The sequence below is a fragment of the Corynebacterium sp. HMSC075D04 genome, assembly GCF_001815635.1.
GTDB classification, from domain to species: domain Bacteria; phylum Actinomycetota; class Actinomycetes; order Mycobacteriales; family Mycobacteriaceae; genus Corynebacterium; species Corynebacterium coyleae.
This window is the reverse complement of sequence record NZ_KV821352.1, coordinates 1-57,671: the sequence shown is the minus strand read 5'-3', so window position 1 is coordinate 57,671 and position 57,671 is coordinate 1. Positions and strand designations below refer to the sequence as shown.

Genomic DNA, 57,671 nt, shown 5'->3' with positions numbered 1-57,671 from the left:
TCGGCGAGCGAGCGGTTATCGCCGCGATTCGCGCTGCCGCACCGTCTGCCCTCAACGGCGACGACGCAGCGGTACTTACCCCCTCAGTGCCAAACTCGAGAGTCGTCGCCGGCACCGACATGTTGGTGGAAGGCCATCACTTCACTCGTGCGACCACAACCCCGTACCTTTTGGGCCGCAAGGCGACGGTGCAGAACTTCGCGGATATCGAGGCAATGGGCGCGCGCCCGATTGCAGCACTGATGGGGGTGTCTGTCTCCCGCGATGCGCCGGCAGCATGGGTCGAAGAGATCGCCCGCGGCATTGGGGATATGGCAGGGGAGTATGGCTGTGAACTCGTCGGCGGGGATCTGACCGACGGGCAAGAACTTGTGGTCTCCGTAACCGCAATCGGCTCGCTTGGTGGTAACCGTCCGCCGCTGACGCTAGATGCGGCACGCCCCGGTCAGCGAGTGGTCGCGCACGGCAATATCGGTTATTCAGCCGCAGGATTCGCGCTGCTGCAGTCCGGGATTGATGTGCCGGAGGAGCTCGAGGTGCTTGTGAAGGCGCATCAGGCCCCGGTGCTTACCCCGGGGCGTGGCGTGGTGGCGCGCGCGGCAGGCGCGACCGCGATGACGGACAACTCGGATGGGCTCATCCGGGATGTGACGACGCTGGCAAAGGCATCTTCGGTAGGCATCGAACTGTCAAAGGTGGCGCTGCGCCCGGATGCGACCTTGCAGGCTGCGGGCGTACTCCTTGGCGTCGACCCGTGGGAGTGGGTGCTCACAGGTGGGGAGGACCACACCCTCATCGGCACGATCGATGGGTCCGCACCGGTTGGGTTCCGTTCGATTGGCGCAGTCACCCGCAAGCCCGGGGTGCGCATCGACGGCGAGGCCCCAGAATTGACCACCGGATGGGAGAGTTTCTAAATGTTGCCCGTGCACGAATCTTGGCAGGAACCGCTCGCTCCGGTGGAAGATCGAATCCACGCAATGGGGCAGTTTTTGCGCACAGAGGACGACTACCTGCCGCGTGGCCACGATATTTTGCGGGCTTTTGCGGATCCGTTCGACGATGTCCGGGTCCTCATCCTGGGCCAAGACCCGTATCCGACCCCAGGACACCCGATGGGGCTCGCGTTTTCCACCCAGCCTGGGGTGGCGGCGCCAAGGTCGCTGGTGAATATCTACAAAGAGCTGCAGGCTGATCTGGGTATCCCGCCCCGGGCGGATGGGGACCTGTCGTCGTGGTCGTCGCAAGGCATTTTGCTGCTCAACAGGGTGCTTACCGTGCGTCCGAGAAAGCCCGCGTCACACCGTGGCAAAGGCTGGGAAGAGGTTACCCAGGCCGCAATTGAGGCGCTTGTCCGCCGAGATGCGCCACTCGTAGCTATCTTGTGGGGCCGTGACGCACAGACAGCTGCGAGATTTTTGGGGGATACTCCCCGGATTGAGTCGCCGCATCCGTCGCCGTTATCAGCATCGCGCGGTTTCTTCGGTTCGCGCCCGTTCTCGCGTGCAAATGAAGCGCTTCAAGCACAGGGTGCGAATCCCATCGACTGGAGTCTGTAACAGCTCCCTGTAAGCTTTCGCTTCATGTCTGTCACTCCGCTTATCGACGCCGCAGGGTTGCGTGCGTGGGCCCAACGCGCCTCCGCCGAGCTGGAGCGGCGCCGAGTGGAGATCAACAGCCTCAACGTCTTTCCCGTGCCGGACTCCGATACGGGCTCCAACATGGCGCACACGATGCGTTCAGCCTGCGAGCAAGCAGCTTTGCTTGGCGACGACGCCAGCGCCGTCGATGTCGCCGAAGCCCTGGCCGTCGGCGCTGTACGTGGAGCACGCGGCAACTCAGGTGTGGTGTTGTCCCAGGTGATGCGTGGAATCGCGCAGTCTGTCAAAGACGATGCTTCGGACGGGGAGATGGTCGCGGACGCATTGGCGCATGCCGTGAAGTTTGTGGACCAAGCCATTGCGGATCCGGTGGAAGGCACCGTGATTACGGTGCTCCGAGCGGCGTCTGTGGCTGCCCAACAAGCGGTGGAGGACATTGGGCGTCCGTTGAGTTTGCTCGATGTTGTAGCACCTGCGACATCCGCGGCCAGGGTGGCCTTGGCCAACACGCCGTCGCAGCTGCCAGTGCTGCGCGAGGCCGGAGTGGTTGATGCCGGCGGTACCGGTGTGGTGATTCTGCTCGAGGCGCTGTTGGAAGAGGTAGAGGATAGTCCCGCAACGGCACCCGATGGTGATGTCCAAGAGAGCGCCGTACGCAGCGCAGAAAGCAGCACAGAAGCCAGTGCAGAAAGCACCCCGGCACCTGCTGAAGGGGCAGACCGCGACGTGCACGTTGACATGGCGCATGCGGGGCCGTCGGGTCGGGAGCACTCCCTTGAGGTGCTCTTTGGGTTTCAGGGCGATATTGCGGAGTTGGAAACCGAGCTGCGCCCCTTGGGCGACAGCCTGGTCATCGCTCGGCTATCTGATACGGAAGCCACTGTGCACATTCACTCGCTCGATGCAGGTGCTGTGATTGAGACGGCGTATCGCCTCGGCAAGGTCCAAAACCTGCGCCTTGAAGTGCTCCCGGGTGCCCCAGTGGTGCGAAACCCCGATCGCTTGATTGTGGCCGTGACTCCTCCCGGCTCCCTGACAGAGCTGTATAAGGAAGCAGGCGTGGTCACTGTTGCCCCGGGCGACGAGGTGATCTCGGACATGCTCTCCGTGATTCGGCGTTCGGGCAGCAACGAGATCATCGTGCTGCCGAATGGGCTGCTCAGTAACCGGAATCTCGCTGCCGTGGAGAAAGCAACCCGAGCGCTGGAACAGACGATCACACTGCTTCCTACAGTCCGGTTAGTCTCCGGTATTGCAGCGCTGTCTGTGCACGATCCGAACCAGCCGCTGGCTACCGCCGCGTTTTCCATGTCTGAGGCGGCTGGCGAGATGCGTACGGCAGTGGCTCACCGCGCAAAGAAGGGCGCGCTGACACTCAGCGGCGCGGTTGCCAAGGGTGATGTGGTGGTCACCGCACGTGGGGAGACGCTGCTTATCGCCGAAGACCCGCTCGATGCTGTGAAGCGGGCATGCAAACGCCTGCTCGAACACGGCGGGGAGCAAGTCACGGTGCTGTTTGACCCAGCTGAGCTGTCGGAGGAGGAGCTTCGCACGCTGAACACTGAGCTCGGCGTCCAGGTCATGGTTTATCCTGCAGATGGATTGCAAGCATGTGCGGAGATCGGGGTGGAGTAAATGCTGGGGTTTGAGGACAATCGGCCACTGACTGAGGTTATTCCTGCGAAGCAGGCACGGGCGATTGAGAAACACCTCAACATTTCCACGTGTGGCGAGCTGCTTCGGCACTATCCGCGACGCTACCTGCACTACGGCACCGGTGCTGACCTGACCGGGGTCGAAGCAGGCGATACTATCACCGTGATCGGCGAGGTCGTCGACGCCAACACGTTTTACACCAAAAAGACGCCCAAGCGGCCGATTACCAAGGTGATGATCCACGATGGGCGTACGGAGTTCCAAGCCACCTTCTTCGGCTCCCAATATGCCCAACGGGTGCTGAAGCCGGGTCGGCGCGCGATGCTGACGGGCAAGTTGGATTTCTACCGTAATCAGCCTCAGCTGCAGCACCCTGACTTCGTGCTCATGGACGGTCCTACTGAGGCGACCGGTTCCATGCGTCAGCTGTCTCACTTCGGCGATCTGGAAGAAATGCTGCGTGGCCGCCAGTGGCTTCCCCTGTATCCGGCGTCGAAGCAGGTCAGCACGTGGACGATTATGGGGGCTGTGCATGCGGTGTTGAAATCGCTGCCGCGTATCGACGAGCCCCTTGGCTTCACCCCCATCGGCCTGCTACCCCTCAATGCAGCGGTCCGCCAGATTCACGAGCCTGGTGCGGAAGGCCCTGCACGGGCGAAGGAGCGACTGAAGTACGACGAGGCGCTCTCGGTCGCGCTGGCGATGGGTGTGCGACGCATCGACACCTCCGCTCACAGGGCGCCCGAGATGCCCTATGTGAAGGGGGGCGATGAGGACAAGCTGCTGGACGGTCTGCCGTTCCCGCTGACCCGCGGCCAGAAGGAAGTGATCACGGACATCACGGCTGATATGTCCAAGACGGTGCCGATGAGTCGCCTGCTCCAAGGCGAGGTTGGCTCCGGAAAGACGGTGGTGTCGCTGATGGCGATGCTCCAGGCCGTCGATAACGGCGCGCAGGCGGCATTGCTTGCTCCGACGGAAGTTCTCGTGCTGCAACACGCGCGTTCGCTAACGTTCACTCTCATGCGTGCGGGTCTCCCCACCCGGGTGGTGGCGCTGACAGGATCGATGACGGTCGCGCAGCGCCAAGAGGCACTGCTGAAGATTGTTTCCGGGGAGGCCGACATTGTCGTCGGTACGCACGCCCTGCTCCAAGAGGGCGTGGACTTTTTCAACCTGGGGCTTGTCGTTGTCGACGAACAACACCGCTTCGGCGTAGAGCAACGCGACGCCCTGCGTGCCAAAGCGGGGGAGACCACACCGCATTTGCTGGTGATGACGGCAACGCCGATCCCACGCACCATTGCGATCACGGTGTTCGGCGATTTGGAAGTATCCACGCTGCGCGAACTTCCTGGTGGGCGCAAGCCGATCCAGTCTGCGGTGGTCCCGGAATTCAAACCGCGCTGGGTGGAGCGCGCTTGGGAGAAGATCCGCGAAGAAGTTGCAGCCGGGCACCAGGCCTACATTGTGTGTCCGCGTATCGACGGCGAAGGCGGCGTACTTGAGGTTGCCGAGCATCTCGCCGCAACGGAGTTTGCGGACCTGACCGTCGGCATCCTGCACGGACGCCTCAAAGGCGACGAGAAAGACAACGTCATGGCGGACTTCGCCAAAGGCGGCATCGACGTGCTGGTGTCCACGACGGTGATCGAGGTCGGCGTGGATGTGCCGAACGCCACGGTGATGGTCGTGCGCGAGTCGGAGCATTTCGGTGTCTCCCAGTTGCACCAGCTGCGCGGCCGAGTTGGGCGTGGCGGCAACCAGTCGCTGTGTCTGTTCCACACGCTCACGGAGGAAGGCAGCCCCGGCTTCACCCGCGTATCCCAGGTAGCGGCGACAGCGGACGGGTTCGCGCTCGCGGAGCTTGACCTGCTTAACCGCGGCGAAGGTGACGTGCTTGGCACAGGCCAGTCCGGCATCAAACGCACGCTGCGGTTGATTAACTTGGTTGAGGACTACGACATCGTTAAACGTGCCTACGACGACGCCGCCACCTTGGTAGCAAACCAACCCGAGTTCGCCAGGGCAGCCACCGCCGGGTTTGTGGCAGAAGACTTCGAATATTTGGACAAGAGTTAGCTGGTTAAAGTTATGGGAATGAACCGCATCATTTCGGGAGAAGCCCGCGGCCGGAAGATCAAAGTGCCGCCGGCAGGAACGCGACCTACATCCGACCGGGCCCGCGAGGGGCTGTTTTCGTCGTTGCAGGTGCGTTTCGGGTTCGTCGATAAGCATGTGCTCGACCTGTTTGCAGGCTCGGGTGCGCTCGGGCTCGAGGCCGCGTCGCGTGGTGCGGCAGAGGTCGTGCTGGTGGAGAGCGACCCTGAGGCAGCGAAAATCATCGAATACAACGCAGGCGTGGTCAAGCACCCCAACGTGCACATCCACCAGATGAAGGCGTCGACCTACGTTGCATCGGCGCCGAAGAAACACTTCGACATGGTGCTGGCAGACCCTCCATACGAACTAGCAGACGAGGCGGTCGCAGAGATGGTCGAGGCCCTCAAACCTGCGCTGGCGGATGGGGCAGTGGTTGTCGTTGAACGCCACCGCGAAAGCCCGGAGACTGCATGGCCTGCGGAGTTCACCCCGACCGGCCAGAAGCTCAAGCGTCGCATCTACGGTATTGCACGTATGGATATGGCGGTCTACGCCGACCCGGAAGCAGAGGACAACTAAATTGACCATCGCAGTCTGCCCTGGCTCGTTCGACCCGATCACGAACGGGCACCTCGACATTGTCACCCGTGCCCTTCGTCATTTCGACGAAGTGATCGTGCTGGTCACTGGCAACCCAACGAAGACGTCGGGGCTGTTTACTATCGACGAGCGCGTCGACCTCATCCGCGAAGCCACCTCACACCTTGAGGGCGTCCGCGTGGATAGCTGGGCGGGTCTATTGGTCGATTACACCACCCAGCACGACATCAGCGCGCTGATTAAGGGCTTGCGCTCCTCGCTCGATTACGAGTACGAACTGCCGATGGCACAGATGAACCGACGCCTGACCGGCGTGGATACCTACTTCCTGCTGACGGATGAGAAGTACGGCTACATCTCGTCCTCGCTAACCAAAGAGGTTGCGAAGTACGGCGGTGACATTTCCGGACTCGTGCCGGAGAGCGTCCACGACGCGATTCGGGAGAAATTCAGCAATTGATCGTGTTGATCGCCGTCGCGCTCGCAGTTGTGATGGGCGCTGGGCTGCAGCGCATTTCCGGCATGGGACTGGGTCTGATCACCGGGCCTGTGCTCTCGTTGCTGTTGGGACCTGTGGTTGGCGTGCTCATGATCAACGTTATCGCCATGGTCAATGCGGTGTTTAACACCTGGGGGATGCGCCGCGACATCGATTGGTCTAAGTTCTGGCCGATCGCAGGCGCGCTCATCATCGGCGTGCTTCCCGGGGTGTGGGTGGTCTCTCACGTATCGACGAGCGCCCTGCTCATCATCGTCGGTGCCCTGTTACTCATCGCCCTGTCAGTGGTGACGTTGGGCAAGCGCTACGTGCCCCAGATCGAAGGTGTGGTTCCTGCAGCTGCCGCTGGCGCCGTCGGCGGATTCATGAACACCTTGGCGGGTGTTGCCGGGCCAGCGTTTACCGTTTACGCTCACGCGGCACGTTGGCCACAGCGCATCTATGCCGCCACCTTGCAGCCGTTGTTCTTCGTCGCCGGCGCACTGTCGTTCGGGGCAAAGGAACTCTCTGGTGCGGCGGATATTTCCTCGATCAACCCCTGGCTGTGGGTCGCCTCTTTTGGCGGCATGCTTCTCGGAATCACCGCGGGAAAGCGGCTGGCCCCGCACGTACCGTCCGCGAAGGCCTACCGCATCGCGCTCGGGCTTGCGTTCTTCGGAGGCGCCACCACGCTAGTCCGCGGCCTCGCAGGCTTGTTGTAGCGATGAAAAACGGCCGCCCGGATGTGGGCGGCCGTTTCGCGTAAGGGAGTGTCCTGCTAGAACAGCGTGGAGACGAACGACTTCGTACGCTCGTGTTGTGGGTTATCCAGCACCTGTTCCGGTGTGCCGTACTCGATGATCTGGCCACCATCCATGAACGCGACCTTGTCTGCGACCTCGCGGGCAAACGACAGTTCGTGAGTGACCACCAGCATGGTCATGCCATCATCGGCGAGCTTGCGCATCACACGCAGCACTTCGCCAACGAGTTCGGGGTCGAGGGCGGAGGTGGGCTCGTCGAAAAGCATCAGCTTCGGATCCATTGCAACCGCACGGGCAATTGCCACACGCTGCTGCTGGCCACCGGAGAGCTGAATCGGATACGCGTCAGCCTTCGACTCAAGACCGACCATCGCAAGCAGCTCCTTCGCGCGCGCAGTGGCCTCTGCAACCGGCTGGCCCTTGACGTGCACCGGGGCTTCGATGATGTTGTCCAGCACCGTGCGGTGGCCGAACAGGTTGAAGTTTTGGAACACCATGCCGATTTCGCGGCGCTGCTTGGCGGCGTCCTTCTCACTCATCTCGTAGAGCGCGCCGTCGCGCTCCTTGTAGCCGATCAACTCGCCGTCGACGTACAGGCGACCCGCGTTGACCTTTTCCAAGTGGTTCACACAACGCAGCAGCGTGGACTTACCAGAGCCGGACGGACCGATCAGGCACGTCACCTCGCCGGGGGCGACCTCAAGGTCGATGCCCTTGAGCACGTCGAGGCTACCGAAGGACTTCCAGACATCTACCGCCTGGATCATAGGAGTTTCCTTGACGGTCATTAGCGCTGTCCCTTCTTCTGCGGTTCTTCGACAATTTCAACGTTGTTCGGAATGGTGCCCTCGGCGTCAGCCAGGCTGGCGAGCTGGCGAGCAGTGAGCTGGCGGGTAGCACCGCGGTCGAAGTAGCGCTCCAGGTAGTGCTGGGCGACCATGAGCAACGACGTGATCACCAGGTACCAGGTCGCAGCCACCAGCAGGAGCGGCACTGGCTGGAACAGGGCGGCGGCGATATCCATAGAGCGGCCGTAAAGCTCAAGCGAGTACGGCACAGCAACGACGAGCGAGGAGGTCTTGAGCAAGGAGATGAACTCGTTGCCGGTCGGCGGGATGATGATGCGCATTGCCTGTGGCAACACGGTTCGGGTCATTGTCTGACCCCAGCTCATACCCAACGCCTTGGAGGCCTCAACCTGGCCTTCCGGCACAGCGGAGACACCAGAGCGGACGATCTCTGCCATGTAGGCGGCCTCATTCAAACCGAGGCCAACAACGGCCAGGGTAAACGCTGAAGAGGTAAACGGCTCAAGCGGAATCTGGGCGAAGCCGACGTTGATCGAGTCGTAGATCGCGCCAATCAAGCCCCAGAACATCAACTGGACGTAGACCGGGGTACCACGGAAGATCCACAGGAACACCCACGCCACTGTCTTGAACACCGGGTTCGGGCTCATGCGCATGACGGCCAACAGCACACCGCCGACAACGCCGAGCAGCATCGCCAGCACCGTGATTGCAATGGTGTGCAGGGCCGCCATAGCGATGCGGGTATCCAGCAGGTACTGGAAGTAGATGTCCCAGCCGTAAGCCTCGTTTCGGGCCGCGCCGATGACAAACCAGACCACAAGCAGTACAAGAATCACTGCGAGCGTCCACCGTCCAGGGTGGCGCAGCGGTTTCGCCTCGATATGCTCAGGACGCTTGCGTTCGCCCTGAGAGGCGACGTACTGGGAATAGGGGGTGCTCATGCTTAGTGTTCTCCCACTGGTTGTTCGTTAATCAAAGCCTGGTCGAGCAGACCTGTCGAGATATTCCATTGCGCAAGGATGCGCTGGTAATCGCCGGTATCGATGAGGTGCTGCATCGCGGCAGCCATCGCCGGCGCAAGCGCAGAACCCTTCGGCACAGCAATGCCGTACGGCGCGGCGTCAAACATGTCGCCGATCATTTCCATCTTGCCGTCGGAGCGCTCCACAGCCCACGCGGTAACAGGGGAGTCGGCGCTGTAAGCATCGGCGCGCCCGACAAGCGTTGCAAGCGCTGCGTTGTCTGCTGTGTCGAAGGCAAGCACAGTAATCGGGTCCTTGCCCGCTGCTTCGCAGGCTTCTGACTTCGGACGAACGTCGTCGGTCTCCGAAACCGTCGTACGCTGCACCGAGACCGTCAAACCGCACGCATCATTCGGATCCACGTCGGCGCCAGGAGCGGCAGCCCACTGAATACCCGCGTAGAGGAAATTGATGAAGTCGAAGGTCTGGCGGCGTTCCTCGTTATCGGTAAAACCTGAAGCACCGGCGTCGAGGCTGCCGCTGGAGACAGCGGGCAGGATCATCGAGAAGTCCATGTCTGCAACATCGAAGTCCATCCCCATGACACCAGCGAGTGCACGGGCAATGTCCATCTCCACACCGATGACCTGCCCGGTGGAGTCTTTGAACTCGAACGGGGCGAACGGTGGGTTCGCGCCGACGTTGAGCACGCCGTCTGCGGCAATTTCTGGCGGCACCATCGCCGCAATCTCAGGTACGGCGTCCGGAACGATCGGCTCCCAGCCGTCCGGGTTGCCGCCCTCTGTGTTAGTAACGCAGCCCGCGAGCGGCAGGGCCGCGGCGAGCACAGCGGCGAAAAGACGCCGCTTTGCGTGGGGTGGGTAATGCATTGGTCTCCCGCATACGATGAATACTTGCGTAGTCCCGTATATTACGCGCCGAATGCGGGATGATAAAACGCACCGCCCGAGCAGTAGAAACTACTGTGTTGCCATACGAATACCACGCATAGCCAGCTCAATGATCTGGCCAATGACGATCATGCCGAGGACGACCGGGATCCACACGGAAGTACGCTGGCTGGATCCTTCTGAGCTCAGGGCGAAATCGCCGGTGAAAAGCCCTTTGCCCATCTTTGCGGAGCCCTGGGCTTCCATCTTCCACAGCTCAACCGGGTTAGCAGTATCCGGGATGGAAGAGCCCCTTGCCCAAGCTTGGACGACCTCCTTGCCTTCGCCTTCTTCCATGTCGTCGGTCCACTCGGTAAACATCTCGGAGCTAGACACCTTCTTCAGCGGGTTTTTCTCCGGATCGATGTACATCGGATCCTTCTCCGGGTTCGGCTCAAGAGCCTCGATGAGCCCCTTCGGCTTGTCCTTGGAGTCCTTGCCGTCTGTGCTGTCCTTGTTGCTCTCAGCGTCCTTCTTTGCCGAGCTGGTCGCGTCAGACAGCGCAGCAAACGAATCGATGGTGTCCTTCAGCGCGTTGCTCGGGGAGACTGGAGCGTCCTCTTGCGCTGCCCCTTCCTGTGCATGTGCGGGAACCGTCAGCGTGGTCAACATGAGTGCTCCGGCGACAAAGCCGGCGATATAGGTCTGGCGCATGCGCCGTAGTCTAACCAAGCCATCGCCTAATGCCCATGTTGCTCTTCTCTACCTGCGTTAGACTGGCGAAATGACTACCACCATTTTGGGCTGGCTGACAGAAGAAACCATCGAAGACGCCGCAGGTTCAGGAGCATTTAACCGAGGGAAAAAAATCTCCTCCGCAGATGTCACCATCCTTAGCGATACTGAATCTGAAGTTCAGGCCGCAGTCCAAGGGACGTGGACATACCGAACGACATTGTTTGTGCAAGGGGATCGGGTTGGCACTACGTGCGACTGCCCGGTGGGCACGCAATGGTGTAAACACGCGGTGGCAGTCGCACTTGCGCTGCTCATCCCGAACGAGCTCTCGTTCGACGATTCCGCGGTTACCGATTCCTCTGCTACCTCCAACGAGTCGGCTCCAGACGCGGTGGACACCTACGTGGATTCTGCCAGCCCAGGTGAACTGCGGCGACTCATTCACCATCTGCGGCAGATTCCAGAGGTCGAAGAGATGCTGGAGTTTAACGCCTTGAAGAGTTCGGGCGATGACAAACAAGTCCGTGAACACGTGAAATCGGCGATCACCGCTGCATCGCGGAAGAGCAGTGGATTTCGGGATTATTGGCAAAGTATGGAACTCGCACGGCACTGGAGCGATGCCCTTGACGTGGTCGAGGCGTACGTTGATGAGCACCGTGGCGTCGCAGTACGCCCCCAAATTGAGCGCGCGATCACGAGGTTGAATGCGGTTTTGGGACGTGCGGATGATTCTTCCGGGATGCTCGGCGACGAGCTGCATCGATGCTTCGACCTGCACGCGCGAGCATGCGCTGACGGCGTTGAGGACCAACAAAAACTTGCCAAGTGGTTGGTGAAGGAGACACTGGAAGCGCCGTTTCTTGAGCCTGATCTGAGGGCCTACGCGGGACTTCTCGGCGCTGATGCGGTCGAATCAATCGCCGCAGCTTTTGAGGCGAATCCACCGAAGTACGATGCCAAGGCGCTCTTCCTCGATGTTGCATTCTTGCGTGGCGACGACGACCAGATCGAATCAATGCTGCTCGACGGAAACTCCGTGAAGGACCTCATCGAGTTCTATGAGTCACGCGGCAGGAAAGATGAGGTTAAAGCAGTCCTTTCGAAGTGGGATACACCGATCCAGTGGAACGAAATCGATTTCTTTGAAAACCGATTGCGCGCCTACCTGGGAGACAAAGCGTTGTTGGACTACCGCATTGAGAAGTTCAAAGAAAACCCGGGAACAGTGACATTTGACCGCGTGATCCATGGACCGGGAGTGACCGAAGACGTGATCGACCTCATCCCAGAGGGCATCCCGGGCAGAGACGTGATGCTCCTGCAAGCGGCAATGAGATTCAACGATCCGGAATTGGGCCTGTCGGTGATAGATAGCGACGAGGTCGACGTTCACTCTGCATTTGAATTCGCCCGTTCAGTGCTATCCAGTCACGACCCGGAACGTGCACTTGAAATCATGCTCAGGGAACCTGAGCACATTGCTCGGGCAAGTGGCGACAGGGCGTACAAGCAGGCTGCCGCATCGGCGACGCAAATCATCGACTGCTTCCCGGCCGATCCAGTCGCGCGTAAGGCAGTGCTGGAAAAGATGGAAGAGCTAGCCATCCGTTACAAAAACCGGCCCAAGATGCTCAAGATTTGGCGCAGCTACGGCCTGATCAACTAGCCGCGAACCTTCAAATTGCTCCCGAGCTTGCTTGATCAGACGCTGGTAGCTTGTTTGGTACCTGACACTCAAGCCTTGGAGGTCATACTCTATGAGCAGGGATCTTGATATTACTGTGCTGCTGGTCTGTATCGGTGGAGTCCTGTTGATGATCGCCTGCTGGACCTTCTACATCCAGGGCGTGCGAAGGGCGCCCAAAACGGAGGAATGGTACGACGAGGGCGATGTAAACGGTTCAGAGAGCGATGGCGCGCTCTTCGTCTATCCCTACGGATCGCTGGTTATTGGTACTGCCAGTGCCTTCGTTTTGTTCGGAATTATGAACCTTCCCGAGCCTGTTGAAACGGTGTTGCTTGTTTTATGCATGGCTGCCGGGGGCATCGGAATCATTGGTTTTACGGGCGCGTTCGGGATTCCACTTCCGTGGCCGTTTGTGCCTCGGTGGGTCGTCGATATCCGCAAAGCCAAACGCGCTCGACGCCGCGAACGCAGAGAAGCCCGCAAGAAGGAAAAGAAGGGTTAACTAAGCTCGTGCAAATACGCCTAACAAATAGCCGGAGGTACGAATTGTGAGCCTGCAAAAGCTCTTGTGGATTTGCGCGGGCATCGGGACTCTTCTTGCGGGGTATTTACACGGGGCGCCTGCTCTTCTGCTCATCGCTCTTCTTTTCGTCGTTGCCATACCGACAGTGCTTCTCGTTGCGTCATCTACAGAGCTCAAAGGTGGACTTAAGTCCGTCGGCTTGCTTGCGGTCTGTATTGCTATAGGTGCCTTCGTTCCGCTCGTTCTTCCTTTCGCTTATGCCGTTTTCGTCTCAGTGAGCTGGTACTCGATTACCTCCGCTAATTCTCTATAGCGCTCTTGGTTCGCCTCATGCGGGGCGGGGCCGGACCACCATTGGCGACCGCGATCTCCTGTGCTGCCGTCAACGTGTCGTTGCTTGCTTCCGACTCGGCCTGGTGGTGAATTTCCGGGTTTTGAGGTTTAGGAAAGCGATGTTTACCAGCAGGCCGTGTCACTTCTTGCTGAAAACGAAAGGGGAGGGGGTTTCGGAAAATTTTTCCGAAACCCCCTCCCGAGTGGTGCCCCAGGTGAGACTCGAACTCACACTGGACGGGTTTTGAATCCGTTGCCTCTGCCAATTGGGCTACTGGGGCGACGCGCGAAAGTGTATCGCAGTTCACCCCGATGTGTGAAATCGCAGGTGGATTAGGTGCGGAAGGTCGTGTCGTGGCGCCCGCTAGACTGGCTGACCGTGACTACAACATCGGAAAAATCCAAGCGTTTGCTGTTGATCGACGGCCACTCGATGGCCTTCCGCGCGTTCTATGCGTTGCCTGCGGAGAACTTCTCCACGTCGGGTGGGCAGCACACGAATGCGGTGTACGGATTCTTGTCCATGTTTGCCAATATTCTTTCCGACGAAAAACCGACGCACGCTGCTGTCGCGTTCGATGTGGGCCGAAAGACGTTCCGTACGGAGCGTTTCCCGGAGTACAAGGCGCAGCGCGACGCGACCCCGCCCGAGTTCAAGGGCCAGGTTCCGCTGATTGAGGACGTGCTGGGGGGTCTCGGCATTGTGACCTTGAGCAAGGAGAACTTTGAGGCGGACGATATCGTCGCCACGCTTGTGACCCAGGCTCGTGCAGATGGTGACTACGAGATTGTTCTGGTCAGTGGTGATCGCGACTACATCCAGCTTGTCGACGACACCACGACCCTCCTGTACCCAATGCGTGGCGTGTCTACGATGACGCGCTTTAACCCGGCGGAGGTGGAGAAGAAATACGGCCTGACGCCTGAGCAGTACCCGGACTTCGCGGCCCTGCGCGGTGACCCTTCGGACAACCTGCCGAATGTGCCGAAAGTGGGGGAGAAGACCGCCACCAAGTGGATTACGCAGTACGGCACACTCGAGGGGCTTATCGAGCATGCGGACGAGTTAAAGGGGCAAGCAGCCAACAACTTCCGCGAGCGCATTGATCAGGTGCGGTTGAACCGTGAACTTACCGCGATGGTCACCGATGTGGAACTGCCCGTGGCGCCGGGTGATCTCGAACTCAAGCCAGCCGATGTCGCCCAGGTTGCGGCGCGTTTCGACGACCTCGAGTTCGGCGTGAATCTGCGCGAACGCGTGCTCGCCGCTGTACCGACCGATGGCAGCGCACCCGAACCTGAGACGGTGGAGCTGGCTGACGTGACGGTTGATAACGAGTCGCTGGACACCTGGCTGAGGTCCCATGAAGGTCAAGGCCTTGCCCTGTACCTTTCCGGTACGGCGACGCCTGGATCTGGTGATCTGACGGCGCTGGCTATCGTCGATAAGCAGCGCCACGGCATTGCGAAACTTGCCGCCGATCTGTCGGCTGATGAGGACAAGGCGCTGAAGACCTGGCTCGAGTCGGATGACCCGAAGTTCCTGCACGAAGCCAAGGCTGCCTATCACATGCTGCGTGGCCGCGGCATCGAGTTGCGCGGTATCGCACACGACACTGCGATCGCGGCGTATCTGCTGCGTCCCGGCCAGCGCACGTATGCGCTCGAGGATGTGTACCAGCGTCACCTGCAGCGCCAGCTCAGCACCAGCTCTGATCAGCTGAGCTTGCTGGATGATTCGGGCGACGTGGATGCGGCTGCGGCGATTCTGGAGCTTGCCGCAGAGTTGTCCAAGGACCTGCGCGAGATCAACTCCTACGAGTTGTACGCGGACCTCGAACTGCCACTGGTCACGGTGCTCGCGGAAATGGAGCACATTGGCATCGCCGTTGATCTGGACGTTCTGGAGGGGCTGCGCAAGGACCTGACGCACAAGGTTGAGCAGGTCGAAGAGCAGGCGCGTCAGCTGGTCGACGAGCCGGACCTGAACCTATCTAGCCCGAAGCAGCTCTCTGTCGTGCTCTTTGACAAGCTTGCGCTGCCGAAGACGAAGAAGACGAAAACGGGCTACTCGACTGCTGCGGCTGAGATCGAAGCACTCGCAGAGAAGAATCCGCACCCGTTCCTCGATTATCTGCTCGCGCACCGTGAGCACCAGAAGATGAAGTCCACGGTGGAAGGCTTGATTAAGACGGTGCAGCCGGATGGCCGGATCCACACCACGTTTAATCAGACTGTGGCCTCGACGGGGCGTCTCAGCTCGGCGGAGCCGAACCTGCAGAACATTCCGGTGCGTACTGAGGCCGGGCGCAAGATCCGCTCTGCATTTGTAGTTGGCGAGGGCTACGAATGCCTGCTTACCGCCGACTACTCGCAGATTGAGATGCGTGTGATGGCGCACCTCAGCCAAGACGAGGGCCTGATCGAGGCGTACCGGGCGGGGGAGGACCTGCACAACTTCGTTGGCTCCCGCGTGTTTGATGTTCCGATCGATCAGGTCACGCCAGAGCTACGTCGCCGGGTCAAGGCAATGTCCTACGGCCTCGTCTACGGCTTGTCTGCCTACGGCCTGTCGCATCAGTTGTCGATCTCTGCCGGTGAGGCGAAGGGCATTATGGAGAACTACTTCGAACGATTCGGCGGGGTAAAGCGCTACCTTGATGAGGTCGTCGAGCAGGCGCGTCGCGACGGCTACACCTCGACGGTGTTCGGTCGCCGCCGCTACTTGCCGGAACTCACAAGTGACAACCGAATCGCGCGGGAGAACGCCGAGCGTGCGGCGCTGAACGCCCCGATCCAGGGCACTGCTGCGGACATCATCAAGGTTGCGATGCTTCGTGTCGACGACGCCTTGCGCGACTACGCATCACGTGTCCTCCTGCAGGTGCACGATGAGTTGGTGCTCGAGGTTGCCCCGGGCGAGCTAGACGCCGTCCATGCGATCGTGGAGCGCGAAATGGACAAGGCAATCGAACTCCTCGTCCCGCTAGAGGTGTCTGCAGGTACTGGCGCAAACTGGGAAGAGGCGGCGCACTAGCCGCGAGTACGTTTCGGGAAAGCACGAGGCGGGCATCACGTGAAGCACGCAAACTTCATCTGATGCCCGCCTCGAGTACGGCGTCCCCAGTTACCGTATCCCCCGACGTGGCCCAACCCCCCAGGCCATTTCCTCTTTCTATTTTGTTACCACCTAGCGGCGGGGTTCTCGATTAGGTACCGAGCCTCAGACAGTGCTTATATTTCACTCTGTTCTGGGGCTATTCCTCAAGAACCAGGTAAAACCTTAATTGCTACTGAGCGGGCGCACAAGCAATACACAGTAACTGTTAAGCATGTGACGGAATGTCTAATAAGTCGCAGCTTATGTGGACAGGTGAACGGCTTTTTGGATCCTTTAGTTACGTGGGGGTAAGTGCCAAAATCCTACCCCCGACACCTACCCCCGCTGGGGTGTTAGCGAGGCCTGATTGGCCTACACGTCACTGACGGTTTTCTCGTCGGAGGCATCCTCGACTGCGTCTTCAACTGCTTCTTTAAATTCATCCTCCTCGAGATTGGAGTCTTCAGCGAGATCTTCAATCTCGTCCGAGGTGTCGTCGTCAAGCGCGGCCTCAACAGCTTGAGCGCGGCGCTCGCCTTCTTCTTTCAGGCGGGTGCGGTGGCGGAAGTAGACGACGGTCATCACTGTCATCACGAACAGGCCGAGGTAGCCCAGGATCGGGTACAGGTTGGAAACGAGCGGCTGGAAGCCGGCGAAGGAAAGGCCAAAACCGACAATGCAGGCGATGGCATAGACCGGGTAGAAGCGCTCTGGGTTCTTTCTGGTGAGTCGCTTTGCCAGCGCGTAGAACATGCCCAAACAGGTGTTGAACACCATGAGGAAGATCACCCAGGTCATGATGAAGCCCAGGACTGGGTGGACGTTATCCAGCACGGTCAAAAGTGGCATGTCGTGGCCGTTTACTGCCTCGACCTGCATGAGCAGCGCGGCTACAAGAAGGGCAAGAAGTGCCACGTAAATGAGTCCACCAAGGACTCCGCCAATCCGCGTGCTCTTCGTGTCAAACTCATCACCGGCCATCACGATCGCCATCGAGACACCGCATAGGGCGTTTAGTCCCGTGTGGTTGAGTGCACCCAAGAACCAGTACGGGGTGCCGTCAGCGCGGTTTACTTCGTTGCGCGCAAAGTTATCCACCTCAGACCAGTCGACGCTGATCTGGGTGAACGAATAGATCGCGCCGATGAGCACAAAGATCACCAGCAGGGGAGTTGCCCAAGCGATGACAGAGGCGACGCGGTCAACGTCGAATCGGCCGACGATAAGCATCAGTGCAAGCATGAGTACCGCGCCCACCCAAATCTGCCAGTCGAATGCTTGGTTCAGGTTCGAGCCTGCGCCAGCAAACATGACGAAGCCAACGGAGAACATGCAGATAACCGCAGACCAGTCCATGAGGAACGCGGCAGGCTTCGATGCCACCTTGTAGAAGACTTCATTGTGTTCGTCGGCGAGGAAATACGACCCGAATGTGACAAACGCGGTGGCGGCTAGCAGCATGGTCACGCCAGCAACGATTACACCCCAAAAGCCCTGGGTGCCGTAGGCGACGAAGTATTGGAGTGCTTCCATGCCGGAGGCAAAACCCGCTCCGACGACGATGCCGACGAACGATGCTGCGACGGCAAGGCTGCGTTTCCACATAGGGTGAACACACTTTCTGAGTTGTAGAGTTATGGACTTACGTCATGGTAGTCCCTTGCTTATAAACTGCGTTGCAGTGCCCGGGGTCCAGATCATTTGCTCTAGCTGCGGAAAGTGTCTACACTCGTGCGGGCGTGTCTACGCGCGAGCTTGGCGTCCATCGTAATAGGAGGGTGTGGCGACCAGCCCGCTGCGAGATCAGCAACCGCGAGCGTTTCGGCGCTTACGCTGCTGAGAGAGACGCTTCTGTCCAATCACGATCTCCTATTTTTTCGGAGCACATACTACTTATGCGCACTACCAACGCACCCCAGGTTGCCATCAACGACATCGGTGGCCCTGAGGAATTCCTCGCCGCAGTCGACGAGACCATCAAGTACTTCAACGACGGTGACATCGTCACCGGCACCGTGGTCAAGGTTGACCACGACGAGGTCCTGCTCGACATCGGCTACAAGACCGAGGGCATCATCCTCACCCGCGAGCTCTCCATCAAGCACGACGTTGACCCGGAGGACGTGGTCGAGGTCGGCGATGAGATCGACGCGCTTGTCCTGACCAAGGAGGACAAGGAAGGCCGCCTGATGCTGTCCAAGAAGCGTGCTCAGTACGAGCGTGCTTGGGGCACCATCGAGGAGCTGCAGGCCAACGACCAGCCGGTTACCGGTACGGTCATCGAGGTCGTCAAGGGTGGCCTCATCCTCGACATCGGCCTGCGCGGCTTCCTGCCGGCATCGCTGGTCGAGATGCGTCGTGTTCGCGACCTGGATCCGTACATCGGCCAGGAGCTCGAGGCGAAGATCATCGAGCTGGACAAGCACCGCAACAACGTGGTCCTGTCCCGCCGCGCTTACCTGGAGGAGACCCAGTCCGCGGTCCGCTCCGACTTCCTGCACCAGCTGCAGAAGGGCCAGGTCCGCAAGGGCGTTGTGTCCTCCATCGTCAACTTCGGTGCATTCGTTGACCTTGGCGGCGTTGACGGCCTCGTCCACGTCTCCGAGCTGTCCTGGAAGCACATCGACCACCCGTCTGAGGTTGTCGCTGTTGGCGACGAGGTCACTGTCGAGGTGCTCGACGTCGATCTCGACCGCGAGCGCGTCTCCCTGTCACTGAAGGCGACCCAGGAAGATCCGTGGCGCGTCTTCGCCCGCACCCACGCTGTGGGCCAGATCGTCCCGGGCAAGGTCACCAAGCTGGTTCCGTTCGGTGCGTTTGTCCGCGTCGAAGAGGGCATCGAGGGCCTCGTCCACATCTCCGAGCTGGCTCAGCGCCACGTCGAGGTTCCGGACCAGGTTGTCAACGTCAACGAAGAGGTCATGGTCAAGGTCATCGACATCGACCTGGACCGTCGTCGTATCTCCCTGTCGCTCAAGCAGGCTGACGAGGACTTCGTCGAAGAGTTCGATCCGTCCCGCTACGGCATGGCCGACTCCTACGACGAGCAGGGCAACTACATCTTCCCGGAGGGCTTCGACCCGGAGACCAACGAGTGGATGGAAGGCTACGACGAGGCTCGCCAGCAGTGGGAGGCTCGTTACGCCGAGGCAGAGCGTCGCCACCAGGCACACGCTGCCCAGATCGAGCGTCACCGCGCCGCTGCAGCCGAGGCTGCAGAGCAGGCTGGCGATCAGGCCAATTACTCCTCTGAGTCTGCAGCTGCAGCTCCGGCAGCTGACCAGGCTGAGGAGAACATCGGCTCGCTGGCTTCCGACGAGCAGCTCGCTGCTCTGCGCGACAAGCTTGCTGGCAACTAAGCCACGACGAGTTCGTGCTTAGGGATTGCCTTTAAGCAATCAGCGTCAGCGCCCCGCATCACCGTCATGGTGGGCGGGGCGCTTTGCTATCTTCACATGCATGAAGAAAGTTGGACTCACGGGCGGAATCGGCAGCGGCAAATCCACAGTCGCACGAATGCTGGCAGACGAAGGCTTCCCAGTAGTGGACGCCGACCAGATCGCACGAGAGATCATGGAACCAGGATCACCGGTGCTCGCACAGGTCGCGGAGGTTTTTGGCGAGGACCTTATCGACGACACCGGCGCCTTAAACCGCGCAGAGCTGGCGAAACGCGCTTTCTCTTCGACGGAGCAAACGGAGAAATTGAACGCTTTAACGCACCCGGCCATCCGCGCTGAATCCAACCGGCGATTCGATGAGGCAGAGAAGGCAGGCGCTCGCGCGGTGATTTACGACATGCCGTTGCTTGTGGATCTCGGTCTACACCACGACATGGACATGACGGTCGTCGTCGATGTTGATGTGGACGAGCGGGTACGCAGGCTCGTCGACAAGCGGGGGCTCACTGAAGCGGACGCGCGGGCGCGCATCGCGCAGCAGGTTGACGACGACACCCGACGGGCGGCAGCCGACATCGTTGTGGATAACAACGGGCCGCTCGAGGCACTTGCAGCACAGGTAGAAAAGGTCGTACGGATGATTGACGCGTGAGTTTCTCACTGGAAATACCGCGGAAATTCACTCTATGGCAATCATTGATTTACCTACGCCTTTTAGCGTGACGCGGTATGGGAACTTGGGATACAGGGCCGTTTGATAACGACCCCGCAATCGAAGCGGTTGACGCAGTGGTCAACGGCACATTCGACATTGCCCAATTCCGTTTCGATTGTGGGCTTGGGTCGCTGGGAACTGATGAGGCTGCATCCGTCATCGCGCTTGCTGCCATGCTTAACGGACATTTCCCCGAGCGACATAGTGGTGCCGGCGTCGATTCGCCGTTCACATTCGACGATCGGCAGTGGATCAGACGGCGCGCCCGTTCGATTCTTCGACCAGGTGGCTCGGAGCTCTACTCCATGTGGGAGGACGCAGGCGAACTTGACCAGTGGCTTGCCGAAGTGCGAAAGTACGCCGTCTGACTGTCCTTACTCAGCGTTTGTGCTCAACGTAGCGCAGAACTGCCAGAGCAACTCGCCGGCCTTTGTCAGGTTGGCCAGGAACTCTTCCGGCTGTTCGGCAGTCGCTGCGTTCCAGGAGACGCAATACTCCGTATCGTCGTGCAGCGGGGTATACGCGATGCCGAATCCTTCTGGCAACGCCGGTGCGAAGCAGTAGCGAACGATCTGAGCAGCGCCGCCGATCGAGGTCGTGGATAAGAAATCGCGACGAGCAGCGGTTACACGCGTGTCGTTGAAGAATGCGTGAGTGTCGTCGATAGTCGCCATCATCTGGATATGTCGGTCGAAGCCGTTGCCAGACTTGCACCGCTTCACCCATGCCCGATGCGCGTTAATAGCGGCCTCGAGGCCAGCCTGTTCAGCCGTACCCTCCACAAGCGCTCGCGCAAAAGCAGCAGCCTCGGGTGTGGCGGCGCGCAAGCACTCCGTGCGTCCGGCACGGAACTCACGCATGTCAACGGCCTCATATGCCGCGCGTACTCGGCCGTAGGTCAGTTGCTGCGCGATAGTCATCATTAACTGCGCTGAAGCATCGCGGCTGAACTTCAACGGCAGGTCCGCAGGCTGGTCAAACGGCACGTGCACGATGCGGGTACGCAATTTCTCCGCCGCGTCCGCAACCTCGGCAACGCTCTTCTCGATGCGCGTGGTGAGCGCGTTATCGAGATCCCAGCGCAGTTCCTGCGGCTTTGCGACGAAATCTGCGCCGACACCGATCTCCGCTTCTTGCATGCGCGTGATCGCGGTAACGAGGGTTCCGCCGTCCTGGCACGAGTGCTCAACGTGCACTGCACTCCAGGGATCTGTCAGGCTGAACTGGTAGCTCAGCGGCTTGTACGTCCATGCACCACGGGGGAGGAAGGTCAGTTCGTTGATCCGCTCCTCGTCGGAAGCGTGTGTGGTTACTCCGTAGTCGATCAGGTCGACGGTGAAGAGGAACTCCTGCAGACGTTTGTACACATCGCCGTTGTCGCCCTGTGCCAACATGTCCGGCAGTACTTCTGCAAGCGTTTCGGAGCCGAGCAGCGATGCCGCGTTGAAGTCCACGCTCTGCTTGCGCGGGGCGTCCAGAACCGTCTCAAGCGCGTTTCGCAGCTTCGGAGCTGCAATCGGCTCGCCAGCCTCGTCGGTCACGGGTACTGCGTAAAGGTGCCCATCGACAAACACGCCGATCTCGCGGTTGGCAGTGCCTGCGGTGGCGACGATGATCTCATCCTCACCGGCACTCGGGTGGCGCAGCCCTCCGCCAAAGACAAACCACTGGTCTTGGGTAATGCGGTTGCCGCGCGCGTCCACGTAGTCCGGCAAGTCATCTCCCGCAGCTTGGAGGTGAACAACCAACGCTCGCCGGATGCCGTCAACCACACGGTCCAAGCCAGTCTCCTCAGATGGCAGCGCCAGCTGGAAACCCACGTTCGTCGTCAGTGTCAGTGGCCCACGGGTTGCCAGGTAGCTCGAATACCACTCGTCGGAAAGCCAGTTCGTGCCTTCGGCCTCACGGGTTGCTGCGCGCTGCCGCAGTGCCTCGTCGAGACGCGGGGCTTGCGACTGCGCGAAGTCAGCGACGATCGCCTTCGCTTCTGCAAGCTCGGTCTCGTCGAGAACCGCCTCAAGCGCATGAATGTAAGCCTCGAGCGTGGACGAAAGATCCGGAACTGGCAAAGCTTTCAGATCGCGCGTCAACGGGTGCGGAGTAATGGGCACTTAAAAGCCTTTCTTCAAAGAGAGTTAAAGTTCCGGGATATTTGCTAACAAGGACTTGGTGTACTCGTGCGTTGGCCGCTCAAGAACATCATCGACTGGCCCTTCGTCCACGATAACGCCCTTGTTCAGCACCGCAATACGCGTGGCGGTGTGACGTGCCAGCGCAATGTTGTGGGTGACAAACAGCATCGATAGACCGCGCTCTGCGCGAAGGTCTGCAAGAAGCTCGAGGATCGATGCCTGGACCGACACATCGAGAGCCGACGTGATCTCGTCGCACACCAACACGTCAGGAGCATTCACGAGCGCACGCCCAATCGCAGCGCGTTGGCGCTCACCACCGGACAGATCACCCGGGCGACGGTCGTAGAAACTCCGGTCGAGCTGGACAGCTTCCAAGACGTCCTCGACGACCCTGCGGTGCTCCTTCCGCGACAACTTGCCCGACATGACAAGTGGCACGCTCAGCGACTCACCGATCGTGCGCCGCGGGTTCAACGAGGAAAACGGCGACTGGAAGATGTACTGAACGTACTGACGCTGATCCACGGTGCGCTCGCGGCTGCCGTGCTCAAGCAGTTCGCCCCGCAGGCGCACCTCTCCGGTGTAGCCAGGGTTGAGACCTGCGATTGATCGAGCCAACGTTGTCTTGCCGGAGCCAGACTCGCCGAGCAGAAGAATCGACTCACCCTCCTTGAGCGTGAGATCAATGCCGTGGAGGACCTTGTTGTCGCCGTAGGCCATCTCCAGATTGTTCACCTGCAGCAGCGGGGCAGCGCTATCGCGCTCCTCAACCTGGACGGCAGAGGCGATGCCGTGGCCGGTGATGTTCTTTCGACCCGGCAAATCTGGAATCGCGGCGAGAAGCTTTTGAGTATACGGGTGCTGTGGGTTGTACAGCACCGCCTGCGCAGGGCCTTCTTCGACGATGTCACCGCGCAGCATAACCACGACACGGTCCGCCAACTCAGCCACCACTGCAAGATCGTGCGTGATGTACAACGAAGCGATGTCGTTCTTGTGCGTCATCTCGCGCACGGTGTCCAGCACGTGGGCTTGGGTGGATACGTCGAGGCCGGTCGTAGGCTCGTCGAGAATCAGCACGTCCGGGTACATGGCGAACGCCATTGCGATACCGACGCGCTGCTGTTGGCCACCAGAGAGCTGGTGCGGCCAACGGGCCAAGTATTCGTCGGTGTCCGGCAAATCCACGTCGCGCATGACTTCGCGGACACGAGCACCAGCATCGCCATCGAAGGAGTGCACGTCGAGCACTTCACGGATCTGTTCACCGATACGCATCGTCGGGTTCAAACTCAGTGCCGGATCCTGCGGCACATACGCGATGCGGCTGCCGCGAAGTTCCCGCAGATCAGCTTCGCTGAGGTTGAGGACGTCATAGTCGGTTCCGTTTGCGGAATGGAGGGTCACGGTGCCGTCGAAAAGCATCAGTCCCGGGCGAAGATGACCCATAGCAGCCAAACCGGCAGTAGTTTTGCCCGAGCCGGACTCGCCGACTAGACAGACAATCTCGCCCCGTTTCAGCGTGTAGTCCACACCGTGGAGGATCTCAGCGCCTTCCAACGTGCCTAGGCGAAGGTCGCTCACGCTGAGCACAAAATCATCTGACGACTTGGTGTTGCCGTCTTGGTTCGCGGATATCGCGGTAGTCATTCGTCATTCCCCTTTGCTGCTATCCGTTGTGGCGGATGGGCTCGTGCTTCGGCACCCGTTCCGGGTCGATGGTCTGGTTGCGGCCGCGCTTTGGCGGTGTAGCAGTGGTTGCGGTGGCGCGCGCTGTGGCGTCGGCCAACATGTTGGTGCCGATAGTCAGCACAGCAACCGCAGCCACCGGCAGAAGCACGCCCCACGGCTGCAGCGATAGTGCGATGCGGTTCTCGTTGATCATCAAACCCCAGTCCGCAGCCGGCGGCTGGATGCCAAGGCCAAGGAAGGACAGCGAGGCAATCGAACCAATGGAGTAGGTCAGACGCAGACCCGCCTCCACAGCCAGCGGGCCGGTGATGTTGGGCGCGATCTCCTGGATGAGAATTCTCCAGTGCGGCACCGAATACATCTGGGCGGCGCGGATGTAGTCCTCGTTTGTCACGGACATCGTCGCAGCACGTGCCACACGGGCAATGCGAGGCGCGTGCGTCAAACCAATGACCAGGACGAGCACGGTTGCTGAGGGGCCAAAAATAACGATGGCCAACATGGCAAAAATTAGCTGTGGGAACGCCAAAATCACGTCGTTGAGCCGCATCAGCACCGAATCGACTTTGCCACCTGCGTATCCCGCAATCATGCCGATGATGGTGCCGACAACCATGCCGAGGACCGTGGCCAAAAACGCGGTCACCAACAGGATGAGGCCACCGGCAACGAAGCGAGACAGCACCGAACGGCCAAGGTTATCGGTGCCAAACACTCCGATGTCCGTAAATGGCAGGCCGATGAACTCCGTTGTGCTGCGACCGGTGATCTGCTCGGCGAAGAAATACCCGACGACCGCCAACGCGATGACAAGCCCCGTCAAGACGAGTCCGACCTTGCCTTCGGACTGTGCCCAAATTCGGGACAGCAATGGTTCCGGCTTGGACACCGACGTTTTCAGTTCAGAATCGTCGACCACGGGTTTCGGGGTTTTCCCTGGTTCTTGGGGGTGTACTGGTGCAGACATCAGTTACTCCTCAACTTCGGGTTAGCCGCAATGCTGACAAGATCCGCCAGTAGGTTGACCACGACATATACCGCGGCGATCAGCAGTGAGACAGCCTGAACAACTTGTACGTCGCGGTAGTTCACCGCATCGATGAGCGCGACGCCGAGGCCGGGGTAGCGGAACAGATACTCGACGACCACAATGCCGCCAGCCAGCCACGCGAGCTGGATTGCGACGACCTGTGCAATGGGCCCGACCGCGTGGGGCAGCGCATGACGGAACACCACGCGACGCTCGGGCACGCCTTTCAGTCGCGCCATCTCGACGTAGCCCGATTCCAGTGCCTCGATCATCGTTGCGCGAGTCATACGCGCCACATAAGGCGTGACGACGAACGCGAGAGTCAAGGTTGGCAACACCAGCTGCATTGGGAACTCCCACACACGACTGCCCGGAGGTGACATGGTCACTGCCGGCAAAATTTGGAACACCGAGGTAGCGAACAACGTGACCAGTGCGATACCGATGACGAACTCCGGCAGCGCAGCGAGAATCAACGTCACCCAGGTGATCGCCGAATCGCGCTTGTAACCGCGCCACCACGCCGCATACACACCCAGGAGCACGCCGACAGGGATCGAAATTGCCGCGGCGAGCAGCATGAGTACCAGCGAATTCACCAGTGGCTCGCCAAGCAGTTCAGAAACTGGGCCACCGGTGGACGTCGATGTGCCCAAGTCACCGGTGAAAATGCCTCCCAGCCACAGCAAGTAGCGGGTGACCGGAGGCTGGTCGAGATTCATTTCTGCCTCGAGCGCCGCGATACGTTCCGGCGTTGCCTGCTGGCCCAAAATTGCCGTAGCCGGCGAGCCAGGCAGAAGCAACGTCGCGCAGAAAATGATGACGGATACAGCGAACAGGATGAAGACACTCACCCCGAGCCTGCGAAGAATGAACTTGCCCATGTGTGCTTATGCCTCCGCAATCCAAACTCGCTCGAACATGGCCTGGCCCAGCGGCATACCGCCGGGGTGGGTTTGAAGCCCCACCACGTATTTGTGGTACGCGTCAATCTGGTTGGCAAAGCCCCAGATGATGTAGCCGCCGTCGTCGTAGAGACGCTGCTGCAGCTCGTGGATCATTTCGCTGCGTTTTTCGTCGTCGACAATCGTTCGGGCCTCGTTGGCCAACGCAGTGAACTCCGGGTCCACCCAGTGGGTCTCGTTAAACGGTGAATCCGCCGTTGCACACTGGTTAACCTGCTGGAGGAAGTTTCGCGTGTAGTAGAACGACAACGCGAACGGGTACTCCAGGTAGTTGCCGTCGGCGAAGAATGTCGAGGAATCAACCTGGTTAATAGTTACGTTGATGCCAGCAGGACGGACCTGCTCTGCGTATACCTGGGCGCTACGTAACGCGCCGGTCTGGATTTCAGCGGCGTTGAGGGTGACATCGATACCGTCCGGGTAGCCCGCCTCCGCGAGAAGACGCTTGGCCTCCTCGATATTCTGCCCACGCTGGGGAATGTCCTCCGGGTAGGCGGGGTCGTACGGGCTGAACATGTCGTTGCCCACTTGACCTTCGCCGGAGTAGACCTGGTCCACCAATTGCGGGCGGTCCGCGGCAAGGCGCATGGCGCGGCGCACGCGGACATCATCAAACGGTGCAACGTCCACGCGCATCGTCAGCGGCAACCACATGCCGGTTTGCGAAATGAGGGTGTCCAAGCGCGGGTCTGCATCGATCACACGTGCAAGCGAGTGGTTCAGGCTGCCGATTGCGTCAACCTGGGAAGACAGCAATGCGTTGAGCATGGCGTCCTCCTCCTGGAAGTCGATGATGACAACGCTGTCTAGGTAGGGAGTCTCTCCCCAGAAGTTCTCGTTGCGCACCATCTTCGTCGACTGGCCGGGGGAGAAGTGCTCAAGCTTGAAAGGGCCGCTGCCGATCGGGTTCTTGGGATCGTAGTCCTCCGGCACGATGCCCATTTGATACTCGGCAAGACTGTCAATGAGCGTCGCGTCCGGGGCATTGAGGTAGATGCGCAACTCATTCGGTCCGGTGACCTCCATCGATTCGATGTGGTTGATCGATGCAGCACCGGACTTCGGGTTGTCGGGATCGCGAATACGGTCGTAGGAGAATATGACGTCCTCAGGGCGCACCGGTCGACCGTCTGAGAACTGCACACCATCGCGCAGCGTGATGGTCCACACCGTCGCGTCGTCGTTTGGCTCAATAGCCGTGGCGAGGCGGTACTGCAGGTCGTAGTTGGTGTCGTAGCGTACGAGCGAGTCGTACATGTTGATCAAACGCGTGCCGTCAGAAGCACTCGTTGGAATGTGCGCATCTACGGTGTCGGTGGAAGAACCTCCGACGAGCCCCACCCGGAGCCTGCCGCCGCGACGAGGTGGACCAGAGGTGTTTATCTCCTCGACGGGGGCGGTGGTACACGACGCCAAGGCAAGGGTCGCTCCACCCAGCACGGTCGCCCGCAGCATCTGTCTTCGAGTCATCTGCATAGAACGCTTCACCTGTACTTTCCGACGTGCGCTGGTAGTGCGCTGTTAAATCTATAAGTACAAAGGTATTGTCTTTAGTGATTGCCTGCAAGCAGATTTACTTATAGATCCAGTTTTTGGTTTCGTCGATACACTGGCGAGCATGGCTTTTGCTGCTGAACATCCAGTCCTCGCGCAGTCCGAGTTTCGCCCTGTCGGTGAGATTGAGCGGCGCGAAAAACCATTCGAGGTGGTGTCAGAGTTCCAACCCTCTGGCGACCAGCCGCGCGCCATTGCCGAGTTGGATGAACGCCTCAACCGCGGCGAGCGCGATGTCGTGCTACTGGGTGCGACCGGTACCGGTAAGTCCGCAACTGCGGCATGGCTGATCGAAAAGCAACAGCGCCCCACCCTTGTGATGGCGCCGAACAAGACGTTGGCTGCGCAGTTGGCCAACGAGCTTCGCCAACTGCTGCCGAACAATGCGGTGGAGTACTTCGTGTCGTACTACGACTACTACCAACCGGAGGCCTACATCGCGCAGACGGATACCTACATTGAAAAGGATTCGTCCATTAACGACGACGTCGAGCGCCTCCGTCACTCCGCAACCTCCGCATTGTTGTCGCGCCGCGACGTCGTCGTGGTGTCCTCGGTGTCCTGCATCTATGGCTTGGGTACCCCGCAGTCGTACCTGGATCGCTCCGTTGTCCTGCGCGTCGGGGAAGAGGTGGAACGTGATCGCTTCCTCCGCCTGCTTGTCGACGTCCAATATGAACGCAACGACATCGACTTCAAGCGCGGTACCTTCCGCGTCAAAGGCGACACCGTGGACATTATTCCGGCCTACGAAGAAGTCGCGGTGCGTGTGGAGTTCTTTGGCGACGAAGTGGATTCGCTTTACTACATCCACCCGTTGACGGGCGATGTGCTCAGCCAGGAAGACGAGGTCCGGATCTTCCCGGCAACGCACTATGTGGCCACTGACGAGCGCATGGAAAAGGCGATCGAGGCGATTAAAGAAGAGCTTGCAGACCGCCTCGAGGAGTTGGAGAACAAAGGAAAGTTGTTGGAGGCTCAGCGCCTGCGTATGCGCACTGAGTATGACCTGGAGATGATCCAGCAGGTCGGGTTCTGCTCCGGCATTGAGAACTACTCGCGCCACATGGATGGTCGCCCCGCGGGCTCTGCGCCGGCGACACTGATCGACTACTTCCCGGAAGACTTCCTCACCATTATCGACGAGTCGCACGTCACCGTCCCACAGATCGGTGGCATGTTCGAGGGTGATATGTCGCGAAAGCGCAACCTGGTGGAGTTCGGGTTCCGTTTGCCGTCCGCGGTGGATAACCGCCCGCTGACGTTTGATGAGTTCGAAGCGCGCGTCGGCCAGACGGTCTACATGTCCGCGACCCCGGGCGACTACGAGCTTGAGGCAGCGCAAGGCGAGTTCGTCGAGCAGGTCATCCGCCCGACTGGCCTGGTAGACCCGAAGGTCACCGTGAAGCCGACGAAGGGACAGATCGATGACCTTATCGACGAAATCCGCGGCCGCACGGACAAAAACGAACGCGTGCTTGTGACCACACTGACAAAGCGCATGGCCGAGGATCTCACCGATTACCTGCTGGATAACGGCATCAAGGTCCGCTACCTGCACTCGGACATTGATACCCTGCAGCGTGTCGAACTGCTACGCCAGCTGCGCCTTGGCGAGTTCGACGTCTTGGTCGGCATTAACCTCCTGCGTGAGGGCCTCGACCTGCCTGAAGTTTCGCTCGTCGCCATCCTCGACGCCGATAAGGAAGGTTTCCTGCGGTCGACGAAGTCGCTCATCCAGACGATCGGTCGTGCAGCCCGAAACGTCTCCGGCGAGGTCATCATGTACGCGGACCAGATCACCGAATCGATGCAGGAAGCAATCGACGAGACCGAGCGTCGCCGCGAAAAACAAATCGCATATAACAAGGAGCACGGCATCGACCCGCAGCCACTGCGCAAGGCTATCGCCGACATTTTGGATCAGGTCTACGAGAACGCGGATGCGGACGCGCCAGCGTCGCTGAGTTCAGACACCGCTGTCGCGGAGAAGCCAGATGTGGCGAACATGGCCTCTGACGAGGTGCAAAAGCTTATCGACGACCTCACCGTCCAGATGCGCGACGCCGCTCGGGAACTGAAGTTTGAGCTGGCGGGACGCCTCAGGGATGAGATCGCTGACCTCAAACGCGAACTGCGTGGTATTAAAGACACAGGAAATTAGCGAAAGGACAGAATCCTCATGCACACCTACACTTCTATCGCCGTCGGTACTGACGGTTCACCGACTTCCATGGTCGCCGTGCGTGCCGCCGCAAGCCTTGCACGCGTGTACGACGCGAAACTCACGATTATCTGCGCGCACTACACGGCGTCTGGGTCGATGCTGAACTCCACCAACGCGGAGCTCAGCCGTGTCGACATCGTGACGGAGACGAACGCGCGCAACATTTTGGCTGAGGCAAAGAAGATTGCTGAAGAGGAGCAGGCGAAGGAAATCAACCTGGTCTCCTCAGGCGGCCAACCCGCGACCGTGCTGGTGGAATCGGTGCAGGAATATGACGTTGATCTGCTCGTTGTAGGTAACAAGGGCATGCGCTCCATGGCGGGCCGGATCTTCGGCAATATCCCGGGCAACGTGGCGAAGAAGGCGCCGGTGGATGTCATGCTCGTCGATACCCGGTCTGAGGGACACAATTAAATCCTTCGTGGGTAGAATGTCCCCGATATCCGCGCCGTAATCTTGAAAGGTGATTTCCACATGGCCGATTCCCCGTACAAGACCATTGTTGTTGGCTCCGACGGGTCCAAGTCGTCCCTCCTGGCCGTAGAGCGTGCCGCTAAGTTGGCTGCTGCATTCGGCTCCACCCTCGTTATCGGCACCGCCTACTACGAGAACGAGGATGAGGCTGCCAAGGCCCTGCGCCAGGACTCCGTGACCATCCTCGGTGACCAGAAGGCTCTTGAGAACCTTGAGGGTGCCGCTGAGCACGCACGTTCCTTCGGTGCATCCGACGTCCAGACCGCGACCCGTCCGGGCACCCCGGTTGAGGCGCTCATGGCGATCGTCAACGACAACAACGCTGACCTGCTCATCGTCGGTAACCGTGGCATCAACTCGCTGACCGGCCGTCTGCTTGGTTCGGTGCCGGCTGACGTCGCGCGTCAGTCCAACTGCGACGTCATGATCGTCCACACCGTGAACTAAGCGGTTTCCCGCTTAGTTCCCGATCACCGTCAGCGTCTGCGTGGCGCGGGTGACAGCGACGTAGAGGTCTTGCCACCCTTGTGGCGAGGCCTCTACGATTTTTTGTGGCTCCACCACGGTGACGTGGTCGAATTCGAGGCCTTTCATCTCGTCGACGTTGTGCACATCGATCACCGCATGCAACCCATCCCGCTTGTCGACGACCTCCGCACCTGCCGGAAGAAAATCAACCGGAATGCCGGTGGATCGGATTGCCGTCGGTGCAGTCGCCTCCGGGTCAATTTGTGCCAGAACATCCGCCGCATAATCCGAGATTTCCTTCGGCGTGCGGTAGTTCACCGTCAGCTCGTGGATACGGAAGCGCTGACCCACAAAGGGTTCGAGTGCTGCAGTCCAATCGTCCACGCCCGCTGGCGAGGAAGTCTGCGCGGTATCTCCGACAAGGGTCATCCACCTTGCCGGGCACCGGCGAAACACCATGCGCCATTCCATTGGGGATAGCTCCTGCGCCTCGTCGACGATGATGTGCCCGTAGGCCCATGTTTGATCCGCACTGGCGCGCTGCGCGGTAGAACGATTATCAGTGACCCGCTGACGAGCAGCGAGCGTCTCTGCGTCGATCACGTCAGCCGCAGAAAGAATCTCCGCCTCAAACTGGTCGTCATCGTTATCGGTGGACTCGGACGAGGCAAGGATATCCAGCGCGTCTTCGGCCTCCTCCACGAGTTCGCGCCACTCGGCTTCTTCCTTGCGGCGGGCTTCTTCCGGATCGACGGTGCCGATCAGCACCGCCAGTTCGTCCACAAGTGCAGTATCGGCGGGGGAGAAGTCCTCCTCCGGGGAGCGCAGCAGCGCCGCACGTGTGTAGTCGTCGTAGTCGTAAGCAGCGTGCGCAATCGCATCCTCATCGGTGAGGAACTCACCGAGTACGTCGGTGGGGTCGAGCTCGGGGAAGTGCTCGTCGATAAGCGCTAGCACCTGTGGCTCATCGGCGAGGTCATCGTGGAGCTGATCTATGTCTGCAGCAGACAGCAGGTTGGCACCACCGAGGGGATCTTCACCAATCTTTTGGGCCAAAGCCTCCGCCAGCGATTGGGTGAGGTGTTCTGCAAAGAACGGACGCGCCTGATTGTGCGGCCGGCGGGAGCGACGTGCGCGAGTGCGCGCGGCCTTGATCATGGCGGGCGTGGCCTCAATGGCTACTGAATCAATCGTCAGCACGACCGGCTTGTCGGGAACAGTTTCGTAGGCTTGCACGGCGCGCTTGAGAATCGTCACCATCTCCTCCGACCCCTTCACCTCCCGAGCCGCGATCGAATCGCTGCCCGTAGGCGTAAACCCGGGGACGAGTTGATCAGCAGTGGAAAGCACTACGCCAGTCTCGCCGAGCTCCGGCAACACACGGGAGATGTACTCCAAAAACGCCGGGTTCGGGCCCACGATAAGCACGCCGGTGCGGCTGAGCTGCTCGCGCCACGTGTACATCAAATAGGCAATACGGTGCAGGGCAACCGCAGTCTTGCCCGTACCCGGACCGCCCTGTACAACCATCACGCCGCGGGTTGGATCGCGGATGATCTCGTCCTGCTCGCGCTGGATCGTCTCCACGATTGAGCGCATATGCCCCGTGCGCGCTTCATTCATCGCACGGCGAAGCGCAGCCTCAGAGCCAACCCCGGCCACCGATGTGTCTGCGTTGTCGCCGGACAGCACCTCGTCATCTACCGCAGTAACCTTGCGCCCCCGCATACGGATATTGCGGCGCGTCTCCACGCCCTCTGGGTGGGCGGTCGTCGCAAGGTAGAAGGGGCGTGCGAGCGGGGCACGCCAATCAAGCAGCAACGTGCGGTAGTTATCCTCGCGGTCGTCAATGCCAAGTCGGCCGATATAGCGCCGGTCTAAATCCTCACGACCCGGCACGGGGTTCTCCGGCTCATCGTCTGCTACGTCAATGCGCCCAAAGACAAGCCCGGCTTCAGCAACGCCAAGCGTGTCCAGTTTGGCATTGAGACCGTGGTACTCAGTTTCTCGCCGCACAAGAGCGTCCGAATCCGGGTTGTCCGGGTCAACATCACGCTGAACCTCTTCGAGCCTCGCACGGGCACGAGCCACCTCGGCGTCGAGGTGTGCGAACAACGTATCCGCGTGCGACTGCTCGTCGGCGACGGGGTCAGGTGAAAGATCGTGCTGTAAATCCTGCATCCCCAAAACAAACAACCCCGAGGCGGGAAATATTCCCAACGCCTCGGGGCCGTAACGTTCAACTAAATTCAGTGCTTAGCTGAGCTTCTTCTGAGCCTTCTTCACCAGCTTCTTCGCGCGCTTCTCAGCCTTCTTGGCCTTACGCTTCCACTTCAGCTTGGTGATCCAGGACGGGTCAGCATCGAGCTTGTCCCAAGCCTTCTCCAGCTTGTCGATGGCACCCTGCGCCTTGTCCTGAGCCTTCGCGGTTGCCTTGTTGACCTTGCGCTTCGCCTTAAACTTGTCCAGAGTAGACGGCTGCAGATCGTTGAGCTGATCCTGCAGGTCACCAACAACGCTGTTGACCTTGCGCTTCGCCTTGAACTGCTGGATCTTCGACGGCTTCAGGTCATCGACCTTGCCCTCTGCCTTGTCTGCAGCGTCATCGAGCCAGTCACCAGCGTCGGAAAGGAAGCTCGAAGCCTGCTTCTTAGCGTCGTCGAACCAGTCGCTAGCGGTATCGCCGGCCTTGGAAGCGGCCTTCTTCCAGTCGCCCTTGTTGTCGTCGATGTAATCGGCAACCTGGTCGGTGCGGTCAGAGAACCAGTCACCAGCCTTGTCAAAGGCCTTCTCGGTCTCAGACTTGGTCGGCAGCGCCTGCTTGATGTTCTTCTGCGCAACGGAAGCGGCGTTCTGTGCACGCCACTTCATGTTCGGCTTGCCAGCCGTATCAACAGTTGCCAGCAGCACGCCACCAGCAAGACCGAGGTCGGTCAGGGCGCCACTGCGACGACGAGCCTTCTCTTCCTCGCTGTCGGCCTCCCAGAATGCGTGGCGGCCAATCACCGTCGGGATCGCGGTTGCAGCCAGCAGGGTGGCGGACAGGCGCGGGAACTTGCCGATTGCGAACAGGGAGCCAGCGCCAGCCTTAACGCCGCCGACAATCTTTGCGGCGGATTCCGGATCCTCCGGAACGAAGCCGCGGTACTCGGCTGGAACAGCGGTGCGCAGCTTCTTCAGGACAGTATTTGCGGAGTCCTTGTGGGCTGCCGGGTTCAACAACGTCTCAACGCCGTCGATCACGTAGACCGATGCCAGCATTGGGCGTGCGATTTTGCGAATCATATATGTACCCAAATCCTTACGTTTTGTAGCTGATTGTGCTCCCACCGAGTGTAGCGATTTTGCGCCAGGCCAGCTGTGTCCTATTGCACAACGCCACTTACCAGCGACGCTCCCACCACTCGTCAAGGTGGGGCCGTTCTGCGCCCAGCGTGGTGGGTTTTCCGTGGCCAGGGCGAACGATTGCGTCGTCGGGGAAGGCGTCGAAAAGCTTCTGTTTCACATCGTTGAAGAGTCGCACGAAATCACCCTCGGACTGGGTTTTGCCCAAGCCCCCCGGGAATAGGGAGTCGCCCACGAAAAGGTTCGGGGCGCCGTCGATGTCTACCGCGATAAACGCGCCGCCGGGAGTGTGCCCGCGCAAGATACCCACAGGAATGCGATGGCCGGCGAACTCGATGGTGTCACCGTCGCGCAGTTCCACATCGGGGGCGACGGGAAGTGCAGGGGCATCCAAAAACGGTGCGTAGTGTGTGGCGCCGGTTGCCTCCAGCACTGCTTCCAGAGCGCGGGTGTGGTCGTGGTGGCGGTGTGTTGTGAGAACCGCGGTAATATCCACGCTGGCGTCGCGGGCCATGGCGTGGAGGGTGTCGGGCTCATCGGCGGCGTCGATAAGCAAACCTTGCTCCCCGGAAGAGAGAAGGTAGCAGTTGTTGTCCATGGCGGATACGGAAACCTGGTGCAGCTTCAGCGAAGTACTCATGCCCGCCACAGTAGTAAGGAATGTTTGTATAGCGCGCGACGTTGGTAGTTTCTTGGGAGTACGAATCGACGAAAGGCGAAGACGTGGCCGACAAACTTATTGTGCGTGGTGCTCGGGAACACAACCTCAAGGGCGTAGATGTCGAGTTGCCCCGCGACAAAATGGCGGTGTTCACCGGACTGTCGGGCTCGGGCAAGTCCTCGCTGGCCTTCGATACCATCTTCGCCGAAGGCCAGCGCCGCTACGTTGAGTCGCTGTCGTCCTATGCCCGCATGTTCCTGGGGCAGATGGACAAGCCCGACGTCGACTACATCGATGGGTTAAGCCCAGCGGTGTCCATTGACCAGAAGTCGACCAACCGCAACCCGCGCTCGACGGTAGGCACGATTACTGAGATCTACGACTACCTGCGTTTGCTGTACTCGCGTGCGGGTACCGCCCACTGTCCGGAATGTGACGCTGTGATTGAGCGACAGACCCCACAGCAGATCGTTGACCGGATCCTGGAGTACGAAGAGCGCACGAAATTCCAGGTGCTTGCGCCTATCGTGCGCAAGCGTAAGGGTGAGTTCCAGGACCTGTTTGCAGACCTCGCCGCCCAGGGTTATGCGCGTGTGAACGTGGACGGGGAGACCTACCAACTCACCGACCCGCCGAAGTTGGAAAAGCAGATCAAGCACAACATCGACGTTGTGGTGGACCGCTTGATGGTCAAGGCGAGCCAAAAGCAGCGTCTCACGGACTCCGTGGAGACAGCGCTGAAGCTGGCGGACGGCCTTGTAGGGTTCGACTTTGTCGATCTTGACGCCGACGATCCGGAGCGCGTGCAGATCTTCTCAGAGAAGATGGCCTGCCCGAACGGGCACAAGCTCAACGTGGAGGAGTACGAGCCGCGCGCGTTCTCATTCAACTCGCCTTTCGGCGCTTGCCCGGCCTGTGACGGTCTCGGTATGCGCAAGGAGATCGACGTTGACCTGATTATTCCCGACCCAGATGCGCCTGCGGTTGACGCGTTCCAGCCGTGGAACTCGAGCCCGAACAAGAAGTACTTCACCAAACTCATCGAAGCGCTGGCGAAGGAAGAAGGTTTTGATGCGAACGCACCGCTGAGCTCGCTGACCAAGACCCAGCAAAAACACCTGATTCACGGCTCGTCCACCAAGATCAACGTCCGGTACAAGAACCGCTTCGGCCGTCAACGTTCCTACACCGCCGCCTACGAGGGCATTGTGGGCTACATCGAGCGCAAACTTGAGCAGGCGGAGTCAGACACGCAAAAAGAGCGCCTCCTTGCGTTTACCCGCGAGGTGCCGTGCCCGACCTGTAAGGGTGCGCGTCTGAAGCCGGAGATCCTTGCGGTGCGCCTCGCGTCGACAACGCACGGGGAGAAGTCCATCGCAGGGCTGACGGAATTGTCCATCGAGGACGCCTCCGAGTACCTGGACAACCTGGTGCTCGGCTACCGCGAGGAAATGATCGCGGGCGCAGTGCTGCGAGAAATCCAGGCGCGCTTGCATTTCCTGCTCGACGTCGGCCTGAACTATCTGACGCTCGCGCGCTCTGCCGGCACGCTGTCCGGTGGTGAAGCACAGCGCATTCGCTTGGCGACGCAAATCGGTTCCGGTTTGGCCGGCGTCCTGTACGTGCTTGACGAGCCGTCCATTGGACTGCACCAGCGAGACAACCAGCGCCTGATCGCAACGCTGAAGAAGCTGCGCGACCTCGGCAACACGCTCGTTGTTGTCGAGCACGACGAGGACACGATCCGTGAGGCCGACTGGCTCGTCGATATCGGACCCAAGGCTGGCGAGTATGGCGGTGAGGTGGTCTACCAGGGAGATCCGGCGGGCATCCTGAAGGCGAAGGACTCGCTCACTGGTGATTACCTGGCGGGACGTAAGAAGATTGAGGTTCCGGAGCAGCGACGTGTCGTCGATACGCAGCGCATGCTCAAGGTTGTTGGTGCCCGCGAGAACAACCTAGACAACGTCGATGTGAGTATCCCGCTGGGCGTACTTGTGGCTGTCACGGGTGTATCGGGCTCGGGCAAGTCGACGCTGGTGAACCAGATTCTGGCGAAAACCCTGCAGAACCAACTCAATGGTGCGCGCCAAGTGCCCGGGCGCGTGAAGAAGGTCGAAGGCCTGGAGCACCTGGACAAACTCGTGCAGGTGGACCAGAGCCCGATTGGGCGTACGCCGCGGTCGAACCCCGCGACATACACGGGCGTGTTTGACAAAATTCGTAACCTGTTCGCCGAGACTCAGGAGGCGAAGGTTCGAGGTTACAAGACCGGGCGATTCTCCTTCAACGTCAAGGGCGGCCGCTGTGAGGCTTGTCGTGGCGACGGCACGATCAAGATCGAGATGAACTTCCTGCCGGACGTTTACGTCCCGTGCGAAGTGTGCCAGGGTGCACGTTACAACCGCGAGACGCTCGAAGTGCGCTACAAGGGCAAGAACATCGCCGAGGTGCTCGACATGCCGATCTCCGAGGCAACCGAGTTCTTCGAGCCGATCACCTCGATCCACCGCTACCTGCAAACGCTGGTAGATGTCGGTCTCGGCTACGTCCGACTCGGGCAGAGCGCAACCACGCTGTCCGGCGGTGAGGCACAGCGCGTGAAGCTCGCCGCGGAGCTGCAGAAGCGTTCTAACGGTCGCACGATCTACATTCTCGACGAGCCGACCACCGGCCTCCACTTCGAGGACATCCGCAAACTCATGCTGGTGCTCAACGGGCTGGTAGAGAAGGGCAATACCGTGCTGGTCATTGAGCACAACCTGGATGTGATCAAGTCAGCTGACTGGATCATTGACATGGGTCCGGAAGGTGGCTCAGGCGGCGGCACCGTGGTTGCGCAGGGCACCCCGGAGGACGTGGCCAAGGTCGAAGGGTCCTTCACCGGCGAGTTCCTCCAGGATGTGTTGGCAAAAGCGTAGGAGAGCTCGATTTGGTGCACGCGTGTAATGCGTGTACTATTCACTTCGCACCGCCCAGCGTGTCCGTTTCACGGATGCGCGGGCCACAAGAGGAGTGAATCCCACCCCAAGCCGCCGGCGTTGAGCCGAGTTGGATACGGGTCAAACGGTGTGCCATATGTTGGCATACCTGGACGATCTCCCGCCACCGGATTCCGGTGAGCGGGTTTTTCGCGTGAGATCACCCCAAATGTGACCCAGAGCGGCAACGACATTGTTTCTCGAAGTCTCTAGGAGTTCTCATCAGCGCTGAAGCTCGGATTAACGATCGAATCCGCGTCCCCGAAGTTCGCCTTGTCGGCCCGTCCGGCGAGCAGGTCGGCATTGTCCGTACGGATGATGCCCGTAAGCTGGCCTACGAAGCGGATCTCGACTTGGTTGAGGTGGCGCCGAACGCTAAGCCGCCTGTGGCCAAGATCATGGACTACGGCAAGTTCAAGTACGAGCAGGATCAGAAGGCCCGCGAGGCCCGTAAGAACCAGCAGCAGACCGTGGTCAAGGAACAGAAGTTCCGTCCCAAGATCGATGAGCACGACTACCAGACCAAGAAGGGCAATGTTGAGCGCTTCCTGGAGAAGGGCAACAAGGTCAAGGTCACCATCATGTTCCGCGGCCGCGAGCAGTCCCGCCCTGAGCTGGGCTACCGCCTGCTGGAGCGTCTCGCTGAGGATATCGGCGAGTTGGGTGTGGTCGAGTCCCGCCCGAAGCAGGACGGCCGCAACATGACGATGGTCTTCGGACCGGCTCGCAAGGGCAAAAAGTAAATTTTGAAGTAACCGACACTCTGAAGGGCTTTCACCATGAAGCAGAAGACCCACAAGGGCACCGCAAAGCGCATCAAGGTCAACGGCAAGGGCAAGCTGCGCCGCGAGCAGGCTGGTAAGCGCCACCTGAACGAGAAGCTCTCCTCGAAGCGTCGCCGCAAGCTCTCCGGCACCACCGACGTCGCTAAGGCTGACGTCAAGCGCGCAAAGCGCCTCCTCGGCATGTCCTAAGCACTGCCCGATCAATCAACCGATTACGAGATAAGAAAAGGAAGTTTGACTCATGGCACGTGTGAAGCGTTCAGTCAATGCTAAGAAGAAGCGCCGCGCAATCCTCAAGTCCGCGAAGGGCTACCGTGGCCAGCGTTCCCGCCTCTACCGCAAGGCTAAGGAACAGTGGCTGCACTCCCAGACCTACGCTTACCGCGACCGTCGTAAGCGCAAGGGTGAGTTCCGCAAGCTGTGGATCCAGCGCATCAATGCTGGTGCACGCATGAACGGCATCACCTACAACCGCCTCATCCACGGCCTGAAGCTGGCTGAGGTTGAGGTCGACCGCAAGATCCTCGCCGAGCTCGCTGTCAGCGACTTCGCTGCATTCTCCGCCCTGTGCGAGGTTGCAAAGAACGCTCTGCCGGAGGACGTCAACGCTCCGAAGAACGCCGCATAAGCGCTTTCGCTTTTCGACGACACACCGCCCCGTCCCACCACACCAGGTGGGACGGGGCGGTTTTTGTTCGCGGTAAGGTATCGGCCATGGCATTGGATTTTGAGCAGCCGTTTACTGAGCGCACCCCGCGTGTGGTCAACGCTGCGAAGCTGAAACGCGCGGCGGGTCGTCGCAAAGCAAAAGCTTTTCTCGCGGAAGGGGAGAACGCCGTGGAAGCGGCGGTGGCTACGGGTGCAGCAACAGACTTGTTTGTCACCGAAGCAGCGGCTGAGCGTTTCGAGGAAATCGTTCGCGCCGCTGGCTACATGGATGTCTACACGCATGCCATCAACGACAAAGCTGCTCAGCACCTCGCCGACGCGGTGACCAACACGGGTATTTTCGCGGTGTGTAGGCCGGTGCTGTGGACGGTGCCGTCGATCCTCAAGGGCCGGCCCCGTCTAGTTGCAGTGTGTGTGGAGACCAACGACCCGGGTAACGCAGGCACGATCATCCGCCTGGTGGATGCACTCGGTGCGGATGCAGTCATCTTCGCTGGTGACACCGTCGATCCAGAATCGCCGAAAGTGGTGCGTTCCACCGCAGGCTCGCTGTTCCACGTACCCGTGGCGCGCGACCGCGACATTCACCGAGTAATTGGGCAGCTGCATTCTGCCGGATTAGCTACGGTGGCAACCTCGGCGTCGGGGGAGACATCCCTGGCGCAAGCAGACGAGGTGCTTACACGCCCAACAGCGTGGCTGTTTGGCAACGAGGCCCACGGACTTAGCGATGAGCTTCTCACCAACGCTGATCACCGGATCTCCATCCCGATTAAGGGCAGCGCGGAATCGCTGAATCTCGCTACCGCTGCATCCATGTGCCTCTGGGAATCCTCCAAGGCGCTCGACGCAGACGAAAGGTAATCGCGATACCGACACCTATCGCATGTCCCCCTCGCGCATTCATGTGTCGGCTCCACGGGTAAAGTGGTGGACGCTTTTGAACCGACATCGCTGCAGACGCCCTGAGCTGCAGAGCACTTGTGGAAAGGCACGGGTGAGCGTAAGCGTGGCCGACAACGCAACACAACTTCCGGATATTGAACTGACCGAGGAAGCCCTGAACAAGGCAGCAGACGACGCGATTGCTGCTTTCGAAGCAGCTGCGGATCTCGCAGCACTTGAAGATGCGCATCGCGCGCACCTGGGGGAGAAGTCCCCGATCATGCAGGCGCGTAAGTCGCTGGGGTCCATTCCGAAGGATCAGCGTAAGAACGCTGGTCGCTTTGTGAACATGGCGCGTGGCCGCGCCGAAAAGGTCTATGCCCAGCTGCGCCAGGTCCGCGAAGCAGAGCACCGCGAGAAGCAGCTGCGTGAGGAAAAGGTTGACGTTACGTTGCCTACCGCACGCGCTCACGCCGGCGCGATGCACCCGATCACCACACTGTCGGAGCACATCGCCGACATCTTCATCGGCATGGGTTGGGAAGTGGCCGAAGGCCCCGAGGTTGAAGCGGAGTACTTCAACTTCGACGCGCTGAACTTCATTCCGGACCATCCGGCCCGCACACTGCAGGACACCTTCTACATTGGCGAAGAAGGCTCCAAGCAGGTCATGCGTACACACACGTCGCCGGTGCAGGTGCGAACGATGCTTGAGCGCGATGTGCCGATCTACATTGCGTGCCCGGGCCGTGTGTTCCGTACGGACGAACTCGATGCCACCCACACCCCTGTGTTCCACCAGGTGGAGGGTCTCGCTGTGGACAAGGGACTGACGATGGCGCACCTGCGCGGCACGCTCGACCACCTGGCTAAGGTGCTGTTCGGCCCGGAAACCAAGACCCGTATGCGTACGAACTACTTCCCGTTTACCGAACCGTCTGCCGAGGTGGACGTTTGGTTCCCGAACAAGAAGGGCGGCGCTGGCTGGATTGAGTGGGGCGGCTGCGGCATGGTCAACCCGAACGTGCTGCGTGCTGTTGGCATCGACCCGGAGGAGTACACCGGTTTTGCGTTCGGCATGGGCCTTGAGCGCACGCTGCAGTTCCGCAATGGCCTGTCGGATATGCGCGACATGGTCGAAGGCGATGTCCGTTTCACTATTCCGTTCGGCGTGCAGGCGTAAAAGGAGAACCAAGAATGCTTATTTCCAAGAATTGGATCACCCGCCTGCTTAATCAGGCAGGCAACCAGGGCTTCAATCCCTCCGACGAGGAATTGGACGCCGGTTTTGTCCGCGTCGGTTTTGAGACCGAGGGCTACGAGCCGCTGCCTGAGGTGACCGGCCCGCTCGTCATTGGCCGAGTAGCCGAGATCGAGGAACTGACCGGGTTTAAGAAGCCCATCCGCTACTGCCAGGTTGATGTCGGACAGGCCAACGGCACAGGTGAACTGCAGGGCATCATCTGTGGCGCGCGAAACTTCAAGGAAGGCGACCTAGTCATCGTGTCGCTTCCGGGTGCGGTATTGCCAGGTGGCTTTGCTATCTCCGCGCGCAAAACCTATGACCACATTTCGAACGGCATGATGGCATCCGCAGCAGAACTTGGCCTGGCTACAAAGAGCGAAGGCATCATCACACTGGAGGCGGGGGCAGCGACCCCGGGCGATGACGCTCGCGAGATCCTCGGCTCCGGCGACACCGTGTTCGAGGTCAACGTCACCCCGGACCGTGGCTACGCACTGTCTGCGCGCGGCCTGACCCGTGAGATCGCATCCGCCTTCGACCTGGCGTTTAAGGATGTCGCGCAGGATCCGTCGATCGCAGGCGTTAATATGTCTGTTGTTCCGGAGCCGGCAGGCGAGAGCATCCCCGTCGAGGTTGAGGCCTCGACGAAGGCGCAGCGTTTCGGTCTGCGCACCGTGAAGGGCATCGACCCGAAGGCGCAGGCACCGTTCTGGATGCAGCGTGAACTCATGCTCAGCGGTGTTCGCTCTGTAAACGCGGCGACTGACGTGACTAACTACGTCATGCTGTTGCTTGGTCAGCCGATGCACGCATTCGACGCCGACAAGATCTCCGGCGGCTTACGGGTGCACAATGCTGAGGCCGGTCAGAAGTTTGAAACGCTCGACCACGTTGAGCGGACGCTGACCGCAGACGATGTGGTGATCAGCGACGACAACGGCATCCAGTCCCTCGCCGGCGTTATGGGTGGCACGACGTCGGAGATTTCCGACGACACCGTGAACGTCCACTTCGAGGCTGCAACCTGGGATCCGCTGACTGTTGCTCGTACTGCACGTCGCCTGAAGCTGAGCTCGGAGGCCTCTCGTCGATTTGAGCGCGGCGTTGACCCCGCCATCGTCGAGGTCGCTCTGGATGCCGCTTGTGCGCTCCTCGTCGAGATCGCTGGCGGCTCGATCGAGGCTGGCCGTACGCTTGTCGGTGACGTTAAACCGCGTGAGCCGATTGCCATGCGTGCCTCGCGCCCGTCGGAGCTCATCGGTGTGGACTACTCCCGCGATACGGTTGTGCGCCGTCTTGAGGAGGTCGGCTGCACTATCGCAGGCGAGGGTGAGAACCTTCAGGTCACGCCGCCGACATGGCGTACCGATATCACCGTTCCGGTGGAACTTGTCGAAGAGGTTGTGCGACTTGAAGGACTCGACGACATTCCGTCGATCCTGCCGACGCCGCGTGGTGGTCGCGGCTTGAGCCCGCTGCAGCGTCGCCGTCGCGCGGTCACGCACGCGCTGGCGTACTCCGGCTACGCGGAGATCATCCCGACGCCGTTTATTGCCAACGACACGTTCGACGTGTGGGGGCTCGACGCAGACGATCCGCGCCGCAACACGGTGAAGGTGCAGAACCCGTTGGATGCTGACTACGGCATCTTGGGCACGACGCTTCTGCCGTCGATGCTCGAGGCAGCAGGCCGCAATGTTGCCCGCGGCCGTGGCGATATTGCGCTCTACGCGGTTGCACAGACCTCTGAGAAGCGCGCGGATGTTTCGCCGTTGCCGGCCGTTACCCAGCGTCCAGCAGACGACGTTGTCGCAGAACTTATTCAGTCGCTGCCAAAGCAGAATCTGCATGCCGCAACGGTGGCGCTCGGCAACGTCGAGCTCGAGGGGCCGTGGGGCAATGGGCGCGCCTATGAGTGGTCGGACGCGATCCAGTCTGCGCAGATCGTCGCCCGCGCATGCGGTGTTGAACTCGACATCGTCGCTGCCGAGGTTCTGCCGTGGCACCCGGGGCGCTGTGCGGAACTCTCTGTCCGCGATGCTGCTGGCGAGCGTATCGTCGTTGGCCATGCTGGCGAGCTGCACCCGCAGATTCTGGAGAAGCTAAACCTGCCAGCGCGCACGTGCGCGATGGAGCTCGACCTGACTGCGATCCCGCTGGAGGAGCGTCTTCCGGCGCCGCGCCTGTCGTCGTTCCCGCTGTTGCACCAGGACATCGCGCTCGTCGTCGATGAGGAAGTTCCGGCTGAAGACGTCCGTCGCACTCTCGTTGAGGGCGCAGGTGAGCTTGTCGAGGACGTAACGCTTTTCGACGTCTACCGTTCGGAATCCCTCGGCGAGGGCAAGAAGTCTCTCGCATTCGGCCTGGCCTTCCGTGCGCCCGATCGCACGCTGAAGGAAGAGGAAGGCTCGGAGGCACGCCTCAAGGCAGCCGAGTTGGCTAAGGAGCGCTTTGGCGCAGAAATGCGCGGGTAAATATTAATCCGTGAATAACTTACGGCGCACTGCATAACTGATACACTGTCCGCTATGTCAGAAAGTGTGATCAAGGTTGCGGTCGCCGGAGCCACCGGGTACGCAGGGGGTGAGATTCTCCGTCTGCTGCTCGGGCACCCCGCCTACCTGGCGGGAACGTTAGAGATTGGTGCGCTAACCGGAGCATCAACCGCTGGCCAGCAGGTCGGCGATCTTATGCAGCATCTGCCGGAACTTGCAGATCGGGTCATTGAGCCGACAACAATCGATGTGCTCGCTGGCCATGATGTTGTGTTCCTCGGCTTGCCGCACGGCCACTCCGCCGAGATCGGACAGGCGCTCGGCGAGGACGTCGTCGTGATTGACTGCGCTGCAGATTTTCGGTTGCGCGATGCCGAGCAATGGAAGCGTTTCTACGGCTCTGAGCATGCAGGATCTTGGCCTTACGGGCTTCCCGAACTGCCGGGTCAGCGGGCCGCCCTGCAGGGGGCAAACCGTGTCGCTGTCCCGGGGTGTTTCCCCACTGGGGCAACGCTTGCGGCCTGGCCGGCACTCGAAGCGGGGCTCGTGGAGCCTGATCTGACCATCGTTGCTATTACCGGTGTATCCGGTGCCGGCAAGAAGGCCAATGTCGATCTGCTTGGCGCGGAAACGATGGGCTCCTTGAAAGCCTATGGCGTCGGCGGGACGCACCGGCACACACCAGAGATCCAACAAAACCTTGAGTCGGTTGCTGGCACCAGCGTTGCCGTGAGCTTTACCCCGGTACTGGCACCGCTGCCGCGTGGGATTCTCACCACAGTGACCGCACCATTGGTGCAGGGCGTTACAGCAGAGGCGGTAAATAGCGCGTACGAACAGGCGTACCAGGGAGAACAGTTTGTCAGGCTGCTTCCGGCAGGCTCGCAGCCGCAGACCCAGCATGTCGTGGGCGCGAACATGTGTGCCGTGCAGGTTGAAGTGGACGAGCACGCCGGCAAGTTGGTGGCGACGAGTGCCATCGACAACCTGACCAAGGGCACTGGTGGTGCCGCTGTGCAATGCATGAACCTTGCACTCGGGTGGGACGAAGGGGCAGGACTATCGCGAGCTGCGGTGGCTCCGTAACCGCCACTTCACAACGACTCTCCACCCCTGTTGAAAGGAAAACGAACAATTCATGACCACCACCGGAGTAACCGCGCCGAAGGGCTTTAGCGCTGCAGGTATCAGCGCCGGGATCAAGGCGTCTGGCAACCGTGATCTCGCATTGGTTGTCAACGAAGGCCCGGAGTTTGCTGGTGCAGCCGTATTTACTCGGAACAAAGTGTTTGCAGCGCCAGTGAAAGTGAGCCGTGAGACTGCAGCTGGCGGCACCATTAAGGCTCTGATTGTGAACTCGGGAAACGCGAACGCGTGTACCGGCGCACAAGGATACGAAGACGCAAAAGCCATGCAGCGCCTGACCGCAGAAGGCATCGGGGTCGACCCAGCCCACGTTGCGGTCTGCTCGACGGGGCTGATCGGCGACACACTTCCGATGGACAAGGTGGAAGCCGGTATCGGTGTCGTCGTCAAGCAACTCGGCGATGATGGAGCGGGTGCTGCAGATGCGATTCGGACGACAGATACGGTGGCGAAAGAAGTCGTCGTCAAGGGCGACGGCTGGACTGTGGGAGCGATGGGAAAGGGCGCCGGCATGATGGCGCCGTCGCTGGCGACGATGCTTGTCTGCATCACCACCGACGCAAAGGCTGACAGCGCCACGTTGCAGGCTGCGCTCGAGCAAGCCTGTGCCACGACGTTCAACACGTTGGATATTGATGGCTCGACTTCCACCAACGACACGATCGTCGCAATGGCAAGCGGTGCCAGTGGCGTGGCCCCAACGCAAGCAGAACTCAACGCCGCAGTGCACGAAGCGTGCGCGAAGCTAGCGGCGATGATGCAGTCGGATGCGGAAGGCGTGACCAAGCGTGTCGCGATCACCGTCCAAGGAGCGCTCGACGATGCACAAGCGCTCAACGCAGCGCGCGCGATCGGCCGTGACAGCCTGGTCAAGACTGCGATGTTCGGCTCCGATCCGAACTGGGGCCGCGTGCTGGCAGCCGTAGGTATGGCCGATGCCGAGATGGATGCGGAGAACATCTCCGTAACCTTCAACGGTCAGACCGTTTGCGAGCAGTCGACCGGCGCACCGGGCGCCCGCGACGTTGACTTGAGCGGAGCCGACATCGACGTTGTTGTGGACCTGGGCACCGGGAGAGCGGGCAGCGCAACCGTGCGCACAACCGACCTCTCGCACGCCTACGTCGAGATCAATTCCGCGTACTCGAGCTAGGAGGTGGGTGAGTTGATGCCTAATCTAACGAGTGAACAGCGCGCCACCGTCCTTGCTGAAGCACTGCCGTGGCTGCAGCACTACCGCGACAAGATTGTGGTGGTGAAGTACGGCGGTAACGCCATGATTGATGAAGACCTCAAGGCGGCGTTCGCCGCAGACATGGTGTTTCTGCGCACTGTGGGCGCGAAGCCCGTGGTCGTACATGGCGGCGGGCCGCAGATCAGCGCGATGCTCAAGCGTTTGGGCCTCGACGGCGGCGAGTTCGTCGGCGGGTTCCGCGTCACCACGCCGGAAATCCTGGATGTCGTGCGCATGGTGCTGTTTGGGCAGGTGGGCCGAGATCTTCTGGGCAAGATCAACTCCCACGGCCCGTACGCGGTAGGCACCTCAGGCGAGGATGCCGGCTTGTTTACGGCCAAGCGCCGCCAGGTTGAAGTGGAAGGTGAGCTCGTTGACATCGGTCTCGTGGGCACGATCACCGACGTGAACCCGGCAGCGGTGATGGACATCATCGACGCCGGCCGTATCCCGGTCGTCTCCGGAATTGCACCGGGGGAGAACGGGGAGGTGTACAACATCAACGCTGACGAAGCCGCGGGTGCGCTGGCAGCTGCGATCGGCGCGGAACGCCTCGTAGTTCTCACCAACGTGGAGGGCCTTTACACCGATTGGCCCAACCGCGATTCGCTTTTGTCCAAGATCGAGGCGGCCGAGCTTGAGAAGATGCTGCCGGGCCTAGACACCGGGATGATCCCGAAGATGGAAGCTTGCCTGACCGCGGTCCAGGGCGGGGTGAAAGCGGCACACGTTATTGATGGTCGTGTGGCCCACTCAGTGCTTCTCGAACTACTGACCATGGGTGGTGTGGGCACGATGGTGCTTCCAGACGATTACGACCGCACCCACTACCCAGACGGCACAATCTTTAGGAAGGATGAGGCATGAGCAACTTCGCTACACGCTGGTCGGAGTCACTGCTAGACACGTACCCAGCCCCGCCGGTTGAACTCGTCTCTGGCGATGGCGCTACCGTCACCGATGCCGACGGGAAAACGTACATCGACATGCTCGCAGGCATCGCCGTGAACGCGTTGGGACATGCCAACCCAGCCATCGTGCAGGCGGTGTCGCAGCAGGTGGCCACTCTCGGCCACGTATCTAACCTGTTTGGTTCCCATCCGGTGGTTGAAGTAGCGGAGAAGCTGCGCGCACGCGTCGGCGACGAGACCGCCCGTGTGTTTTTCAGCAACTCCGGCGCAGAGGCCAACGAGGCCGCGTTTAAGCTTGCCCGTCTCACTGGTCGGGGGCGCATCCTCGCAGCCGAGCATGGTTTCCACGGCCGCACCATGGGCTCGCTCGCGCTGACTGGACAGCCAGAGAAGCAGGCCCCGTTCGCGCCATTGCCCGCCGGCGTGGAGTTCTACCCGTATGGCGACATTGATGCGCTGACGGCTCTGGTTGAGCAGAACCCTACCGATACTGCCGCCATCATCTTGGAGCCGATTCAGGGCGAAACCGGCGTCATCCCGGCGCCCGAAGGCTTCTTGCAGGCGGTGCGCTCGCTTTGCGACGAGCACGGCATTCTCTTCATCACCGACGAGGTCCAAACCGGAGTCGGCCGCACCGGCACCTTCTTCGCCTTCGAAGACGCAGAGGTCGTGCCGGATGTCATCACCATGGCCAAAGGTCTCGGCGGGGGACTGCCCATCGGCGCGACGATAGCCCGCGGTAAAGCCGCGACACTGTTCACTCCGGGCAGCCACGGCACAACCTTCGGTGGCAACCCTGTCGCCTGCGCTGCGGCCAACGCGGTGCTGGACACTATTGACGATGGGTTCCTGGCCAATGTTCGTCGCAAAGCAGCAGTGCTTATCGACGAAACCACGGACGTTCCCGGCGTCGCGGAAGTGCGCGGCCGGGGACTCATGCTGGGCGTTGTGCTGGAGCAACCGGTTGCGAAGCTCGTCGTCAAGCATGGGCTCAAACACGGCGTCATTCTGAACGCGCCGTCCGACACCGTCATCCGACTCACCCCACCCCTGGTAATTAGCGACAACGAGATCCAGCAGGCGGTTGAGCGTCTCGCAGCCGCAATCGCACAAGCCGCAGAAAGGAACTAGACCAATGGCTCGTCATTTTCTCGCAGACGACGATCTCACCCCAGCAGAACAGGCTGAAGTCCTTGCACTCGCAGCGGAGCTGAAAAAGGCACCGTTGTCGCACCGGCCGTTGGAAGGGCCGCTTTCAGTGGCAGTCCTGTTTGACAAGACCTCGACACGTACGCGGTTCTCATTCGACGCTGGTATTGCGCAACTTGGCGGTCAGGCGATTGTGACTGAGACTGGGCACGCGCAGATGGGTAAGGGCGAATCTTTCCAGGACACCGGTGCCGTACTGTCCCGCTACGTACAGGCAATTGTGTGGCGCACCTACGATCACCAGAACCTCGTGGACATGGCTGAGGCAGCCACCGTTCCTGTGGTCAATGCACTTACCGATGACCTGCACCCATGCCAGATCCTGGCGGACCTGCAAACCATCATCGAGGAGTTCTGCCCCGAGGAAGGTGCCGCTGGTTTGAAGGGGTTGAAAGCGGTGTACCTCGGCGACGGTGACAACAACATGGCTAACTCGTACCTGATCGGTTTCGCTACAGCGGGGATGGACATCACTGTTATCGCGCCCAAGGAATTCCAGCCGCGTGCCGAGTTTGTCGAGCGCGCCGAGAAACGCGCCGCAGAAACCGGCGCCCGAGTCACCGTGACTGATGATGTTGCAGCTGCTGAAGACGCGAACGTCGTGATCACCGACACCTGGATCTCGATGGGCATGGAAGAAGACGGCAAGGATCGTCGCACACCGTTCTTGCCCTACCAGGTTGATTCGGACCTGATGGCGCGCGCGGCAAACGATGCAATATTCTTGCATTGCCTTCCCGCGTACCGCGGGAACGAGGTCGCCGCGGAGGTCATTGATGGCCCGCAGTCGCGCGTCTTCGACGAGGCTGAAAACCGTTTACATGCGCAGAAAGCGTTGCTGACCTGGCTTCTGGAGCACCAATAATGTCCCAACCTGTATCCCGTACCGCACGCCAAGCACGGATCCTCGAGTTGCTTGAGCAGACTCGTGTTTCCTCGCAGATTCAGCTGTCAGAGCTGCTGCTCGCAGAAGGCATCGACATTACGCAGGCGACCCTGTCGAGGGACTTGGATGAACTTGGTGCGAAGAAGATCCGCCCATCTGGCGGCGGCCGTGCCTACTACACGATCAACGGCGATGCCGATGGTTTTGAAAACGCGCAGACTGGCCCCCGTGAGAAGCTCCGCCGCATGATCGACGAGTTGGTCGTATCCGCGGATGGCTCGGGTCAACTTGCACTGCTGCGCACGCCCCCAGGTGCGGCGCAGTACCTGGCCAGCTACATTGACCGCGTAGGCCTCGACCAGGTTGTCGGCTGCATTGCTGGCGACGACACAATTTTTGTTCTTGCACGCGAACCGCTCACCGGCGTAGAACTTGCCGTGGAACTCTTCGGCGGACACGCCCGGGGCAGCGACTAAAAAGTTTTACCCTGCAGGTAACCTCATACTATTCATGAAATCTTTCGAAGGAGAATCGTTCTACCATGACTAATCGCGTTGTTCTTGCATATTCAGGCGGTTTGGACACGTCCGTTGCTATCCCGTACCTGGCTGAAATGACCGGCGGTGAAGTGATCGCGGTCTCCCTCGACCTTGGACAGGGCGGCGAGGACATGGAATCAGTGCGCCAGCGCGCATTGGACTGCGGTGCAGTGGAGTCCATTGTTGTGGACGCCAAGGATGAGTTCGCCGAGGAGTATTGCCTGCCCACCATCAAGGCAAACGGTATGTACCAGGGCGAGTACCCGCTGGTTTCCGCGATTTCGCGCCCGCTGATTGTCAAGCATCTCGTTGAGGCTGGTCACAAGTACGGCGGCACCCACGTCGCCCACGGCTGCACCGGCAAGGGCAACGACCAGGTTCGTTTCGAGGTCGGATTCCTGAACCAGGATCCGGACCTGGAGATCATCGCTCCGGCTCGTGACTATGCCTGGACCCGCGATAAGGCCATCGAGTACGCAGAGGGCAAGAACTTGCCGATTGAGCAGTCTGCCGCGTCGCCGTTCTCCATCGACCAGAACGTGTGGGGCCGCGCAGTTGAGACCGGCTTCCTTGAGGATCTGTGGAACCCGCCGACAAAGGACCTCTACGCCTACACCGAGGACCCGGCGCTCGGCAACGCTCCGGACGAGGTCATCATCTCCTTCGAGTCCGGCAAGCCGGTGGCCATCGACGGCCGTAAGGTCACGGTCCTCGAAGCAATCGAAGAGATGAACCGTCGCGCAGGTGCCCAGGGTGTTGGCCGTCTCGACATGGTTGAGGACCGTCTGGTTGGCATCAAGTCCCGCGAGGTCTACGAAGCGCCGGGCGCCGTCGCGCTGATCACCGCTCACAAGGCTCTTGAGGACGTCACCGTTGAGCGCGAGTTGGCTCGCTACAAGCGTCTTATCGATGCACGCTGGTCCGAGGAGGTGTACGACGGCCTCTGGTTCGGCCCGCTGAAGCGCTCCCTGGATGCGTTCATCGAGTCCACCCAGGAGCACGTCACCGGCGATATCCGCATGGTCCTGCACGCTGGCCAGATCACGGTCAACGGCCGTCGTTCCAACCACTCGCTGTACGACTTCAACCTGGCTACCTACGACACCGGCGATACCTTCGACCAGACCCTGGCCAAGGGCTTCGTGCGTTTGCACGGTCTGTCCTCCCAGATCGCGAACAAGCGCGACCGCGAGGCCGGCAAGTAAATGGAGCAGCACAAGACAAACGAAGGTGCGCTCTGGGGCGGTCGTTTTTCCGGCGGCCCGTCGGAAGCCATGTTCGCCCTGTCCGTGTCTACCCATTTTGACTGGGTGCTTGCGCCATACGATGTGCTCGCATCCAAGGCACACGCGAAGGTGCTGAACAAGGCAGGTTTGCTTAGCGACGACGACCTCGCCGTCATGCTCGACGGCCTAGACCAACTTGGCCGCGACGTAGCCGACGGCTCGTTCGGTCCGCTGCCGACCGATGAGGATGTCCATGGTGCGATGGAGCGTGGACTCATCGACCGTGTCGGGCCCGAGATCGGTGGTCGCCTGCGTGCTGGACGTTCCCGCAACGACCAGGTTGCGGCCATGTTCCGGATGTGGCTGCGCGATGCCCTGCGGGGTGTCGCACTCGATGTCAGCGATCTGATCGACGCGATCGTCGCACAGGCGGAAGCCCACCCAGACGCGATCATGCCTGGCAAGACCCACTTCCAGGCAGCACAGCCGATCCTGCTTGCGCACTCGCTGTTGGCGCACGCCCAGCCGCTGCTGCGAGACCTGGACCGGATCAAGGATGCCGACAAGCGACTGGCAGTCTCGCCGTACGGTTCTGGAGCGCTGGCTGGTTCGTCGCTGCACCTCGACCCAGAGGCGATCGCAGAGGAGCTTGGTTTCGATTCTGCAACCGACAACTCGCTCGACGGCACCTCATCGCGCGACTTTGCTGCAGAATCCGCGTACGTCCTGGCACAGATTGCGATTGATATCTCTCGTTTCGCCGAAGAGATCATCGCGTGGTCCACGCCAGAGTTCGGTTACGTCACGCTGCATGACGCGTGGTCGACTGGCTCGTCGATCATGCCGCAGAAGAAGAACCCGGACGTTCCGGAACTTGCCCGCGGCAAGGCTGGTCGCTTGATCGGTAACCTTTCCGGTTTGCTCGCCACGCTGAAGGCTATGCCGCTGGCGTACAACCGTGACCTTCAGGAAGACAAGGAGCCGTTGGTCGACTCGGTCACGCAGCTCTCCATCCTCCTGCCGGCGTTCACTGGACTGGTTTCCACGTTGACGTTCCACGAAGACCGCATGCGCGAACTGGCTCCAGCAGGGTTCACATTGGCCACCGACCTTGCCGAATGGATGGTGCGCCAGGGCGTTCCATTCCGCGAAGCACACGAGGCTTCGGGAGCCTGCGTTCGCATCGCAGAATCCCGTGGTGTCGATCTCGTGGATCTGACGGATGAGGAGCTAGCGGGCGTCGATAAGCGTCTGCTCCCCGAAGTGCGCGAGGTACTTACTGTCGATGGGGCGGTCGCATCCCGCGATACCCGCGGCGGTACTGCGAAACCGCGTGTGGTGGAGCAGCGGGAGCGTGTGCGCGAAGCGAACAAGGCTGCGCGCCAGTGGGCAGAGCAGCCAGTACGGAAGAAGTAAATACACGTTCGCAGAGCGCAGTTCAGAGTTTCCCTTTAGCATTGGGATATGGATGCGCCAAATACCTATGAAGCCAAGCCCCGGGGACGGTCAGTCTCCGTGGTGCTTGGCCTCATTTTTATTGCAGTGGTCATCGCCGCAGTCGCTTTAGGCCGGGGGCTTCTTCCCTTTGGCAGTGATGGCGACGAAAAAGACAGTGGCGCTGAATCAAATCGCCAGTCTCAGGGCAACGTGCAGCAACTCCACGGAGTAATCGGCTCTGAAAAGCGGGCTTTCTTTGAAGACCCCAAGGTCAAGGACAGACTTGCAGCGTTGGGCTACAGCGTCAGCGTGACAACAGCGGGGTCCCGCCAGATAGCTACCACCACGGATATTGCCGCACAAGATTTCGTTTTCCCGTCTTCCGGGCCTGCCACGCAAAAGGTGCGCGAACAGGGCAGTGGCTACTCGGTGGATTTCCCGTTCTTCTCCCCGATGGCGGTAGCGAGCTGGAAGCCGATTGCGGATCTACTGGTAGCTGAGGGAGTCGTGGCTGAGCAGAACGGCGCTTACACACTGGACGTGAACAAGTACATGGACTTGGCCCGCTCCGGAAAACGATGGCGCGACCTCGGGGACGCGTTTCCGTCGCCACGCAATGTACAGATCCGCTCGACAGATATCCGCACCTCAAACTCCGCCGCGATGTATCTGTCGCTGTTGGCGTGGGAGGTAGCACAGCGAGAACCCGATCGCGCCAATGACGTTGGTTTTCTTGTCGACGAGATTGCGCCCTTCTTCACCGCTCAGGGATACAGCGAAGCGTCATCCTCTGGCCCTTTTGCGGACTACCTCAGCCAAGGCATGGGAGCGGTACCGATGGTGATGGTGTACGAAGCACAGTTCATTGGTGAGCAGATGCGAGATAATTCCCGAATCCGCGACGATATGGTGCTGCTGCAACTCAGTCCGACAGTGCTGGCTAACCACGGCATCGTCGGGGTGAGCGAGGGCGGTAGAGAACTCGGTCGTCTGCTCACCAACGACCCCGAGCTACAAAGGCTGGCCGCGTACCACGGATTCCGGCCCGCGACCTCAGGCAACCTGGCCCAAGAGATGGAGGATCGAGGGCTCGATGCGCCTGCGGATTACGTCAATTCCATCGACCCACCCTCCTACGACAGGCTTGAACAACTCATCGACGGTGTCGGTCAACGCTATGGCGGAGCACCCGCACCGGTGAAGGAGGAGGAATAATGAATCGCCTCGTCGCGGCGCTTGCTGCGTTCATGTCTCTGGTGCTCGTCGCGTGTAGCACTTTCGAAGAAGGCACTTCCAATACTCCTGATACATCCGGCGCAGGGCCCAGCGGTAATGCCGATCTGACCATTGTCGCTGCAACCGAGCTCAAAGACCTCGAAGAATTGGTTGATCGTGCAGCAGAGGAGCTCGGCTTCACTATCGACATGCAGTTCCCCGGCGGAACTTTAGAAAACTCCCAAACGCTCAAACAGGGAGGTTTCGATGGGGAAGTGGATGCCACATGGTTTGCTACGAACCGCTACGTCAACCTGATCGGCGCCTCCGACAAGTTGGACGGTGAGACAAAGATTGCCACAAGCCCCGTCGCGTTCGGTGTATGGGAGGACAGCGCAAAGCGTCTCGGCTGGGACACCAAGCAGCCCACCTGGGCCGAGTTTGCCGACGCTGCCGCAAGCGGCAAGTTCACGTTCGGGATGACCAACCCGCAAGCCTCGAACTCGGGATTCTCCGCACTCGTCTCGGTGGCGACTGCGCTCGCAGACACCGGCGATGCGATTTCCCCTACTGACTTGGAGCGCGTTGGGCCACAGCTCAAGGAAATGTTCGAAGCGCAATCTATGGTTTCCGGTTCTTCCGGGTGGCTGGCTGAGACGTTTGTCAATGATTCGTCCCGAGGCGATGGCATCATCAACTACGAAGCAACACTTCACCAGCTAAAGGCCCAAGGTGTGCCTATTGAGGTTGTTGTCCCCGCCGATGGCGTGATTTCCGCAGATTACCCGTTATCGGCACTGGCTAACCCTGCGCATGCAGACGCGCGGGGTCGGGTAGAAGAGCTGTCGCGCTGGCTCCTGGAACACCAAGAGGACATCGCTCAGACCTATCGCAGGCCTGTGACCGGCGTGGATAACGTGCCGGTGGAGATAGCCAACCAACACGTCATCGAGCTGCCGTTCCCAGCCAACGAGGGAGTCGTCGATGAGCTGCTTTATGCGTACGACAACTCCTACCGCAAACCAGGCCGAACAACGTTTGTGCTAGATACTTCCGGGTCGATGGAAGGGCAGCGGTTGGCGTCGCTGAAAAGCATCATGCACTCGCTTATCGACGGCTCCGCTTCAACACTCACCGGTGACGTCTCCCTACGCGACCGGGAAACCGTCACGTTGCAAGCCTTTGATTTCGCACCACACGAACCGTTGACAGTTCGCTTCTCCCGGGAAGATCCGAAGTCTGCTGAAAAACTATCTGACTTCGTCGATGGTCTCCAGGCTGAGGGCGGAACCGCGGTGTATGAAACCTTGCTGAAGGCATTGAGGAATACGGACCCGAACGGAGGTATTCCGTCGATAGTTTTGCTGAGTGATGGTGAAAGCACCGTTGCCCCAGACTATGTCGAATTCAAGAGGCAGTATGAAGCATTGCCAGAACAGCTGCGTAACGTGCCTGTGTTCGTTATCTTGTACGGCGATGCTAATGCGATAGAGATGCAAGCACTTGCAGATCTCACCGGTGGTGAGGTGTTTGACGCGCTTGGTGGCGACCTGGCTGCTGCCTTTAAGGAGATTCGTGGATTCCAATAATTCGTCTGCGGGAAAAGCAGCCCGGTATTTCGCCTCACCCAAGAACCAGCTTGGGTTGGTGCTGGCTACCCTCGTGGTTGTGGTTCATATTGCGGTAGGTATCGGACTGTTCTGGCCGGTCGCCGCGGCGGCCGCGTATGGCGCCGGCGCGGCTCTTGCGCCGTCCCGGAAAACCAAGGAACTTCCAGCAGCACCAACCCTGCCCACGTCGCAAGTTCTCGAGAATGCGCTGCGGCAAACGACTGATCGGTTGGAATCGGCGAAGCCACCACGTCAGGTGATGATGCAGGCGCGAGCGTTTGAAAAAGCCTCCAAGTTCGTATTGTCCGAGTGGGAACACCTCGAGCCGACGCCTAAGCACCGGCAGACGATGTGGAATGTAGTCAATGTGTACTACCCGGAGGTCGTCGATACGTACCTTGATGCCCCTCAGTACCGAGACAAGTCTGCGGTGAGCGTGGTTGTGGACTCTTTAACCACGCTCACTCGCGCTGCTGAGCGGGTGCAGCAGGGGATTTTGGACGACAATCTGCGCGCCATGGATTCACAAGCGCAGTTCCTGCGTCAAGAGCTCGGTGAGTTGCCCGGACTCGACGACAGCTACCACGGAGGCAGCGGGTACGATCCGAAAGCATGAGTCTGGATCCGAAGCTTCTTAACGTCCTCGCGTGTCCCAAAGACAAGGGAACGCTGGAGTATGACCAAGAGCGGGAGCTGCTGGTCAACGAACGCCTCGGCATTGCCTATCGCATTGACGACGGCATCCCAGTTCTGCTCATCGACGAAGCAGAGCCATACATCTCGGCAAAGTAGAAGACGGAGAAAAACCCAATGAGCAAAAACATCATTGATGAGCTTGAGTGGCGCGGGCTGATCAACCAGTCCACGGACCTCGACGCACTGCGGAAGGAAACCGAGCAGCCGATCGTGCTGTACTGCGGCTTCGACCCGACTGGTCCCTCGCTGCACGCCGGCCACCTCGTTCCGCTGCTCATGCTGCGCCGCTTCCAAGAAGCAGGCCACACACCGATCGTGCTTGCTGGTGGCGCGACCGGCATGATCGGTGACCCCCGCGATGTGGGGGAGCGTTCTATGAACTCCGCGGACACCGTCCGTGATTGGGCGGACCGGATCAGCGGCCAGCTCAAGCGCTTCGTGCACTTTGATGGCGACAATGCAGCACGCCTGGTCAACAACAACGACTGGATTAAAGACCTTGGCGTTATCGAGTTCCTGCGTGATGTGGGCAAGCACTTCTCGCTGTCCACGATGCTCGGCCGCGACACGGTGAAGCGTCGTCTGGAGAACGACGGCATTTCTTACACCGAGTTTTCCTACATGCTGCTGCAGGCGAATGACTACGTGCAGCTGCGCCGCAACCACAATTGCGTGCTGCAGGTTGGCGGCGGCGATCAGTGGGGCAACCTCGTTGCGGGCGTTGACCTGAATCGTCGTATGGACGGCGAGCAGGTTCACGCGTTGACTGTTCCGCTGGTGACGGATTCCGAAGGTAAGAAGTTCGGCAAGTCCACTGGTGGCGGCTCGCTGTGGCTGGATCCCGAGATGACCAGTCCGTACACCTGGTACCAGTACTTCGTAAACACTGCGGACGCCGATGTCATCCGTTACCTGCGTTGGTTCACCTTCCTTGACCAGGAAGAGCTCAACCGCCTGGAGACCGAAGTGGCGGAGCGCCCATTCAAGCGTGAAGCCCAGCGTCGCTTGGCGCAGGAGATGACCGATCTGGTCCACGGCAAGGAAGCCCGTGAGGCTGTCGAACTCGCATCGCAAGCTCTGTTCGGTCGCGCAGAACTTACTGACCTCGACGAGAAGACCCTCGCATCGGCAGTCTCTGAAACCTCTGTCTTTGAGATCCCAGCCGGCGAAACCACGGATATCGTGGAGCTTCTCGTCGGTGCTGGTCTTGCAGAGTCGAAGGGTGCAGCGCGCCGCTCCATCAAGGAAGGTGGCGTGTACGTGAACAACGAGCGCGTCGAAGACGAGGCGTGGGCGCCGTCTGACCAGGATTTCCTCCACGGCACATGGCTGGTCCTGCGCCGAGGCAAGAAGAACTTCGCAGGCGCTAAGCGCGCATAAGCAACTGCTTATCGACGACACCACCCAGGCAGAAACCACCATCTGCCTGGGTGTTTGTGTTGTTTGTGAGTTCGTGGTTATATCTTCATCCGTTGCTTCGAGCGGCCTTGAGGGGCTGGCGAGAGGGAACAAGTTAATTTCATGAGGTTACGTGTTCAAGGTAAACGCTGGTTGAACTTGGGTTTGACTTTGGTTTACGTTGTG

49 protein-coding genes and 1 tRNA gene (1 of these 50 running past the window's edge) are annotated in these 57,671 nt (G+C 60.2%); 36 read left to right on the top strand and 14 right to left on the bottom strand.

Going from position 1 to position 57,671, the window contains the following annotated elements:
* The 7 genes in view from HMPREF3048_RS07415 to HMPREF3048_RS07385 are tightly spaced (at most 24 nt apart) and all read left to right on the top strand, a layout consistent with a single transcriptional unit that may run on beyond the window.
* A protein-coding gene (locus tag HMPREF3048_RS07415; protein ID WP_070422950.1) for a thiamine-phosphate kinase crosses the window boundary here: on the top strand, window positions 1-917 show its 3' portion. 46 nt of this gene lie to the left of the window's left edge; the window shows 917 of its 963 coding nt (coding positions 47-963); its start codon lies off the left edge, out of view; it ends in the stop codon at window positions 915-917.
* Window positions 918-1,559, top strand: a complete 642-nt coding sequence (locus tag HMPREF3048_RS07410; protein ID WP_070422949.1) for a uracil-DNA glycosylase — start codon at window positions 918-920, stop codon at window positions 1,557-1,559.
* A 24-nt stretch (window positions 1,560-1,583) separates the two neighbouring features.
* Window positions 1,584-3,236 carry a DAK2 domain-containing protein gene (locus HMPREF3048_RS07405; RefSeq protein ID WP_083284720.1) on the top strand — a complete coding sequence of 551 codons (1,653 nt, stop codon included), beginning with the start codon at window positions 1,584-1,586 and terminating at the stop codon, window positions 3,234-3,236.
* Window positions 3,237-5,339 (top strand): ATP-dependent DNA helicase RecG, encoded by a 2,103-nt coding sequence (locus HMPREF3048_RS07400; protein WP_070771742.1) that lies wholly within the window; start codon window positions 3,237-3,239, stop codon window positions 5,337-5,339.
* 18 nt (window positions 5,340-5,357) lie between these two features.
* On the top strand, window positions 5,358-5,939 hold the full coding sequence (gene rsmD / locus HMPREF3048_RS07395; RefSeq protein WP_180949979.1) for a 16S rRNA (guanine(966)-N(2))-methyltransferase RsmD: 582 nt from the start codon (window positions 5,358-5,360) through the stop codon (window positions 5,937-5,939).
* Window position 5,940: 1 nt separating this feature from the next.
* A complete protein-coding gene (gene coaD, locus HMPREF3048_RS07390) occupies window positions 5,941-6,420 on the top strand; it encodes a pantetheine-phosphate adenylyltransferase (RefSeq protein WP_070484190.1) in 480 nt (159 codons plus the stop codon).
* 2 nt (window positions 6,421-6,422) lie between these two features.
* Window positions 6,423-7,160, top strand: coding sequence for a sulfite exporter TauE/SafE family protein (locus HMPREF3048_RS07385; protein ID WP_308313699.1), 738 nt, complete (start codon window positions 6,423-6,425; stop codon window positions 7,158-7,160).
* Window positions 7,161-7,216: 56 nt separating this feature from the next.
* Here the strand turns inward: HMPREF3048_RS07385 and HMPREF3048_RS07380 are convergent, their stop codons facing one another.
* The 4 genes from HMPREF3048_RS07380 to HMPREF3048_RS07365 all read right to left on the bottom strand — a co-directional run bounded on the left by HMPREF3048_RS07380 (window position 7,217) and on the right by HMPREF3048_RS07365 (window position 10,580).
* A complete protein-coding gene (locus HMPREF3048_RS07380) occupies window positions 7,217-7,969 on the bottom strand; it encodes an amino acid ABC transporter ATP-binding protein (protein ID WP_092103080.1) in 753 nt (250 codons plus the stop codon).
* A 20-nt stretch (window positions 7,970-7,989) separates the two neighbouring features.
* Entirely contained in the window at window positions 7,990-8,955 is a 966-nt protein-coding gene (locus HMPREF3048_RS07375) for an amino acid ABC transporter permease (RefSeq protein WP_070771740.1), read from the bottom strand.
* Window positions 8,956-8,957: 2 nt separating this feature from the next.
* Window positions 8,958-9,866, bottom strand: coding sequence for an ABC transporter substrate-binding protein (locus HMPREF3048_RS07370; RefSeq protein ID WP_070422943.1), 909 nt, complete (start codon window positions 9,864-9,866; stop codon window positions 8,958-8,960).
* A 90-nt stretch (window positions 9,867-9,956) separates the two neighbouring features.
* Entirely contained in the window at window positions 9,957-10,580 is a 624-nt protein-coding gene (locus HMPREF3048_RS07365) for a hypothetical protein (RefSeq protein WP_070771739.1), read from the bottom strand.
* A gap of 70 nt (window positions 10,581-10,650) precedes the next feature.
* Here HMPREF3048_RS07365 and HMPREF3048_RS07360 point away from each other — a divergent pair, with 70 nt between their 5' ends.
* Together HMPREF3048_RS07360 and HMPREF3048_RS07355 are read left to right on the top strand one after the other, a co-directional pair.
* On the top strand, window positions 10,651-12,273 hold the full coding sequence (locus HMPREF3048_RS07360) for an SWIM zinc finger family protein (RefSeq protein WP_141758880.1): 1,623 nt from the start codon (window positions 10,651-10,653) through the stop codon (window positions 12,271-12,273).
* 91 nt (window positions 12,274-12,364) lie between these two features.
* Entirely contained in the window at window positions 12,365-12,796 is a 432-nt protein-coding gene (locus tag HMPREF3048_RS07355; RefSeq protein ID WP_070771737.1) for a hypothetical protein, read from the top strand.
* A gap of 558 nt (window positions 12,797-13,354) precedes the next feature.
* Here HMPREF3048_RS07355 and HMPREF3048_RS07345 read toward each other — a convergent pair.
* A tRNA-Leu gene (locus HMPREF3048_RS07345) sits at window positions 13,355-13,431 on the bottom strand.
* A gap of 152 nt (window positions 13,432-13,583) precedes the next feature.
* Here HMPREF3048_RS07345 and polA point away from each other — a divergent pair.
* Entirely contained in the window at window positions 13,584-16,187 is a 2,604-nt protein-coding gene (gene polA / locus HMPREF3048_RS07340) for a DNA polymerase I (RefSeq protein ID WP_070771787.1), read from the top strand.
* Between the two features lie 435 nt (window positions 16,188-16,622).
* Here the strand turns inward: polA and HMPREF3048_RS07335 are convergent, their stop codons facing one another.
* Entirely contained in the window at window positions 16,623-17,855 is a 1,233-nt protein-coding gene (locus HMPREF3048_RS07335) for a YkvI family membrane protein (protein WP_070449996.1), read from the bottom strand.
* Between the two features lie 290 nt (window positions 17,856-18,145).
* Here HMPREF3048_RS07335 and rpsA point away from each other — a divergent pair, with 290 nt between their 5' ends.
* From rpsA to HMPREF3048_RS07320, 3 genes are all read left to right on the top strand, one after another.
* Window positions 18,146-19,609 carry a 30S ribosomal protein S1 gene (gene rpsA / locus HMPREF3048_RS07330; protein WP_070422931.1) on the top strand — a complete coding sequence of 488 codons (1,464 nt, stop codon included), beginning with the start codon at window positions 18,146-18,148 and terminating at the stop codon, window positions 19,607-19,609.
* Between the two features lie 100 nt (window positions 19,610-19,709).
* Complete coding sequence (gene coaE / locus HMPREF3048_RS07325; protein ID WP_070771736.1) at window positions 19,710-20,303, top strand: dephospho-CoA kinase; 594 nt, start codon at window positions 19,710-19,712, stop codon at window positions 20,301-20,303.
* Between the two features lie 77 nt (window positions 20,304-20,380).
* A complete protein-coding gene (locus tag HMPREF3048_RS07320; RefSeq protein ID WP_070422929.1) occupies window positions 20,381-20,734 on the top strand; it encodes a DUF4259 domain-containing protein in 354 nt (117 codons plus the stop codon).
* A 6-nt stretch (window positions 20,735-20,740) separates the two neighbouring features.
* Here the strand turns inward: HMPREF3048_RS07320 and HMPREF3048_RS07315 are convergent, their stop codons facing one another.
* Genes HMPREF3048_RS07315 through HMPREF3048_RS07295 form a run of 5 tightly spaced genes read right to left on the bottom strand, consistent with a single transcriptional unit; the run spans window position 20,741 to window position 27,658 of the window.
* Window positions 20,741-22,477 (bottom strand): choline/carnitine O-acyltransferase, encoded by a 1,737-nt coding sequence (locus HMPREF3048_RS07315; protein ID WP_083316809.1) that lies wholly within the window; start codon window positions 22,475-22,477, stop codon window positions 20,741-20,743.
* A gap of 24 nt (window positions 22,478-22,501) precedes the next feature.
* On the bottom strand, window positions 22,502-24,151 hold the full coding sequence (locus HMPREF3048_RS07310; RefSeq protein WP_070771735.1) for an ABC transporter ATP-binding protein: 1,650 nt from the start codon (window positions 24,149-24,151) through the stop codon (window positions 22,502-22,504).
* Window positions 24,152-24,170: 19 nt separating this feature from the next.
* Entirely contained in the window at window positions 24,171-25,160 is a 990-nt protein-coding gene (locus HMPREF3048_RS07305; protein WP_070422927.1) for an ABC transporter permease, read from the bottom strand.
* Window positions 25,160-26,107, bottom strand: a complete 948-nt coding sequence (locus HMPREF3048_RS07300) for an ABC transporter permease (RefSeq protein ID WP_070422926.1) — start codon at window positions 26,105-26,107, stop codon at window positions 25,160-25,162. Before HMPREF3048_RS07300 ends, HMPREF3048_RS07305 begins: the two co-directional genes overlap by 1 nt.
* Before the next feature lie 6 nt (window positions 26,108-26,113).
* Complete coding sequence (locus HMPREF3048_RS07295) at window positions 26,114-27,658, bottom strand: ABC transporter substrate-binding protein (RefSeq protein ID WP_224212741.1); 1,545 nt, start codon at window positions 27,656-27,658, stop codon at window positions 26,114-26,116.
* A 148-nt stretch (window positions 27,659-27,806) separates the two neighbouring features.
* Here HMPREF3048_RS07295 and uvrB point away from each other — a divergent pair, with 148 nt between their 5' ends.
* Genes uvrB through HMPREF3048_RS07280 form a run of 3 tightly spaced genes read left to right on the top strand, consistent with a single transcriptional unit; the run spans window position 27,807 to window position 30,890 of the window.
* Window positions 27,807-29,906 (top strand): excinuclease ABC subunit UvrB, encoded by a 2,100-nt coding sequence (gene uvrB / locus HMPREF3048_RS07290; RefSeq protein WP_070422924.1) that lies wholly within the window; start codon window positions 27,807-27,809, stop codon window positions 29,904-29,906.
* Window positions 29,907-29,924: 18 nt separating this feature from the next.
* Complete coding sequence (locus tag HMPREF3048_RS07285) at window positions 29,925-30,383, top strand: universal stress protein (RefSeq protein ID WP_070422923.1); 459 nt, start codon at window positions 29,925-29,927, stop codon at window positions 30,381-30,383.
* 60 nt (window positions 30,384-30,443) lie between these two features.
* A complete protein-coding gene (locus HMPREF3048_RS07280) occupies window positions 30,444-30,890 on the top strand; it encodes a universal stress protein (protein ID WP_070771734.1) in 447 nt (148 codons plus the stop codon).
* A gap of 12 nt (window positions 30,891-30,902) precedes the next feature.
* Here the strand turns inward: HMPREF3048_RS07280 and HMPREF3048_RS07275 are convergent, their stop codons facing one another.
* The 3 genes from HMPREF3048_RS07275 to HMPREF3048_RS07265 all read right to left on the bottom strand — a co-directional run bounded on the left by HMPREF3048_RS07275 (window position 30,903) and on the right by HMPREF3048_RS07265 (window position 34,896).
* Complete coding sequence (locus HMPREF3048_RS07275; RefSeq protein WP_070771733.1) at window positions 30,903-33,092, bottom strand: HelD family protein; 2,190 nt, start codon at window positions 33,090-33,092, stop codon at window positions 30,903-30,905.
* Between the two features lie 75 nt (window positions 33,093-33,167).
* Window positions 33,168-34,196, bottom strand: a complete 1,029-nt coding sequence (locus HMPREF3048_RS07270; protein ID WP_070422920.1) for a DoxX family protein — start codon at window positions 34,194-34,196, stop codon at window positions 33,168-33,170.
* A gap of 97 nt (window positions 34,197-34,293) precedes the next feature.
* Window positions 34,294-34,896, bottom strand: coding sequence for an MBL fold metallo-hydrolase (locus HMPREF3048_RS07265; RefSeq protein WP_070771732.1), 603 nt, complete (start codon window positions 34,894-34,896; stop codon window positions 34,294-34,296).
* An 83-nt stretch (window positions 34,897-34,979) separates the two neighbouring features.
* Between HMPREF3048_RS07265 and uvrA the strand changes: the two genes are divergently transcribed.
* From uvrA to tyrS, 20 genes are all read left to right on the top strand, one after another.
* Entirely contained in the window at window positions 34,980-37,838 is a 2,859-nt protein-coding gene (uvrA, locus tag HMPREF3048_RS07260) for an excinuclease ABC subunit UvrA (protein WP_070771731.1), read from the top strand.
* A gap of 281 nt (window positions 37,839-38,119) precedes the next feature.
* Window positions 38,120-38,641, top strand: a complete 522-nt coding sequence (gene infC / locus HMPREF3048_RS07255; RefSeq protein ID WP_083279489.1) for a translation initiation factor IF-3 — start codon at window positions 38,120-38,122, stop codon at window positions 38,639-38,641.
* 36 nt (window positions 38,642-38,677) lie between these two features.
* Window positions 38,678-38,872, top strand: coding sequence for a 50S ribosomal protein L35 (gene rpmI / locus HMPREF3048_RS07250; RefSeq protein ID WP_070422917.1), 195 nt, complete (start codon window positions 38,678-38,680; stop codon window positions 38,870-38,872).
* A gap of 52 nt (window positions 38,873-38,924) precedes the next feature.
* Window positions 38,925-39,311, top strand: a complete 387-nt coding sequence (rplT, locus tag HMPREF3048_RS07245) for a 50S ribosomal protein L20 (protein WP_070422916.1) — start codon at window positions 38,925-38,927, stop codon at window positions 39,309-39,311.
* An 86-nt stretch (window positions 39,312-39,397) separates the two neighbouring features.
* Window positions 39,398-40,216 (top strand): TrmH family RNA methyltransferase, encoded by an 819-nt coding sequence (locus HMPREF3048_RS07240; RefSeq protein ID WP_070771730.1) that lies wholly within the window; start codon window positions 39,398-39,400, stop codon window positions 40,214-40,216.
* A 145-nt stretch (window positions 40,217-40,361) separates the two neighbouring features.
* Window positions 40,362-41,420 carry a phenylalanine--tRNA ligase subunit alpha gene (pheS, locus tag HMPREF3048_RS07235; RefSeq protein ID WP_070771729.1) on the top strand — a complete coding sequence of 353 codons (1,059 nt, stop codon included), beginning with the start codon at window positions 40,362-40,364 and terminating at the stop codon, window positions 41,418-41,420.
* 14 nt (window positions 41,421-41,434) lie between these two features.
* Window positions 41,435-43,957 (top strand): phenylalanine--tRNA ligase subunit beta, encoded by a 2,523-nt coding sequence (pheT, locus tag HMPREF3048_RS07230; protein WP_070771728.1) that lies wholly within the window; start codon window positions 41,435-41,437, stop codon window positions 43,955-43,957.
* A 54-nt stretch (window positions 43,958-44,011) separates the two neighbouring features.
* A complete protein-coding gene (gene argC / locus HMPREF3048_RS07225) occupies window positions 44,012-45,064 on the top strand; it encodes an N-acetyl-gamma-glutamyl-phosphate reductase (RefSeq protein WP_070771727.1) in 1,053 nt (350 codons plus the stop codon).
* Between the two features lie 52 nt (window positions 45,065-45,116).
* Window positions 45,117-46,277 carry a bifunctional glutamate N-acetyltransferase/amino-acid acetyltransferase ArgJ gene (gene argJ, locus HMPREF3048_RS07220; RefSeq protein WP_070771726.1) on the top strand — a complete coding sequence of 387 codons (1,161 nt, stop codon included), beginning with the start codon at window positions 45,117-45,119 and terminating at the stop codon, window positions 46,275-46,277.
* A gap of 15 nt (window positions 46,278-46,292) precedes the next feature.
* Window positions 46,293-47,225, top strand: a complete 933-nt coding sequence (gene argB, locus HMPREF3048_RS07215; RefSeq protein ID WP_371326033.1) for an acetylglutamate kinase — start codon at window positions 46,293-46,295, stop codon at window positions 47,223-47,225.
* Window positions 47,222-48,400, top strand: coding sequence for an acetylornithine transaminase (locus tag HMPREF3048_RS07210; RefSeq protein ID WP_070614215.1), 1,179 nt, complete (start codon window positions 47,222-47,224; stop codon window positions 48,398-48,400). The genes argB and HMPREF3048_RS07210 overlap by 4 nt, the downstream gene beginning before the upstream one ends.
* Before the next feature lie 4 nt (window positions 48,401-48,404).
* Window positions 48,405-49,343, top strand: a complete 939-nt coding sequence (gene argF / locus HMPREF3048_RS07205) for an ornithine carbamoyltransferase (RefSeq protein WP_070614214.1) — start codon at window positions 48,405-48,407, stop codon at window positions 49,341-49,343.
* A complete protein-coding gene (locus HMPREF3048_RS07200; RefSeq protein ID WP_070449951.1) occupies window positions 49,343-49,840 on the top strand; it encodes an arginine repressor in 498 nt (165 codons plus the stop codon). Before argF ends, HMPREF3048_RS07200 begins: the two co-directional genes overlap by 1 nt.
* A gap of 65 nt (window positions 49,841-49,905) precedes the next feature.
* Window positions 49,906-51,108, top strand: coding sequence for an argininosuccinate synthase (locus HMPREF3048_RS07195; RefSeq protein WP_070422906.1), 1,203 nt, complete (start codon window positions 49,906-49,908; stop codon window positions 51,106-51,108).
* Window positions 51,109-52,545 carry an argininosuccinate lyase gene (argH, locus tag HMPREF3048_RS07190; protein ID WP_070422905.1) on the top strand — a complete coding sequence of 479 codons (1,437 nt, stop codon included), beginning with the start codon at window positions 51,109-51,111 and terminating at the stop codon, window positions 52,543-52,545.
* A 48-nt stretch (window positions 52,546-52,593) separates the two neighbouring features.
* The gene (locus tag HMPREF3048_RS07185) at window positions 52,594-53,781 is read left to right on the top strand and encodes a hypothetical protein (RefSeq protein ID WP_070422904.1); all 1,188 of its coding nucleotides are present in this window, start codon (window positions 52,594-52,596) and stop codon (window positions 53,779-53,781) included.
* The gene (locus tag HMPREF3048_RS07180; protein ID WP_070449945.1) at window positions 53,781-55,370 is read left to right on the top strand and encodes a VWA domain-containing protein; all 1,590 of its coding nucleotides are present in this window, start codon (window positions 53,781-53,783) and stop codon (window positions 55,368-55,370) included. The genes HMPREF3048_RS07185 and HMPREF3048_RS07180 overlap by 1 nt, the downstream gene beginning before the upstream one ends.
* Window positions 55,357-56,007 (top strand): hypothetical protein, encoded by a 651-nt coding sequence (locus tag HMPREF3048_RS07175; RefSeq protein ID WP_070422902.1) that lies wholly within the window; start codon window positions 55,357-55,359, stop codon window positions 56,005-56,007. Before HMPREF3048_RS07180 ends, HMPREF3048_RS07175 begins: the two co-directional genes overlap by 14 nt.
* On the top strand, window positions 56,004-56,183 hold the full coding sequence (locus tag HMPREF3048_RS07170) for a Trm112 family protein (RefSeq protein WP_070422901.1): 180 nt from the start codon (window positions 56,004-56,006) through the stop codon (window positions 56,181-56,183). The genes HMPREF3048_RS07175 and HMPREF3048_RS07170 overlap by 4 nt, the downstream gene beginning before the upstream one ends.
* Window positions 56,184-56,201: 18 nt before the next feature.
* Entirely contained in the window at window positions 56,202-57,467 is a 1,266-nt protein-coding gene (tyrS, locus tag HMPREF3048_RS07165) for a tyrosine--tRNA ligase (protein ID WP_070422900.1), read from the top strand.
* The last annotated feature ends 204 nt before the right edge of the window (window positions 57,468-57,671 follow it).

Excerpts from the sequence above, each read along its gene's own strand:
- HMPREF3048_RS07240 (WP_070771730.1), top strand. The coding sequence starts at position 39,398 with ATGGCATTGGATTTTGAGCAGCCGTTTACTGAGCGCACCCCGCGTGTG.
- HMPREF3048_RS07265 (WP_070771732.1), bottom strand. The coding sequence starts at position 34,896 with ATGAGTACTTCGCTGAAGCTGCACCAGGTTTCCGTATCCGCCATGGAC.
- tyrS (WP_070422900.1), top strand. The coding sequence starts at position 56,202 with ATGAGCAAAAACATCATTGATGAGCTTGAGTGGCGCGGGCTGATCAAC.
- uvrB (WP_070422924.1), top strand. The coding sequence starts at position 27,807 with ATGGCTTTTGCTGCTGAACATCCAGTCCTCGCGCAGTCCGAGTTTCGC.
- HMPREF3048_RS07305 (WP_070422927.1), bottom strand. The coding sequence starts at position 25,160 with ATGTCTGCACCAGTACACCCCCAAGAACCAGGGAAAACCCCGAAACCC.
- HMPREF3048_RS07300 (WP_070422926.1), bottom strand. The coding sequence starts at position 26,107 with ATGGGCAAGTTCATTCTTCGCAGGCTCGGGGTGAGTGTCTTCATCCTG.
- HMPREF3048_RS07295 (WP_224212741.1), bottom strand. The coding sequence starts at position 27,658 with ATGACTCGAAGACAGATGCTGCGGGCGACCGTGCTGGGTGGAGCGACC.
- rpsA (WP_070422931.1), top strand. The coding sequence starts at position 18,146 with ATGCGCACTACCAACGCACCCCAGGTTGCCATCAACGACATCGGTGGC.
- argC (WP_070771727.1), top strand. The coding sequence starts at position 44,012 with ATGTCAGAAAGTGTGATCAAGGTTGCGGTCGCCGGAGCCACCGGGTAC.
- HMPREF3048_RS07355 (WP_070771737.1), top strand. The coding sequence starts at position 12,365 with ATGAGCAGGGATCTTGATATTACTGTGCTGCTGGTCTGTATCGGTGGA.
- HMPREF3048_RS07180 (WP_070449945.1), top strand. The coding sequence starts at position 53,781 with ATGAATCGCCTCGTCGCGGCGCTTGCTGCGTTCATGTCTCTGGTGCTC.
- argH (WP_070422905.1), top strand. The coding sequence starts at position 51,109 with ATGGAGCAGCACAAGACAAACGAAGGTGCGCTCTGGGGCGGTCGTTTT.
- HMPREF3048_RS07170 (WP_070422901.1), top strand. The coding sequence starts at position 56,004 with ATGAGTCTGGATCCGAAGCTTCTTAACGTCCTCGCGTGTCCCAAAGAC.
- HMPREF3048_RS07320 (WP_070422929.1), top strand. The coding sequence starts at position 20,381 with ATGGGAACTTGGGATACAGGGCCGTTTGATAACGACCCCGCAATCGAA.
- argJ (WP_070771726.1), top strand. The coding sequence starts at position 45,117 with ATGACCACCACCGGAGTAACCGCGCCGAAGGGCTTTAGCGCTGCAGGT.
- HMPREF3048_RS07185 (WP_070422904.1), top strand. The coding sequence starts at position 52,594 with ATGGATGCGCCAAATACCTATGAAGCCAAGCCCCGGGGACGGTCAGTC.
- HMPREF3048_RS07335 (WP_070449996.1), bottom strand. The coding sequence starts at position 17,855 with ATGTGGAAACGCAGCCTTGCCGTCGCAGCATCGTTCGTCGGCATCGTC.
- HMPREF3048_RS07280 (WP_070771734.1), top strand. The coding sequence starts at position 30,444 with ATGGCCGATTCCCCGTACAAGACCATTGTTGTTGGCTCCGACGGGTCC.
- HMPREF3048_RS07200 (WP_070449951.1), top strand. The coding sequence starts at position 49,343 with ATGTCCCAACCTGTATCCCGTACCGCACGCCAAGCACGGATCCTCGAG.
- HMPREF3048_RS07195 (WP_070422906.1), top strand. The coding sequence starts at position 49,906 with ATGACTAATCGCGTTGTTCTTGCATATTCAGGCGGTTTGGACACGTCC.
- HMPREF3048_RS07310 (WP_070771735.1), bottom strand. The coding sequence starts at position 24,151 with ATGACTACCGCGATATCCGCGAACCAAGACGGCAACACCAAGTCGTCA.
- polA (WP_070771787.1), top strand. The coding sequence starts at position 13,584 with ATGGCCTTCCGCGCGTTCTATGCGTTGCCTGCGGAGAACTTCTCCACG.
- HMPREF3048_RS07375 (WP_070771740.1), bottom strand. The coding sequence starts at position 8,955 with ATGAGCACCCCCTATTCCCAGTACGTCGCCTCTCAGGGCGAACGCAAG.
- HMPREF3048_RS07360 (WP_141758880.1), top strand. The coding sequence starts at position 10,651 with ATGACTACCACCATTTTGGGCTGGCTGACAGAAGAAACCATCGAAGAC.
- HMPREF3048_RS07380 (WP_092103080.1), bottom strand. The coding sequence starts at position 7,969 with ATGATCCAGGCGGTAGATGTCTGGAAGTCCTTCGGTAGCCTCGACGTG.
- pheT (WP_070771728.1), top strand. The coding sequence starts at position 41,435 with ATGCTTATTTCCAAGAATTGGATCACCCGCCTGCTTAATCAGGCAGGC.
- HMPREF3048_RS07405 (WP_083284720.1), top strand. The coding sequence starts at position 1,584 with ATGTCTGTCACTCCGCTTATCGACGCCGCAGGGTTGCGTGCGTGGGCC.
- HMPREF3048_RS07270 (WP_070422920.1), bottom strand. The coding sequence starts at position 34,196 with ATGATTCGCAAAATCGCACGCCCAATGCTGGCATCGGTCTACGTGATC.
- HMPREF3048_RS07275 (WP_070771733.1), bottom strand. The coding sequence starts at position 33,092 with ATGCAGGATTTACAGCACGATCTTTCACCTGACCCCGTCGCCGACGAG.
- HMPREF3048_RS07210 (WP_070614215.1), top strand. The coding sequence starts at position 47,222 with ATGAGCAACTTCGCTACACGCTGGTCGGAGTCACTGCTAGACACGTAC.
- argF (WP_070614214.1), top strand. The coding sequence starts at position 48,405 with ATGGCTCGTCATTTTCTCGCAGACGACGATCTCACCCCAGCAGAACAG.
- rpmI (WP_070422917.1), top strand. The coding sequence starts at position 38,678 with ATGAAGCAGAAGACCCACAAGGGCACCGCAAAGCGCATCAAGGTCAAC.
- HMPREF3048_RS07400 (WP_070771742.1), top strand. The coding sequence starts at position 3,237 with ATGCTGGGGTTTGAGGACAATCGGCCACTGACTGAGGTTATTCCTGCG.
- HMPREF3048_RS07365 (WP_070771739.1), bottom strand. The coding sequence starts at position 10,580 with ATGCGCCAGACCTATATCGCCGGCTTTGTCGCCGGAGCACTCATGTTG.
- rsmD (WP_180949979.1), top strand. The coding sequence starts at position 5,358 with ATGAACCGCATCATTTCGGGAGAAGCCCGCGGCCGGAAGATCAAAGTG.
- HMPREF3048_RS07370 (WP_070422943.1), bottom strand. The coding sequence starts at position 9,866 with ATGCATTACCCACCCCACGCAAAGCGGCGTCTTTTCGCCGCTGTGCTC.
- HMPREF3048_RS07285 (WP_070422923.1), top strand. The coding sequence starts at position 29,925 with ATGCACACCTACACTTCTATCGCCGTCGGTACTGACGGTTCACCGACT.
- coaE (WP_070771736.1), top strand. The coding sequence starts at position 19,710 with ATGAAGAAAGTTGGACTCACGGGCGGAATCGGCAGCGGCAAATCCACA.
- HMPREF3048_RS07410 (WP_070422949.1), top strand. The coding sequence starts at position 918 with ATGTTGCCCGTGCACGAATCTTGGCAGGAACCGCTCGCTCCGGTGGAA.
- rplT (WP_070422916.1), top strand. The coding sequence starts at position 38,925 with ATGGCACGTGTGAAGCGTTCAGTCAATGCTAAGAAGAAGCGCCGCGCA.
- argB (WP_371326033.1), top strand. The coding sequence starts at position 46,293 with ATGCCTAATCTAACGAGTGAACAGCGCGCCACCGTCCTTGCTGAAGCA.